Origin of the sequence: Pontibacter sp. Tf4 (assembly GCF_014212495.1) — a bacterium.
GTDB lineage: Bacteria > Bacteroidota > Bacteroidia > Cytophagales > Hymenobacteraceae > Pontibacter.
The window spans coordinates 115,343-173,013 of record NZ_JACKZC010000011.1 but is presented as its reverse complement, the minus strand read 5'-3'; the positions used below and the strand labels follow the sequence as shown (position 1 = coordinate 173,013).

Annotated in this window: 53 protein-coding genes (2 of these 53 running past the window's edge); 31 read left to right on the top strand and 22 right to left on the bottom strand. The window is 48.8% G+C overall.

Annotated features, from left to right (window positions below; all coding sequences use genetic code 11):
- On the bottom strand, positions 1–405 hold the 5' portion of the coding sequence (locus tag H7F15_RS17660; protein ID WP_185198320.1) for a hypothetical protein. Its footprint begins 90 nt before the window's first position; the window shows 405 of its 495 coding nt (coding positions 1–405); it begins with the start codon at positions 403–405; its stop codon lies beyond the left edge, outside the window.
- Positions 405–893 (bottom strand): hypothetical protein, encoded by a 489-nt coding sequence (locus tag H7F15_RS17655; protein WP_185198319.1) that lies wholly within the window; start codon positions 891–893, stop codon positions 405–407. Before H7F15_RS17655 ends, H7F15_RS17660 begins: the two co-directional genes overlap by 1 nt.
- Positions 894–1,022: 129 nt before the next feature.
- Between H7F15_RS17655 and H7F15_RS17650 the strand changes: the two genes are divergently transcribed.
- Positions 1,023–2,990, top strand: a complete 1,968-nt coding sequence (locus H7F15_RS17650; protein WP_185198318.1) for a peptidylprolyl isomerase — start codon at positions 1,023–1,025, stop codon at positions 2,988–2,990.
- A 364-nt stretch (positions 2,991–3,354) separates the two neighbouring features.
- Here H7F15_RS17650 and H7F15_RS17645 read toward each other — a convergent pair whose 3' ends face one another.
- Together H7F15_RS17645 and H7F15_RS17640 are read right to left on the bottom strand one after the other, a co-directional pair.
- Positions 3,355–4,002, bottom strand: coding sequence for a thioredoxin family protein (locus H7F15_RS17645; RefSeq protein ID WP_185198317.1), 648 nt, complete (start codon positions 4,000–4,002; stop codon positions 3,355–3,357).
- Positions 4,003–4,113: 111 nt separating this feature from the next.
- Positions 4,114–5,046 carry a DUF1684 domain-containing protein gene (locus H7F15_RS17640; RefSeq protein WP_185198316.1) on the bottom strand — a complete coding sequence of 311 codons (933 nt, stop codon included), beginning with the start codon at positions 5,044–5,046 and terminating at the stop codon, positions 4,114–4,116.
- A 105-nt stretch (positions 5,047–5,151) separates the two neighbouring features.
- Here H7F15_RS17640 and H7F15_RS17635 point away from each other — a divergent pair, with 105 nt between their 5' ends.
- The 8 genes from H7F15_RS17635 (at position 5,152) to H7F15_RS17600 (ending at position 11,510) form a co-directional block, all read left to right on the top strand.
- Positions 5,152–5,406 carry an autorepressor SdpR family transcription factor gene (locus tag H7F15_RS17635; RefSeq protein WP_185198315.1) on the top strand — a complete coding sequence of 85 codons (255 nt, stop codon included), beginning with the start codon at positions 5,152–5,154 and terminating at the stop codon, positions 5,404–5,406.
- Between the two features lie 4 nt (positions 5,407–5,410).
- Positions 5,411–6,067: an SdpI family protein gene (locus H7F15_RS17630; RefSeq protein ID WP_185198314.1), complete on the top strand. Its 657-nt coding sequence runs from the start codon at positions 5,411–5,413 to the stop codon at positions 6,065–6,067.
- 25 nt (positions 6,068–6,092) lie between these two features.
- Positions 6,093–7,502 (top strand): S9 family peptidase, encoded by a 1,410-nt coding sequence (locus tag H7F15_RS17625; protein WP_185198313.1) that lies wholly within the window; start codon positions 6,093–6,095, stop codon positions 7,500–7,502.
- Between the two features lie 117 nt (positions 7,503–7,619).
- Positions 7,620–8,540: a DUF6263 family protein gene (locus tag H7F15_RS17620; protein ID WP_185198312.1), complete on the top strand. Its 921-nt coding sequence runs from the start codon at positions 7,620–7,622 to the stop codon at positions 8,538–8,540.
- A gap of 320 nt (positions 8,541–8,860) precedes the next feature.
- Positions 8,861–9,886, top strand: coding sequence for an MAC/perforin domain-containing protein (locus H7F15_RS17615; protein ID WP_185198311.1), 1,026 nt, complete (start codon positions 8,861–8,863; stop codon positions 9,884–9,886).
- A gap of 141 nt (positions 9,887–10,027) precedes the next feature.
- Positions 10,028–10,492 (top strand): VOC family protein, encoded by a 465-nt coding sequence (locus H7F15_RS17610; RefSeq protein ID WP_185198310.1) that lies wholly within the window; start codon positions 10,028–10,030, stop codon positions 10,490–10,492.
- Positions 10,493–10,534: 42 nt separating this feature from the next.
- Complete coding sequence (locus H7F15_RS17605) at positions 10,535–11,059, top strand: GNAT family N-acetyltransferase (RefSeq protein ID WP_185198309.1); 525 nt, start codon at positions 10,535–10,537, stop codon at positions 11,057–11,059.
- Positions 11,060–11,069: 10 nt separating this feature from the next.
- Positions 11,070–11,510, top strand: coding sequence for a GNAT family N-acetyltransferase (locus tag H7F15_RS17600; RefSeq protein WP_185198308.1), 441 nt, complete (start codon positions 11,070–11,072; stop codon positions 11,508–11,510).
- 617 nt (positions 11,511–12,127) lie between these two features.
- Here H7F15_RS17600 and H7F15_RS17595 read toward each other — a convergent pair.
- Positions 12,128–12,838: a DNA repair ATPase gene (locus H7F15_RS17595; RefSeq protein WP_185198307.1), complete on the bottom strand. Its 711-nt coding sequence runs from the start codon at positions 12,836–12,838 to the stop codon at positions 12,128–12,130.
- 215 nt (positions 12,839–13,053) lie between these two features.
- Here H7F15_RS17595 and H7F15_RS17590 point away from each other — a divergent pair, with 215 nt between their 5' ends.
- The 3 genes from H7F15_RS17590 (at position 13,054) to H7F15_RS17580 (ending at position 15,139) form a co-directional block, all read left to right on the top strand.
- The gene (locus tag H7F15_RS17590; protein ID WP_185198306.1) at positions 13,054–13,461 is read left to right on the top strand and encodes a 6-carboxytetrahydropterin synthase; all 408 of its coding nucleotides are present in this window, start codon (positions 13,054–13,056) and stop codon (positions 13,459–13,461) included.
- Positions 13,424–14,119: a GTP cyclohydrolase I FolE gene (folE, locus tag H7F15_RS17585; RefSeq protein WP_185198305.1), complete on the top strand. Its 696-nt coding sequence runs from the start codon at positions 13,424–13,426 to the stop codon at positions 14,117–14,119. The genes H7F15_RS17590 and folE overlap by 38 nt, the downstream gene beginning before the upstream one ends.
- A 102-nt stretch (positions 14,120–14,221) precedes the next feature.
- Complete coding sequence (locus H7F15_RS17580; RefSeq protein ID WP_185198304.1) at positions 14,222–15,139, top strand: TIGR01777 family oxidoreductase; 918 nt, start codon at positions 14,222–14,224, stop codon at positions 15,137–15,139.
- A 456-nt stretch (positions 15,140–15,595) separates the two neighbouring features.
- On the opposite strand, the gene H7F15_RS17575 is transcribed toward H7F15_RS17580, so the two are convergent.
- Positions 15,596–17,956 carry a penicillin-binding protein 1A gene (locus tag H7F15_RS17575; protein ID WP_185198303.1) on the bottom strand — a complete coding sequence of 787 codons (2,361 nt, stop codon included), beginning with the start codon at positions 17,954–17,956 and terminating at the stop codon, positions 15,596–15,598.
- Positions 17,957–18,141: 185 nt separating this feature from the next.
- On the opposite strand from H7F15_RS17575, the gene H7F15_RS17570 reads away from it, so the two are divergent.
- The 4 genes from H7F15_RS17570 (at position 18,142) to H7F15_RS17555 (ending at position 21,076) form a co-directional block, all read left to right on the top strand.
- On the top strand, positions 18,142–18,651 hold the full coding sequence (locus H7F15_RS17570) for a hypothetical protein (RefSeq protein ID WP_185198302.1): 510 nt from the start codon (positions 18,142–18,144) through the stop codon (positions 18,649–18,651).
- 112 nt (positions 18,652–18,763) lie between these two features.
- Entirely contained in the window at positions 18,764–19,546 is a 783-nt protein-coding gene (locus H7F15_RS17565; protein WP_185198301.1) for a class I SAM-dependent methyltransferase, read from the top strand.
- Positions 19,547–19,662: 116 nt separating this feature from the next.
- Positions 19,663–20,541 carry a UbiA family prenyltransferase gene (locus H7F15_RS17560; RefSeq protein WP_185198300.1) on the top strand — a complete coding sequence of 293 codons (879 nt, stop codon included), beginning with the start codon at positions 19,663–19,665 and terminating at the stop codon, positions 20,539–20,541.
- Positions 20,542–20,602: 61 nt separating this feature from the next.
- Positions 20,603–21,076 carry a hypothetical protein gene (locus H7F15_RS17555; protein WP_185198299.1) on the top strand — a complete coding sequence of 158 codons (474 nt, stop codon included), beginning with the start codon at positions 20,603–20,605 and terminating at the stop codon, positions 21,074–21,076.
- A 176-nt stretch (positions 21,077–21,252) separates the two neighbouring features.
- Here H7F15_RS17555 and rho read toward each other — a convergent pair whose 3' ends face one another.
- A complete protein-coding gene (gene rho, locus H7F15_RS17550; RefSeq protein ID WP_185198298.1) occupies positions 21,253–23,037 on the bottom strand; it encodes a transcription termination factor Rho in 1,785 nt (594 codons plus the stop codon).
- A 282-nt stretch (positions 23,038–23,319) separates the two neighbouring features.
- Between rho and serS the strand changes: the two genes are divergently transcribed.
- Positions 23,320–24,594, top strand: a complete 1,275-nt coding sequence (gene serS, locus H7F15_RS17545; protein WP_185198297.1) for a serine--tRNA ligase — start codon at positions 23,320–23,322, stop codon at positions 24,592–24,594.
- Between the two features lie 248 nt (positions 24,595–24,842).
- Here the strand turns inward: serS and H7F15_RS17540 are convergent, their stop codons facing one another.
- Positions 24,843–25,247: a hypothetical protein gene (locus H7F15_RS17540; protein WP_185198296.1), complete on the bottom strand. Its 405-nt coding sequence runs from the start codon at positions 25,245–25,247 to the stop codon at positions 24,843–24,845.
- A gap of 75 nt (positions 25,248–25,322) precedes the next feature.
- On the opposite strand from H7F15_RS17540, the gene H7F15_RS17535 reads away from it, so the two are divergent.
- Positions 25,323–26,453 (top strand): outer membrane beta-barrel protein, encoded by a 1,131-nt coding sequence (locus tag H7F15_RS17535; protein WP_185198295.1) that lies wholly within the window; start codon positions 25,323–25,325, stop codon positions 26,451–26,453.
- Positions 26,450–28,168 carry an IPT/TIG domain-containing protein gene (locus tag H7F15_RS17530; protein ID WP_185198294.1) on the top strand — a complete coding sequence of 573 codons (1,719 nt, stop codon included), beginning with the start codon at positions 26,450–26,452 and terminating at the stop codon, positions 28,166–28,168. Before H7F15_RS17535 ends, H7F15_RS17530 begins: the two co-directional genes overlap by 4 nt.
- A gap of 59 nt (positions 28,169–28,227) precedes the next feature.
- Here H7F15_RS17530 and H7F15_RS17525 read toward each other — a convergent pair whose 3' ends face one another.
- Both H7F15_RS17525 and polX read right to left on the bottom strand, forming a co-directional pair.
- Positions 28,228–29,208 carry a glycosyltransferase family 9 protein gene (locus H7F15_RS17525; RefSeq protein ID WP_185198293.1) on the bottom strand — a complete coding sequence of 327 codons (981 nt, stop codon included), beginning with the start codon at positions 29,206–29,208 and terminating at the stop codon, positions 28,228–28,230.
- Positions 29,209–29,418: 210 nt separating this feature from the next.
- Positions 29,419–31,119: a DNA polymerase/3'-5' exonuclease PolX gene (gene polX / locus H7F15_RS17520; RefSeq protein ID WP_185198292.1), complete on the bottom strand. Its 1,701-nt coding sequence runs from the start codon at positions 31,117–31,119 to the stop codon at positions 29,419–29,421.
- A 131-nt stretch (positions 31,120–31,250) separates the two neighbouring features.
- Between polX and H7F15_RS17515 the strand changes: the two genes are divergently transcribed.
- From H7F15_RS17515 to H7F15_RS17485, 7 genes are all read left to right on the top strand, one after another.
- Positions 31,251–31,664, top strand: a complete 414-nt coding sequence (locus tag H7F15_RS17515; RefSeq protein WP_185198291.1) for a hypothetical protein — start codon at positions 31,251–31,253, stop codon at positions 31,662–31,664.
- A 1-nt stretch (position 31,665) separates the two neighbouring features.
- Entirely contained in the window at positions 31,666–31,863 is a 198-nt protein-coding gene (locus H7F15_RS17510; protein ID WP_185198290.1) for a hypothetical protein, read from the top strand.
- Between the two features lie 33 nt (positions 31,864–31,896).
- The gene (locus H7F15_RS17505) at positions 31,897–32,079 is read left to right on the top strand and encodes a hypothetical protein (protein ID WP_185198289.1); all 183 of its coding nucleotides are present in this window, start codon (positions 31,897–31,899) and stop codon (positions 32,077–32,079) included.
- A gap of 49 nt (positions 32,080–32,128) precedes the next feature.
- On the top strand, positions 32,129–32,533 hold the full coding sequence (locus tag H7F15_RS17500) for an EVE domain-containing protein (protein WP_185198288.1): 405 nt from the start codon (positions 32,129–32,131) through the stop codon (positions 32,531–32,533).
- A gap of 156 nt (positions 32,534–32,689) precedes the next feature.
- The gene (locus H7F15_RS17495; RefSeq protein WP_185198287.1) at positions 32,690–34,135 is read left to right on the top strand and encodes a hypothetical protein; all 1,446 of its coding nucleotides are present in this window, start codon (positions 32,690–32,692) and stop codon (positions 34,133–34,135) included.
- A 214-nt stretch (positions 34,136–34,349) separates the two neighbouring features.
- A complete protein-coding gene (gene pyrR, locus H7F15_RS17490; RefSeq protein ID WP_185198286.1) occupies positions 34,350–34,898 on the top strand; it encodes a bifunctional pyr operon transcriptional regulator/uracil phosphoribosyltransferase PyrR in 549 nt (182 codons plus the stop codon).
- A gap of 8 nt (positions 34,899–34,906) precedes the next feature.
- Entirely contained in the window at positions 34,907–35,833 is a 927-nt protein-coding gene (locus H7F15_RS17485; protein WP_163915043.1) for an aspartate carbamoyltransferase catalytic subunit, read from the top strand.
- A 797-nt stretch (positions 35,834–36,630) separates the two neighbouring features.
- Here the strand turns inward: H7F15_RS17485 and H7F15_RS17480 are convergent.
- Positions 36,631–37,251, bottom strand: a complete 621-nt coding sequence (locus H7F15_RS17480; RefSeq protein WP_185198285.1) for a DUF1684 domain-containing protein — start codon at positions 37,249–37,251, stop codon at positions 36,631–36,633.
- Between the two features lie 293 nt (positions 37,252–37,544).
- Between H7F15_RS17480 and H7F15_RS17475 the strand changes: the two genes are divergently transcribed.
- Positions 37,545–38,162 carry a hypothetical protein gene (locus H7F15_RS17475; protein WP_185198284.1) on the top strand — a complete coding sequence of 206 codons (618 nt, stop codon included), beginning with the start codon at positions 37,545–37,547 and terminating at the stop codon, positions 38,160–38,162.
- 84 nt (positions 38,163–38,246) lie between these two features.
- On the top strand, positions 38,247–39,011 hold the full coding sequence (gene agaR / locus H7F15_RS17470; protein ID WP_185198283.1) for a transcriptional repressor AgaR: 765 nt from the start codon (positions 38,247–38,249) through the stop codon (positions 39,009–39,011).
- Positions 39,012–39,471: 460 nt separating this feature from the next.
- Here agaR and H7F15_RS17465 read toward each other — a convergent pair whose 3' ends face one another.
- The 9 genes from H7F15_RS17465 to H7F15_RS17425 form a co-directional block, all read right to left on the bottom strand.
- Entirely contained in the window at positions 39,472–40,215 is a 744-nt protein-coding gene (locus tag H7F15_RS17465) for a GDSL-type esterase/lipase family protein (protein ID WP_221627114.1), read from the bottom strand.
- A gap of 122 nt (positions 40,216–40,337) precedes the next feature.
- Positions 40,338–41,255, bottom strand: coding sequence for a glycerophosphodiester phosphodiesterase family protein (locus tag H7F15_RS17460; RefSeq protein WP_255481314.1), 918 nt, complete (start codon positions 41,253–41,255; stop codon positions 40,338–40,340).
- Positions 41,256–41,321: 66 nt separating this feature from the next.
- Positions 41,322–42,746, bottom strand: a complete 1,425-nt coding sequence (locus tag H7F15_RS17455; protein WP_185198282.1) for a calcineurin-like phosphoesterase family protein — start codon at positions 42,744–42,746, stop codon at positions 41,322–41,324.
- A 12-nt stretch (positions 42,747–42,758) separates the two neighbouring features.
- Positions 42,759–43,952 carry a phosphatidylserine/phosphatidylglycerophosphate/cardiolipin synthase family protein gene (locus H7F15_RS17450; protein ID WP_185198281.1) on the bottom strand — a complete coding sequence of 398 codons (1,194 nt, stop codon included), beginning with the start codon at positions 43,950–43,952 and terminating at the stop codon, positions 42,759–42,761.
- Positions 43,953–44,170: 218 nt separating this feature from the next.
- A complete protein-coding gene (locus tag H7F15_RS17445; protein WP_185198280.1) occupies positions 44,171–45,409 on the bottom strand; it encodes a DUF5689 domain-containing protein in 1,239 nt (412 codons plus the stop codon).
- Between the two features lie 39 nt (positions 45,410–45,448).
- On the bottom strand, positions 45,449–46,912 hold the full coding sequence (locus H7F15_RS17440) for a SusD/RagB family nutrient-binding outer membrane lipoprotein (protein ID WP_185198279.1): 1,464 nt from the start codon (positions 46,910–46,912) through the stop codon (positions 45,449–45,451).
- Positions 46,913–46,931: 19 nt separating this feature from the next.
- Positions 46,932–50,177, bottom strand: coding sequence for a SusC/RagA family TonB-linked outer membrane protein (locus H7F15_RS17435; RefSeq protein ID WP_185198278.1), 3,246 nt, complete (start codon positions 50,175–50,177; stop codon positions 46,932–46,934).
- A 56-nt stretch (positions 50,178–50,233) separates the two neighbouring features.
- On the bottom strand, positions 50,234–51,580 hold the full coding sequence (glpT, locus tag H7F15_RS17430) for a glycerol-3-phosphate transporter (protein WP_185198277.1): 1,347 nt from the start codon (positions 51,578–51,580) through the stop codon (positions 50,234–50,236).
- 352 nt (positions 51,581–51,932) lie between these two features.
- Positions 51,933–53,576 carry a glycerol-3-phosphate dehydrogenase/oxidase gene (locus H7F15_RS17425; RefSeq protein WP_185198276.1) on the bottom strand — a complete coding sequence of 548 codons (1,644 nt, stop codon included), beginning with the start codon at positions 53,574–53,576 and terminating at the stop codon, positions 51,933–51,935.
- A 276-nt stretch (positions 53,577–53,852) separates the two neighbouring features.
- Between H7F15_RS17425 and H7F15_RS17420 the strand changes: the two genes are divergently transcribed.
- Entirely contained in the window at positions 53,853–55,700 is a 1,848-nt protein-coding gene (locus H7F15_RS17420; RefSeq protein ID WP_185198275.1) for a pyruvate kinase, read from the top strand.
- Between the two features lie 44 nt (positions 55,701–55,744).
- Positions 55,745–55,939 (top strand): YwbE family protein, encoded by a 195-nt coding sequence (locus H7F15_RS17415; protein WP_185198274.1) that lies wholly within the window; start codon positions 55,745–55,747, stop codon positions 55,937–55,939.
- A 39-nt stretch (positions 55,940–55,978) separates the two neighbouring features.
- Here the strand turns inward: H7F15_RS17415 and H7F15_RS17410 are convergent, their stop codons facing one another.
- Both H7F15_RS17410 and radC read right to left on the bottom strand, forming a co-directional pair.
- Positions 55,979–56,341 (bottom strand): four helix bundle protein, encoded by a 363-nt coding sequence (locus H7F15_RS17410; protein ID WP_185198273.1) that lies wholly within the window; start codon positions 56,339–56,341, stop codon positions 55,979–55,981.
- A 72-nt stretch (positions 56,342–56,413) separates the two neighbouring features.
- Positions 56,414–57,130 (bottom strand): DNA repair protein RadC, encoded by a 717-nt coding sequence (gene radC, locus H7F15_RS17405; RefSeq protein ID WP_185198272.1) that lies wholly within the window; start codon positions 57,128–57,130, stop codon positions 56,414–56,416.
- A 148-nt stretch (positions 57,131–57,278) separates the two neighbouring features.
- Here radC and H7F15_RS17400 point away from each other — a divergent pair, with 148 nt between their 5' ends.
- Positions 57,279–57,671, top strand: the start of a protein-coding gene (locus H7F15_RS17400; protein WP_255481313.1) for a metallophosphoesterase. It continues 831 nt past the right edge of the window; 393 of the gene's 1,224 nt are visible here — the first part of the coding sequence; its start codon is at positions 57,279–57,281; its stop codon lies off the right edge, out of view.

Here is a 57,671-nt window from a genome sequence, read left to right as displayed (position 1 = left end):
GCGGGCAATTTTAGGGTCAGAGATATGGGCAAGGTGCAGGGTCACTTCTTTTTCCTGGCGGAGACTGAAGATAACGCGATCTTCCGTCACATCGATGGACCGGATCTGGGTCCAGCGCAGGCGGTGAGCTTTTCCGAACAACGTCAGCCGGAATCCCAATTGCGACGAATTCATGGAGAAAAAGGTATCCTGCAGCGGAATTAAGTTAATACCAACAGCCACACCTACGCCGCCAATTAATACCAGCACCACAGCGGCCAGAAGCCAGCCCGGCCGTACGGCATCCAGCCATAAAAACTCACGAACTATAGCATAGCCACCGCCAGCCAGCAAAAAAAGGCCAAGCAACAGCATGTTCTGCTTTATCCTGGAAAGTTGCTTTCGGGTATGTAAGGAAACAAACATCAGCGCTGCTCTTCTATTAAGTGAATGCCTTTCAGCAGCACCATAGACCGTATCTGCTCGTTTGCCTTGTGCAGGGCAGTTGCGTCGTGGATCATGGTGAGCGGTACCAGGTGCTGTGCTTCATTTTTCAGGACAAATTCTACCTGATCCAGCGACAGGCGCACTTCGTCCACTTCATCCCAGTCAAAATCCTGCTCTTTTTTCAGGAAGCCGGTGCGGTAACACACGCTCTGGGAAGTAAACGTAAGATGACGGCGATACTCCGGGTGGCTGTCGAACCAGATGCGGGCCAGCAGAAACGAGAATACCAGCAAATGCAGCAGGTACAGCCCCAGAAATCCGTAAGCAAAGCCTTTGGTAAAGATCAGGTAAGCGAGCAGGCCCAGTTGTACCAGCAACAGAAAAACAGCCAGCGTAGTAGTGCGCTGTTCCGCTTTTGGGTTGTTGGTATAAGTATCGTCAAACAGCCTGACTTGGGCTTCCTGCATAAACCGGATAATTCGTCAGTCTAAATATAGGCAATTTATAGTTTAATGCAAAGTGTTGATGTGCGGGGCGTGCTGCTTACAGCGCTTTTCAGTTGATTTTAGTATATTCAGGCTCCGAACAACTATCGCATGAAAAAGATACACACCCTGGGGCTGGGAATCATGTTGCTGAGCGCCGCCTGCCAGTACATACCACAAAAGAGCGCAGAGCCGGCTGGCATCAACAAATTTGCTGACCCGCATTTACAGGAAATATATACACTACAGGACGAGCGCCGCACTTCTGACCTGCTCCCATATCTGCAGCACGGCAAACACACCTACCGCCGGGAGGCAGCCCTTGCCTTTGCCTCGGTGCAGGATACCGTGGCCCTACCACAGCTGCTGAGCTTGCTTACTGATACCTCTTCAATGGTACGGTCGGCGGCGGCGTATGCGATTGGCCAGATCGGCCACAAAAAAGCAGAGAACGCACTCATGGGCCACATTGACCATGAAACAAAACCACAGGTGCAGGCAGAGATGCTGGAGGCATTGGGCAAGATCGCTACGCCGGTGGGAGTGGAATTTCTGACAAACTATAAAGCGCATAACCCCACGGCTTTGGGCGGCCAGGCCTGGGGACTATACCGCGCCGGTTTACGCCAGCAGCATTCGGAGCAAAGCATAAAACTGGGTGCTAAACTGCTGCAGGAACGCAACCCTTACGAGGCCCGCCTGGCAGCAGCACAATATTTAGCCCGTGTTTCTAAAGTAGATCTTACTTCGCACCGCGAGCAGTTACTGACCACGGCTACTTCTGATTCGTCGGCGGATGTGCGCATGGCGGCGGCACAGGCCCTTGGCAAAGTACGGGCTATAGATAAAGCACGGTTCCTGAGCGGCATTGCCCAAAGCGACCCGGATTACCGCGTGCGCCTGAGTGCTATCCGCTCCATGACAGGGCTGGATTACGACGACATACGCGTAGCGCTGCTGGCCGGCCTGCAGGACCAGAACATCAACACAGCAGTGGCCACTTCCGAATTTATAGTGGCGAACCCGGAGGATATCAGGGTATCGGATATGCAGCAGGTATTGCCTAAGTTGCTGGATGCCCGGGTGCGCGGCAACGTGATCTGGGTGATTCTGCAGAACAGCCCGGCCCGCCAGTTCCTGAGCGAACGCTACAAAGGCTACTTCCAGAACGCCAACAACCCTTACGACAAGGCACAACTCCTGAAAGCGCTCTCCGGCGACTTCAATAATTTTAAATTTATAGCGGAGGCCATGTTCGCCGCACAGCAGCCCGTAATTGGCACGACCGGCATGGATGCACTGTTGTTGATGCGCACGCAGCCCGACTTCCCGAAAGCCCTCGAAGCAGAGTTTGCCGAGACCATGAAACGCGCGATCGGCTCCGGTGATGTGGCCCTGGTAGGCATGGCCGCAGGCGCCATCCGCGACCCGAAACTGAACCTGCGCAGCCATTACACCAACTATAGTTTCCTGACACAGGCCCAGCAAAAACTGCAGCTACCCCGCGACATGGAAACCAACATAGAGTTGCAACGCACCATCGATTACCTGAACGACAAGGAAACCGTAACCCCTGAAAATCCTTTCACACACCCGATCGACTGGGCACTGGTAACCCGCATTCCGGCAGACCAGCAGGTAGAGATCAGAACAGAGAAAGGCGTGATTACCCTGCAGCTGTTTGTGGAAGATGCGCCCGGCTCGGTGGCTAACTTTGTAGAGCTTATTCAGGAAAGCTTTTTTGATGGCTTATATTTCCACAGGGTAGTACCGAACTTTGTGGCACAGGGCGGCGATAAGCGCGGCGATGGCTGGGGCAGCTCTGAGTATTCTATCCGCTCTGAGTTTGCCCCCCTGCATTACCGCGAAGGTTACGTGGGCATGGCATCAGCCGGAAAAGACACCGAAAGCAACCAGTGGTTCATTACCCACTCGCCTACCCCGCACCTGGACGGCCGCTACACTATTTTCGCCAAAGTAATAAATGGCATGGACGTAGTGCACCAACTGGAAGTAGGCGATAAGATACACTATGTAAAACTACTCGGAGACCTTGCTCCTGCCAACCCGGCACCGTAATTATAGCACCAACTATAAATTATAGTTTAGCTGAACTTTATAATTGTAAGAACTATAGTTATTACCATGGCGCGAGCTTCTTCGCTCGTGTCGAACTATAGTTTGGGCGTCCCGCCCAGTTGGATTGCAAATCCAACTTTATAAAAAGTCACGGATCGCAGATCCGCGCCAGCGTGAAATTATGGAGTTTGGCAAACTATAGTTCTATAGTTCGGGCTATAGTTGTATTGCTTTTGCAAAGCAAAGCCAGTTGCAACCGGCTGCTATGTATAGCCACAAATTGCGCTGACGCTAAACTTGCGGCATTCCGGAATAAAAAAGGCGACACTTTTGTGCCGCCTTTTTAGTTTATAGTTGCGTCGTTTTACTTTCTCTCAGCTAACGTTTCATCAGCTATAGCCCAGGCTTTTAACAGTGGAATGAACTCCTGCTGCAGGGTTCTGCTGCGGTCTTTGCCATACCAGCCGTGCAGCTTTTCAGCCATCTCTTTAAAATCCAGCTTCTGTTCCTTTGCCTCTAACACCAATTGCTGGGCCGGCTCCGGGCGCGGGCCCCAGGTGCCAAGTTCTTCCAACGTCTCGGCATCCAGCGCAATCAGTCTTGGAATAGAACGGCCGCCGTTGGTCAGGTAGGCATCCATCACGTCCAGGTTCTCGTCTCGGAGCAGCAGTTTTACTTCTATCAGCTGGCTGGCTTCGGCAATTTTAATAATGCCCGGCAGGTTCTGGGCTGCGTCGCCGCACCAGGCTTCTGTCAGCACTACCCATACCATTTTACGCTCCACATTTTTCAGCGTCTCCAACATCTCGTCTGTCAGCACTGCCGACTTTTCGCCGCGGCGCATGCGGTGCAGGTTCATGCGGGTGTATTCTACTAAGTCTTCGGCGTGATTGGTGCCGGTTGTTTTGTTTTCTGCCAGCAGTTGCTCGGTCAGTGTTACGTAGTCGCTATAGTTCAGGGCCTGCTGCAGGTGAGCCGGCGTAATTACCTTTGGTTTATTTTCTGAGGTCATTTCGTTTATACTTTCTGATATTTCTGAGCCGTCTATAGTTGCCTTCAGGCTCGTGGATACAACAACCCGGCATCAGAAATGTTTCCGGAGGCGCGTTCCTGTAAACTATAGTTAGTGGTTTGCTTCAAAGGTTTTCTCGCCGGCCGGTATCGGTATCTGTAAAAAGTTCTGCTTCGGGGGCAGCGGGCAGGTAGCGTAGGTTACAAATGCGCAGGGCGGGTTATAGGCCTTGTTGAAATCGATGGTCACGTTTCCGTTGGCATCGGGCAGATCGGTGTACAGGTAGCGGCCGGCGCCGTAGGTTTCGTGCCCGTTGGTCTTGTCGGCAAAGATCAGGAACAGTTCGTCGCCTTCTTTCAGCGCGTCGAGTTTGTGCTGCTTTCCGTTTATGGTAAACACCAGTGCTCCCGGGGTTTCTTCCTGGCTGGTCTGGCCTACAATGTTGGTGATGGCTATCGTTCTGCCGGTAGTGTTAGGCTCCAGTTTTGCCTGTACTTTATAGTTCGGATCAACCTCGTAGCGGTCTATGCCCGTAAAATTCTTCCGGATGTCGCTTTCGGTATCGAGCAGGCGCACGCCGTATTTATCGCCGCGCTTTATCACAAACCAGGTAAGCGGGCCATGGTTCAGTTTCGGAGCTTCTGCCGTGTCCGATTCGAAAACGATGGCTTCCTTTACAGGCTTTCCATCCAGCAGCACAGCAGCTTCATCGTTCAGTTTTACGCGCACCTTGTTATCTGCCAATACAAACGTACCGGCCCGTGCTGCTATCTTCCCGTCCGGAAAAACAAGGTCGTTGTCAGGGGCGCTGCCAAAGGTGTTCTCGCCGGGCTCCAGCCAGAACAAACCAGCCAGGGCCAGCCAGCCGTCTTCTTTCTGCAGGTTTTTCAGTCGCTCCTGGTGCCAGGTATCTATAGTTGCCTTGTAGGCTACAGGGTCTTCTGCGGTAGCAGTGGTTGCTGTGGTTTCGGGCGTGTTGTTGCAGCTGCTTATAGTTACCAGGCCGGTTACAAGTGCCGCTATCGTTAGCAGGTGTTTAAGCATTTATCAGGATAAAGGTTATAGTTCTAAAAACAGCAAGATACTACAAATCTGATTTTGAGAACTGATATTTTATTTAGATATTTGTCTAAATACCTAAACTACAACGTGAACAAAATATTTAAAGCACTGAACGACACCACCCGGCGCGAGATCCTGAATCTGCTGAAGGAGAAGGACATGACGGCCGGCGAGATTGCAGACGCTTTTAATATCACAAAACCCAGCATTTCGCATCACCTGGACATTCTGCACCAGGCCGAACTGGTGACATCCGAAAAGCGGGGACAATTTGTGATCTACTCGCTCAACACCACCGTGCTGGACGATATTTTATCCTGGATGATGACGCTGAAAAAATAGAACCATGAAAAAAAGAAGCAACTTTTTAGAGATCCTGATCTGGAGCCTGATGCTGGTGCCGCTGGCATTCCTGTTCTTAAACTGGGCCGAACTGCCGGACCGCGTACCGATCCATTTCAACCACAAAAGCGAAGCCGATGACTGGGGTAGCAAGAATTTCCTGGCCGGGCTGGTGCTTTTCATGACCTTAGGCATGAACCTGCTGCTGTTAGCTATTCCAACTATAGACCCGAAAGATAAGATCGCGAACATGGGCAGCAAATACCACCAGCTGCGGTTAATGCTGGCGCTGTTTATGGCGGCGCTGGCCGTGTTTATAGTGTACAGCGCCAAAGCGGGCAGCCTCGAGAACTCTAACTTTGTAAATGTGCTGGTAGGCGCGCTGCTCATCTCGTTCGGTAATTATTTCCAGGCCATCAAACCCAACTACTTTCTGGGCATCCGCACTCCCTGGACTCTCGAAAGCGAAACCGTATGGCGCAAAACACACCGCCTGGGTGGCAGGCTCTGGATGGTAGGCGGCGCCGTAATGTGTCTTACTGCCCTTATCCACGATCCTGTTATCCGGCTAACGCTTTTCCTGGGCACTGCGGCTGTAGTGACGTTGGTACCGGTTGTTCATTCGTTCATCCTGTCGCGCCGCGAACGGCAGGCAGCATAGTAAGTAAATCTATAGTTTAGATCTCATGAAAAAATACTTCCTGTTTATAGTTTCAACTATACTTACCACCGGCATTTGCCTGGCGCAACAGCCCACCCAAACTATAGTTGGCTCCTGGAACGGTGTCTTACAGGTAGCCGGCACCAAACTGCGGCTCGTTTTCCACATCAGCAACACCAACGACACCCTGACCGCCACCATGGATAGCCCCGACCAGGGCGCAAAAGGCATTCCGGTAAGCACTGTAAAGCTGGTGCAGGATAGTTTGTACCTCGATATCCCGATGATACGCGGTTCGTATGCGGGTAAAATAACCGGCCCTGAAACGATAGACGGTTACCTGAAACAGGGCGGGCAAACCATGCATATTCCGCTTACCAAAGGCGAAGCTGCCGTAGCCAAACGCCCGCAGGAGCCCGCAAAACCTTACCCTTACCAGGAAACAGAGGTAACTATAGCCAATAAAACCGCAGGAATTGACCTGGCCGGCACGCTAACTATGCCACAGGGCAAAGGGCCTTTTCCGGCTGTGGTGCTGATTACCGGCTCCGGCCCGCAGGACCGCGATCAGACCATTATGGGGCACAAGCCGTTCCTGGTTTTAGCAGACCACCTTACCCGCCAGGGCTTTGCCGTGTTAAGGCTCGATGACCGTGGTGTCGGAAAATCGGGCGGAAACTTTGCCACTGCCACCACCGACGACTTTACTACGGACATAGAAGCGGCCTATAGTTACCTGAAGAACTATAAAGGCATAAACCCGAAAAAGGTAGGTCTGCTGGGCCACTCCGAAGGTGCGCTGGTAGCCGCTAAAGTTGCCGCTAACCACCCCACCGCTGCTTTTGTAGTGCTGATGGCCGGAAGTGCCGTGCCCGGAACCGAACTACTGGTAGCTCAGAACGAAGCCCTGCTGAAAACCGCCGGCGTGCCGCAGGAAACGCTGCAGAAATACCTGCAACTCCGCAAAGCCCAGTTTGACGTAGCCGCCACCGAACCCGACCTGTTTAAAGCAGCTACCGCCATCCGTGAACTGGAACAGCGTGCCAAAGCCAGTTTTACCGAACAGGAACAAAAGCAACTGGGCCTTACGCCGCAAAGCGAACAAGCTATAGTTGCCCAGCTCAGCTCGCCCTGGATGCGCAACTTCCTAAAGTATAACCCTGCCCCTACCCTGCAGAAACTAAAAATGCCTGTGCTTGCCCTGAACGGCACTAAAGACCTGCAGGTGCCTTACCAGCAAAACCTGCCAGCCACCGAAAAAGCCCTGAAAGCCGCTGGCAACAAGAACTATAGTATAAAAGAGCTGCCCAACCTGAATCACCTGTTCCAGACTGCCACCACCGGCATGGTAACCGAGTACGGCCAGTTAGAAGAAACGATAGCACCTGTGGCTCTGGAAACTGTAAGCAAGTGGATGAAGGAAGTGGTGAAGTAACGGTAATTATTTGCTCTCGCAGCAACTATAAATTATCCTGGTTCGGATAGAAATGTGTAAGTTTAACACATCATGTATGGTACATGCGCTATAACCTATCCAACAAACTTTTACCAAATGAAAAAGCTCTTTACCCTGTTCTTTTCGCTTATCCTTTCAGTATCGGTTTTTGCCCAGAAAGCCGGACTGAGCCTGAACCTGCAGAAAGATCAGGTTTACAAACAAGTCACCACCTCTAAAGGCACCATTGTGCAGGACTTTAATGGTCAGAAACTGAACATGGTGATGATCATGGCCGGCACGATGTCTTACCGGGTGAAATCAGTAAGCCCGGCCGGCTATAACATGGAAGTTAGCTTCGATAACTTAAGCATGGCTATGCAGGTACCGCAGGGCAACGTGGAGTTTAATTCAGAAAAGAACGACCCGAACGACATTTTCTCGACGGTACTAAATGCCATGAAAAACAAGCCTTTCCGGGTGGTAATGAGCAAAAGCGGGAAAGTAACCGAGATAGATGGTGTTGATGCGATGTGGGGCTCAACCATTGACCAGTTCAGTCAGCTGTCTGATGCGCAGAAAGCTCAGATAAAGGCGCAGATCATGAAATCATATGGCGAGGAAGCCATGAAAGGAAGTATAGAAACGGCTACTGCTATTTACCCGGAAAAGCCGGTTAACAAAGGCGACAAGTGGACAGTAAGCACCAAACTGGAAGCCGGTATGTCTGCTAACCTGAACACTGAATTTCAGTATGCCGAAAACACCGCAGACCATGCCCTTCTGAGAGGCACTTCCACAATCGCGACAGCCGACAAGGATGCTTACATAGAGACAAACGGAATACCGATGAAGTACGACATAACCGGCTCACAGGTATCTGAAATTAAAGTTGATAAAAAGACTGGCTGGATTCTGGAAGCAAAAATTAACCAGAACATGAAAGGTGATGCGCACATCAAAGACAACCCACAGTTGCCAGGCGGCATGACCATTCCCATGACAATCGAAAGCGAGACAACCATCTCTGGCAAATAACTATAGTTTAGCTTACAACTACCTACTGCGCCTGATAAGGATCAACATTATCAGGCGCAGTTTTTACACCAATTCTATAATTTACACCATCTGTAAAATGTAACCAGACAAATTACAGGCATGTCTGGTGCATAACTTTTACCCACTGTAGCTGGCGCTGGCCCAACTGTAAGTGATGAGGTAAAAGTATGCTGTTTCTGCGGTTCAGGTTGTCTGTAGAATTTGACAAAAAAGCGTATGTTTATACTATAGTTGTATATAAGTATATCTGTATCTGAAAAGAAAACTCACTTAATTATCATTAAAAAACACAAGACGGTATGAGGGTAAGATTTGCACTGCTTTTTATATTTGGACTATTTGCCTCATGTAACAAGGAAAGTATAAAGCCGAATGACCAACCGGATGAATTACGTACAGACGATACCATTACGGTTATAAACAGCAACCCCGGGGCTCCTACCACATCAGCAAAAAGCCCTTACAACCTGCTTGGGCACGGTTATAATGTAACCGGCCAGTTTACAGACTCGAGCGCGGCAGGTGCTCAGGTGATTGATGTCGCGAAACTACATGAGCATGATCGTGTTGAAATTGGAATAACCAATACCGTTAGCCCTAAGACTATTGTATCGGAAGACTGTGCCGCTTATTCTCAACTACTATCCTCAGGGATGAAAGCCACAGAAGGTTCAAGACTTTTTAAAGGGGCTATCACGTCTTATTTTCCTGAGCAGGATGCGCTCTCTGATAACTATATCTATGCCAGCTACACGCTCAATGTGGTAAGGAAGAGAGTTTTTATGTCTAATATCCCTTCCGTATTACAGCAATATGTAACAGATGATTTCAAAAAGGATATTCAAAACGAATCCCCGGAAAAAATAGTGCAGAAATATGGCACACACATCCTGAGAGACATTCTTTTGGGAGCGAAACTGGTTGTAATGTACCAGGCAGAAACAGTGAACAAAGACAGAGAAAAAGCAGCTGAGTTGGGCTTAACTGTTGCGATGAACAATGTATTTAAATTATTTACAGGATATCTCGATTATTCTAATGCTACATCTGCTACAGGTAATTTTTCGCAAAAAATAAGCTATAAGACTTTTGGCGGAGATATGAATAAACTGATACAAACCACTTCCCCAGGATCAAAAAAACCTACGGTTGATATATCCGGCTGGTCACAAAGTTTAACAACTGCTGATGAGGAATTTATAGATTTTAACTATAATGCTGATGTTTTAGTGCCTTTGTATGAAGTGATTGAGGACCCGGTAAAAAGGGAAGAATTGAAACAATACATCACAACATATTTAGCTGATAATCAGGTAAAAATATAACAACACAGGTCTTTATCCCTGTAATCAGACCTAAACAACTATAAACGAAAAGCAGGTATCTGGATGAGTAAGCAAAGCTGCAGAACATTTGATCCAGCAGAAAAACCAGGAGATAGCTAAAAACAAAAAAACACACCTCACATGGCTGACCCACAAAACAACACCGAGCCTACACCTTCATCAGATAACACTACCCCGAAAGTGACAGGCATTGGCGGAATCTTCTTTTTTTCGGACAACCCACAGGAAACGAAGGATTGGTATGCTAAAAACTTAGGGTTGGAAGTGAATGAATGGGGCTCTACGTTTGAAACCCGGAATGCCAGCCGCCCCGAAGAGATAAATTATCTGCAGTGGAGCCCTTTTAAAACGGGAAGCGAGTATTTTGCTCCATCTAAACGGGAGTTCATGATCAACTACAGAGTGCAGAACCTGGAAGGCCTGGTGCAGAAATTACAGGAGAACAGCGTTACGATTGTGGATGAGATCCAGAAGTTTGATTACGGAAAATTCATTCACATCATGGACGCTGATGGCAACAAGATAGAGCTTTGGGAACCCGTTGACCAGGTGTTTACAGAAATGGGTGGCGAAACCACAAAGTAGGAACTATAGCACCCGAACCTAAACCACAAACCGTCTACTGCCATGTTAACCCAAACCTGTACTATCCGGAACGCGCAACCTGACGAGTATGCAGCTCTTGGCCAGTTAATGGTACAGGTCTACTCACAACTGGCCGGCTTTCCGAAACCGCACGAGCAGCCAACCTACTACCACATGCTGGCCAACATCGGCGACATTACCGCAAAGCCCGGTGCAGAACTTCTGGTTGCAATAGATGGTGCAGGTAAATTATTGGGTGGTGTGGTATACTTCCGGGATATGCAGCACTATGGCTCGGGTGGCACAGCTACGCAGGAGCAACTGGCATCCGGTTTCCGGTTACTGGCCGTAGCCCCTGATAGGCAGGGCCACGGCATCGGCAAGCTGTTAACACAAGCCTGTATTGCTAAAGCCAGAGAGCACCAAAATAAACAAGTGATCATCCATAGCACCAAAGCCATGCAAACCGCCTGGGGCATGTATGAGCGTCTGGGCTTTACCCGTTCTGAAGATCTGGACTTTATGCAGGGCGAACTGCCGGTTTACGGCTTCCGGCTGCAACTATAAACTATAGTTTGTGATTCGTTTTTACACCCCACACGACAAGCAGGCCCTGCTTCACCTGCTGCACCTAAACACGCCACAGTATTTCGCCGAGGCTGAAAAAGCTGACTATGTGGAATACCTGGAACAGCGCCTGGAAGATTACTTTGTAGCAGAAGAAGCCGGAACTATAGTTGGCGCAGGCGGCATCAATTACTTCCCTGACCAGAAACTGGCGCGACTCTCCTGGGACCTGGTACATCCGGCGTTTCAGGGCAAAGGCATTGGCTCACAACTAACCCAGCACCGCATCCGGCATATTAAAACCAGGCCTGGCATAGAACTTATAGTTGTCCGCACCTCGCAGCTGGTGTATAGGTTTTATGAAAAGATGGGCTTTACACTGCAAAAGATAGAAAAAGACTTCTGGGCTGAAGGTTTTGACCTATACGAGATGCACCTGCCATTGAAATAAAATGCCCTCGCTCGCGTCCCGCCCCGTTCTGCTTGACATGCCGAAAGTTTAGCGTTAGCGCAACTTGTGGTTAAGGCTGGTGTCAGTTTGTAACTGGTCTCCCGCGCAAGCAGGAAACTATATTTTCCAGAAAGCTATAGTTTGAAAGAGCTATAGTTTGAAAAGAACTATTTTGTAGTAATTCCCATGGCGCAAGCGTCCTCGCTCGTGTCGAACTATAGTTTGGGCCTCTGGCCCAGTCGGATTACAAATCCGACTTTATAGGCAAGTCACGGATCGCAGATCCGCGCCAGCAATTAACGAAGCAAACTATAGTTCTATAGTAACGGCCGTGGTTGAATCAGGAACAAACTATAGTTCTATAGTAACTGTGCTATAGTTAGTCCTTGCCTTTGCAAAGTAAAGCCAGTTACAAACTGGCTCCAATTCGGCCACAAGTTGTGCTGTCGCTAAACATGCGGCATGTTAGGGCAAACTATAGTTAAAAGGCGGCCAGAGTCCGCTTGATAGCGCGCACTCGCGGGACGCGAGCGAGGGCCGTAGGAACGTCTTATAAAACAAAAACTCCCGCTACAATGCTGCAGCGGGAGTTTTTATTATGAAACTATAGGTAATAGTTACTTCACATTATTCAGTTTGGCGCGAACGGTTTCTACGGCTTTCTCCATTTCCTGCACCTGTTGTTTGCTGGCTTCCTGCTGTTTCAGGTTGTTCTGCACATTCTGTTCGAGTTGCTTCAGGTCTTCGGCATTTTTTACCAGTTCGGCTTCCAGTTGCAGTTTGCGCTGCTTGTTCTTTTCTATGCTGGTCTGTATGTCGTTGGCTTGTTTTACCACGCGCTCCTGCTCCAGTTTGGTAGCTTTCAGCACTTCTTCAGCCTGGTTTATCTGCCTGAAAATATCTTCGCGGTAAGCTTTACGGGCAAAAGCCATTAAATAGCCCTCGGCGGCAGCATATTCTTTTGGTGTGCCATTTTTATCTACATAGGCCACTCCCATGTCCAGCGACCACCACACCTGGCTGCCTTCCGGGGTGCTGTTCACAGTAGAAATAATGCGCATCGGGTTGCTGGTGATCGTGTCCAGCACTACGCCATCCAGTGTATAAACGCCTTTGCTATACTTTACTTTCAGTTTCCCTGCCTTGTCTGTGAGCTGGCTTTTCCAGAGCTTTTCTACCAGCGTAGGGTCCAGCTGCACGGTTAGCTGCTGTCCGCGCCTGTTTACTCCGTTCACGGTTTGCTCTTTCTCCTCTACCCGCCCGGTCTGGGCATAACTCAAACCTGCTGTCAAACAAAACAGCATCAGTAGTAAAGCTTTTAATTTCATAAAATTACGATTGGCTAAAAGTGATCTGCTACAATTTGTAACGCTACGAAAATAATTAAATCAAATGAGAAACAGGAAGCACAACTATAGTAATTTAGTTAAAATTTTAAGCTGCGATATCAACATACTCCCTACCTTTGCAGGTTTATAGCAAAGAATGCTGGTTAGCTATAGCTTAAAGTGTAACATTTGCTTATAAAGGTTGTTAGGAAACTATGACAGTAACTGTTTGCCGGAAGGAACATTTTAACGCAGCACACCGCCTGTACAACGCCAGTTGGAGCGATGCACAGAACGCGGCCGTGTTTGATAAATGCAGCAACCCGAATTACCACGGCCATAACTATGAGCTAATAGTAAAACTGACAGGCCCCGTTGACCCGGAAACCGGTTATGTGTACGACCTGAAGAAACTGAGTGAACTGCTGAAAACAGAAGTGATAGAGCGGTTTGACCACAAGAACCTGAACCTGGACACCGAAGAATTTAAAGAACTTAACCCTACCGCCGAAAATATTGCGATCGTTATCTGGAACAGGCTCCGCCCCAAAATTAGCGACACATACGCGTTAGGCATTACCCTGTATGAAACCGAAAGAAACTTTGTTGAATATAATGGATAACCCGGACCTGGAGAACGATTTTGAAGCAATGGACGACCACATGATGAGCTCATTGGAAACGCCGCTTCGCCCTGATGCTTTTGCCCTTACCGACCAGGAAAAGATCAGGATCATTGAAGGACATTTCCGGGAGATTATGCACACGCTGGGCCTGGACCTGACCGACGACAGCCTGAAAGGTACGCCGCACCGCGTGGCCAAAATGTACGTTAAAGAGATCTTCAACGGCCTGAACCCGGAGAACAAACCGGCCATCCGCCGTTTCGAGAACAAGTACAACTATAACCGCATGCTGGTAGAGCGCGACATAACGCTGTACTCTTCGTGCGAGCACCACTTTGTGCCGATCATTGGCAAAGCCCACGTGGCCTACATTCCCGGCGACCACGTCATCGGGTTATCGAAACTGAACCGTATTGTGCAGTACTATGCCCGCCGCCCGCAGGTACAGGAACGCATGACCATGCAGATTGCCAACGAGCTGAAGCAGGCCCTGCAAACAGAAGACGTAGCCGTACTGATAGAAGCCGACCACCTGTGTGTAATGAGCCGCGGCGTGAACGACGTGACCAGCAGCACCATTACAGCCGAGTACAGCGGCCTGTTTGAGCAGGACCAGTACCGAAACGAGTTTCTAGCGCATATCCGTAAAAAATAAAAAGCACCTTATAAAACTGTAACTCTTTAAGTTAGCACAACGAAACTATACACTTTTTACGTATAGGGTATCTTCTATATAAAGCTATCTTAACAACACACTATGCCCCAGAAAATACTCATTACAGGTGGTTCCGGCATGATCGGTACGCGCCTTTCCGAGATGCTCATCGACCAGGGTTATGAGGTAGCACACCTTAGCAGGAATCCCAGTAAGTTCTCGAAGTATAAGACCTTCCGCTGGAACGTGAAAGAAGGCTATATTGATGAGAATGCCATTACCTACGCCGACTACATCATTCACTTAGCCGGCGCCGGTGTAGCCGACCAGAAATGGACCGAAGAATACAAGCGCGAAATAATGAGCAGCCGCGTGGACAGCGCCCGTCTGCTTTACAATTGCCTGCAGAAGTCGGAGCACCACGTGAAAGGCTTTACAGCTGTTTCGGGCATCGGTATTTATGGCGACTCCGGCGACCAGCTGGTTTCGGAAGAGAGCATTCCGGCTGATGATTTTCTGGCAGAAGTATGCAAAGCCTGGGAAGCTTCGTCGTGGCAGATAAAGGACCTGGGCCTGCGAACCGTTATTTTCAGGTTAGGTGTTGTGCTGAGCACCGAAGGAGGCGCCTTGCCGCAACTGGCCCGTCCTGTAAAAATGATGGCAGGCGCACCGCTGGGTTCCGGCAAACAGTACATGTCCTGGATACATATTGAGGATGCCTGCCGGTTGCTGATAAAAGCGATTGAAGACACAAGCTTGGAAGGAGTATACAATGCCGTAGCGCCGCACCCGGTTACCAATAAAGAGTTTACCAAAGAGCTTGCCGAAGTAATGCACAAACCGCTGGTATTACCCAAAGTACCTGAGTTTGCCCTGAACTTAGTGCTCGGCCAGAAAAGCGGCGTAGTACTCGACAGCCAACGTGTAAGTGCCAACAAAATTCTGCAAACCGGCTTCACCTTCGAGTACAACTACCTCGACGAGGCCCTCGAATCATTCTACGATAAGAAACTGAAGTAAGCGTTACTATTTATAAAACATGAAAGCCGGCTATAGTTGTAGCCGGCTTTCATGTTTTAGAGCTGCCCTCGCTCGCGTCCCGCGAGTGTGCGTTACCATCGGCCTCTGGCCGCATTAATCTATAGTTTATAGTTGTCTCCAATACACATGGCTGTTTCGGACATCCTTTTCCGAAACCTATCCCTGCTGTTCCGGATTTGTAATCCCAAACCTGTCTACCTGCAGATTTGCAATCCGCCTGTTTCCAGTTGCAAAGGCCGTTGATGCTGCAGATTACAAATCCGAGAGAGCAATAAGTGATGAGTATATTGTGGCGGGACGCCACAGGTAATTCACACTCGCGGGACGCGAGCGAGGGCGGTTGCTTCCGGACTACAAATCCGGAAGAGCTATAAAAGCAGAGACGCCGACTACAACTATAGCCGGCGCCTCTGCTTTATATGCTACCCTTTTATGTTACTGCGAACTATCAGTGTTAGTCCCGGAATTAAGCTGCTCCAGTATATCGAAGAGCTGCAGATTCGGGTCCAGCATGGTAGAGTCGGGTTCTACTTTGCGTGGCAGTACGGTAGTACAGTTATACTTCTTGCTGATCTTAACCGTTGGCCCCGGAAAACGGCCCATGGTGTAACCTAAATCCTTGTCCTGGTAGATCTTTTCCATGTACAAACCAAATACCGGCAGCGCTGTTTTGGAGCCCTCGCCTAAGCTGGAGGTACGGAAGTGAATGCTGCGGTCTTCGCCACCAACCCACACACCGGTTACCAGGTCTTTGGTCACGCCCATAAACCAGCCATCGGAGTGGTTGGATGTGGTTCCGGTCTTGCCACCAATTTCGTTGCCTTTCCAGAGATCGTATTCCCACAGTGCCTGCGAGGTTCCGCCCGGTTCTTCGATACCACCTTTCAGCATGTGCATCATTAAAAAGGCTGTTTCTTCGCTCAGTACTTTCTTCTGTTTTGGTACAAACTGGTGTATCAGGTTGCCGTTGCGGTCCTCGATGCGGGTAATGAACATCGGTTTGGTATGGAAGCCATTGTTCGGGAAGGTGCTGTACGCGCCCACCATTTCGTAGATCGATACATCGCTCGGGCCCAGGCCTATAGATGGCACAGACTCCAGCGGGCTTGTTATGCCCAGGCGGTGCGCATATTTCACAACGGTTTCCCAGCCAATTTTCTCGGTCAGCTGTGCGGTTACAGAGTTTACCGATTTACCCATACCACGGCGAAGCGTCATCGGGGCGCCGGTATACTGCCAGTCGGCATTGGTTGGCGACCAGCTCTTCTTCTCCCCTTTCTCTACATAGTTTATCGTGATGCGCTGGTCCACGATCTTGTCGCAGGGCGAGTACCCGTTATCAATAGCCGCTACATACACAAAAGGCTTGAAGGTTGAACCCGGCTGGCGACGCGCCTGCTTTACGTGGTCGTATTTAAAGTATTTATAGTTGATACCGCCTACCCATGCTTTTATGTGGCCTGTAAACGGATCCATGGTCATCATGCCGCCGTGCAGGAAACGCTTATAGTAGCGCAGCGAATCCATCGGGCTCATGGTCACTTTCTTCTCCAGCGAGTCGTTGTCCCAGGTAAACACCATCATTTCGCGCGGCGTGTTCAGTTCCCGGTTAATGGCAGCCACATCGTTGCCGTACTTTTTCTTCAGGCGCTGGTAGTAAGCAGTACGTTTTATAGTTTCTTCAATAAAGCCCGGAATTTCGTTGTTGTTCTCGTCTACCCACGGGTTTTTGCCCTGCCAGTGGTTGTTAAAGCGGCGCTGCAAGGCACGCATGTGCTTCTCCATCGCCTCCTCGGCATGTTTCTGCATCCTCGAGTCTATAGTTGTATAGATCTTCAGGCCATCGCGGTACAGGTCATAACCGTTCTGTTTGCACCACTCTTTCAGGTAATCAGCCACGGCACCCCGGAAGTAAGTGGCAGGCCCGTCGTAGTGGTTTTCCACGCTATAGTTGAGGGTAAGCGGAGTTTTGCTGAGCGAGTCGGCAGCTGCTTTGGTAATGTAGTTGTATTTAGCCATCTGCTCCAGCACGGTGTTGCGGCGGCGGGTAGCATTTTCGGGGTTAAAGCGCGGGCTATAGTAGGTCGGTGCCTTCAGCAGTCCAACCAATACGGCGGCCTCTTCGGTCTTCAGGCTGTCGGCAGATGTGCCGAAAAACGTCTTGGATGCTACTTTTATACCAAAAGAGTTAGAACCAAAATCCACCGTGTTCAGGTACATGGCCAGGATCTCTTGTTTGGTATAGCGCTGCTCCAGTTTTATAGCCGTGAGCCACTCCTTGGTCTTAGCGATCACTACATTCAGCCCCGGTATATGGCCCAATACGCCTTTAGAGTCGTCGGTGCGGGTTTTATAAAGGTTTTTGGCTAACTGCTGGGTAATGGTACTGGCCCCTCGCGCATCGCCGGTAAGGCTACCATAAGCAGCCGAAAGGATAGCCTGGGGGTCGATGCCGGAATGCTCGTAAAATCGTACGTCTTCAGTCGCGATCAGGGCGTCCAGCAGCATCGGCGACATTTTCTCATACCCGATCGGGCTCCGGTTCTCTTTAAAGTACTTACCAATCAGCTGTCCGTCGGCGGTGTATAGTTCCGATGCCTGGTCGCTGCGCGGGTTTTCAAGCTTGTCCAGGCTCGGCGAAGAACCGAACAGGTAAAGCAGGTTGAACTCTACGCTCAGCAGGTAAATGATCAACACCCCGAAACCGATGATAAAGCTCTTCCAGAAAAACCGGATAATGCGACCGTACGCGGTGCCCGGTTTTGATTCTTCTATTTTCTCTTGCTCTTTCAGCATTGTATGCAAACAGGGTGCAAACCCTAAAAATTCCAGATGGCGCTTCTTTCGAAACTGATGCAAATATACTTTAAGTGTGCAACATACCCGTTAAATAAGTATAAAACTTAGTAAAGTGACTTTTACCCATTACTTAATAGCGGCGCGGTGCCTATATTTGCCTGTCGTAACCTTATTTTAGAGCCATGCAAACATCTGCCTCCGGTGCCCTGGAAAAACTATCAGGCCTGCCGCTTACCAAAACTACCCGTAACAACACCGTGCAGTACCTGCATTTTGGCAAAGCGCATTACCGCACCCCACAAGGCCTTATTTTAGATGTTGGCGAACTTACCCTGACCCTGAACTGCCCATGGCAACTGGTGCTGCCCAACGGCGACAGCATTAAGCACAGCGAGGTTTTTATGCGCAAGCGCGAAGCCGGCCTGCCTTCCCCTAAATTTGACTGGAAAGTACCGGGTGCCAACCTCCGAGACCAGCGCCTGCAGGAACTTATAAATGCCGGTGGCACCATGTCGCCGCAGCGCTACGAACTGACAGAAAACAATGGCTTTATACTTTACTTTGAGTATGGCGCCAGACTTATAGTTACCCCGGACCCGGCCAAAGAGCTGGATGTATACTGGCAGGTTTTCAGCAACAGCGGCGATGGTTATAGTATAAGCATTGGCAAAGAAGGTGCGGTGGAGTTTTAGATGAGGCTGTAAAGCTTTGATTGAGTATAGAATTGAAGTTCAGGCTATAGTTTATAGTTCAGGCTTTTTACAACCAAACCCACCACTGCAGAGTATGTGCTGAAAAAAGCACGTGAACATAAGGCTGCAACTTTTTGAGCTCGAAGACCAGCGCTGGTTTCCGCACGTAATCCGGCAGGGCATGCTGGATTTCCTGCGTTTTATGATCACAAAGCTCCATGCCTACGAGGCGGCCGTTCCCCTGCTGCAGGAGCTACTTACCAGAACCAACCAGCGGCACATTACCGACCTTTGCTCCGGAGCCGGTGGCGGCATCGAAACCATACAACAGGACCTGAGCCAGCGCATGGGCCAGACAATAGTCGTTACCCTCACCGACCTGTACCCGAACCTGGCATCGTACCAGTTCCTGAAAGAGCAAACCCACGGAACTATAGATTTTATACCCGAGCCTATAGATGCCACTGCCGTACCCGAAACTATAACTGGTGTGCGTACTATCTTTTCCTCATTCCATCATTTTCCGCCAACTATAGCCAGGCAAATTCTGCAGGATGCTGCGAACAAACGAGCTGCCATCGGGGTGTTTGAAGGGTCTCAGAAAAGCTGGCTTGAGATGTTGCTCCTGTGGCTGGTTTTCCCGTTTATCATATTGGTGGTTACGCCCTTTATCAGGCCGTTCAAGCTAAGCCGGATCTTCTTTACTTATATCATTCCACTTATTCCGGTTGGCATTATCTGGGATGGCACTGTTTCGCTGCTTCGCATTTACACGCCCGGGCAACTACAGCAAATGCTGCAAACGATAGATGCACCTAACTATAGCTGGCAAACCGGCCGAACCGGCAACAAACCCGGCAAACATGTTATCTATCTTCTCGGATATCCGAGTTAGAAAGTTAGAAAAGTATAAGTTAGAAAGGTGTGAGTGTAGAGACGTAATATTTTGTGTCTTAAACTATGGGATGGTCAATCATCAACAATTTAACAATCAGCAATTAACAATCAACAATGAATAGCTACCGCGATGCGCTTACTTTGATGCGGATACCGTTTTCGGTGTACCTAATGCCGGTATTCTGGTTTGCGCTGAGCGTTTTGGAACAGGCACCTGTAAGCCGGGCCATCGTTGTTTTCCTGATCCTGCACCTGCTGGTGTACCCTGCCAGCAACGGCTACAACTCTTATTACGACCGCGACGAGGGCAGCATCGGCGGACTCCGGAATCCGCCTAAAGTGAACAGGCAGCTCATGCACCTGGTACTATTGTTTGATGTACTGGCAGTGGTATCGGCTATAGTGCTGTCTCCCCTTTTTGCGGCACTGGTGGCCCTGTATCTTCTTATTTCGAAAGCCTATAGTTACGAGGGTATCCGGCTCAAAAAGTACCCGATCATCAGTACGTTGGTTGTTACCTTTTTTCAGGGAGCTTTTACATTTGCCATGGTGCAGGTAGGTGTAGGCGTAACTATAGCCGATATCATGCAGTGGCCCAATATTGGTTTTGCTATAGTTAGTACCTTGTTTTTGTGTGGCTCTTACCCACTTACCCAGGTTTACCAGCACGAAGAAGACAGCCGCCACGGCGATACAACCTTAAGTCTGTTGCTGGGCATTACCGGCACGTTCGTGTTTGCAGCTATTAGCCTGTTGCTGGGCACGGTGGTGCTACTTGGGTTATACTACCGGTTCGGGCAATGGCAGAACATCATTATTTTTATAGTTGCTACCGCGCCGGTACTTTACTTTTTTACCAGCTGGACTATGGGCGTGCACAACAACCGGGCCGCCGCCAACTACGACAACACCATGCGTATGAACAAGATATCGTCGGTATGCATTAGTGTGGCCTTTATCTGCATGCTCCTGTTCAGGCATATTTATTCCTGAGGCGGCCTGTAGTACAACTATGTTCTTGTGTTGCGTATAAGGCATAAAAATAAAGCACCGCGTGAAACTGATCTATGTGATAATGGCGGGCGTGGCAGGCACTGCAGCCATGAACACTGTCTTATACCTTCTCTCGCTGACCACTGGCAGGGTATTAAAAATTCCGCCATTGCTGGGCACTATGCTGCTCAACCGCACCCACCCCGACGGTAACCTTTCGGGCGCTGTGAGCACTCATGTTGTAGGTACGGTAGCGCACTATACGGTTGGCATTTTATACGCTATCGGTTACCTGGCGCTCTGGGAATCAGGAGTAGGAACAATTACTGCTTCGTGGGGCCTGCTGATCGGTTTTGGTAACGGCATTTTTGCCATGATCATCTGGTATTTCTTTTTCATGATCCACCCCAGACCACCCCACATCCAACTGGAAAGATACCTGCTAACACTCGTATTCAGCCATATAATTTTCGGCTTTGTGGTTACTTTCGTCTACTTTCATCTTACCCACCCCGAACACTCCTTCTGGCAATGAGCTATAGTTTGGGAGTTAGAGAGTTTAGGAGTTTAAGAGTTAGAAGGTTACATCGAATCCTGCCAATCCTTTAATCCTGAAAATCCTGATTCAGACAACAATTCAACAATCAATAAAAAACGGCCTGCAACTATAGCTGCAGGCCGTTTTTCTTATAGTTAGTGCCAAACTATAGTTTAGCCGTTCATCGAGATCAGGAACTCTTCGTTACTCTTGGTGCCTACCATTCTGTCTTTCAGGAATTCCATAGCTTCTACGGAGTTCATATCCGACATGAATTTGCGCAGGATCCAAACGCGGTTCAGTTCGTCTTTGTCCATCAGCAGGTCTTCGCGGCGTGTACCCGATGCAGGCACGTCGATAGCCGGGTAGATACGCTTGTTGGCCAGCTTACGATCCAGCTGAAGTTCCATGTTACCGGTACCTTTAAATTCTTCAAAGATAACCTCGTCCATTTTAGAACCAGTGTCGATAAGCGCCGTGGCGATGATGGTAAGTGAACCACCGTTCTCAACGTTACGGGCAGCGCCAAAGAAACGCTTCGGCTTGTGCAGCGCATTGGCATCCACACCACCCGATAAGATTTTACCTGATGAAGGAACAACCGTGTTATAAGCACGGGCCAGACGGGTAATGGAGTCCAGCAGGATCACAACATCGTGGCCGCATTCTACCATGCGCTTGGCTTTATCCAATACAATGCTCGATACTTTCACGTGGCGCTCGGCCGTCTCATCAAACGTTGAGGCAATTACTTCTGCTTTTACGCTGCGGGCCATGTCGGTTACCTCTTCCGGGCGCTCGTCAATCAGCAGGATCATCAGGTACACTTCCGGGTGGTTTTCAGAAATAGCGTTGGCTATCTCTTTCAGCAACACGGTTTTACCTGTTTTAGGCTGTGCCACGATCATACCACGCTGGCCTTTACCTATCGGGGCAAATAGGTCCAGAATACGGGTTGATAACTGGCTTGGCTTGGTTGTTAATTTTAAACGCTCTTCCGGGAAAAGCGGTGTAAGATGTTGGAACGGAATACGGTCACGGATTTCTTCGGTGGTACGGCCGTTCACAGAGTCTACTTTAAGAAGTGCAAAATACTTCTCGCCTTCTTTCGGCGGACGAATCTGGCCTTTTACGGTATCACCGGTCTTTAAACCAAACAGTTTGATCTGAGATGGCGACACATAAATATCATCCGGAGACGCTAAATAGTTATAGTGTGTAGAACGCAGGAAACCATACCCATCCTGCATCAGTTCCAGCACACCTTCGTTCAGGATAATACCATCGAACTCTTTAAAGTTGCTGCTGGAGGCATTAACCTGCTGTTGCTGCTGTGGGTTGTTACGGCGCTGATTGTTATCGTGGCGGTTCTCGTTGCGGTTTGCCTGGTCGCGGTTATCGTTGCGGTTCTCTCTGTTGTCCTGGCGCTGCTCTCTGTTCTCGTTTCGCTGCTCGCGGGCTTCGGGACGTTGCTCACGGTTATCGTTGCGCTCAAAACGCTGCTCTCGGTTCTGGTTTTCAGCACGTTCAGGTCTTGGCTCACGTACCTGGTTTTCTGTTCTTTCCGGTCTTGCTTCGCGGTTATCCGGACGGGGGTGCTGCACGCGTTCGCGGTGCTGTTGCGGGCCATGGTCCTTAACAGGTGCGGCGGCAGGGCGCGGGGCGCGCTCCGGTCTCTCGGCACGAACTACTGGTCTGCTTTCTTCAAAGGCCGGAGCGGGTGCTTCAGCTACTTCAGTTGTAGTTTCAGAAGATGATTCGGCTAACGGAGCTGTGAAGCCGGCAACAGACTTGAACTTTTTAGGTAATTTTTCGGGAGGGGTAACGGCTTGCTGATCCAGGATTTTGTAGATAAGGTCCTGTTTGCTAAGCTTTTTAAAGTTTTTAACACCCAGGTCTTCTGCAATTTCCTTGAGTTCTGAAAGAAGCCGGTCTTTCAATTCTTCAATATTGTACATAAATGTGGTATGGTTATTATTATGCCGGAAGCGTGTTGATACGCGAACGCAGCGAGAGTCTCAAATTATAAAATCAGGAAATAGAATAGATAGCGTAGAAATAGTGAGGCTCAGGAAGGGCCTTCTAATAAATGCACTGCAATGTTATTGCAATAACACCTAATTAACAAATATTACGCGTCATTTTGGTTAAAATGTTTCAGAAAAAGACTAAAAGATTTCGGAATTGCCGCGTACTACACAAAAAAGTATATTTTTGTACCTATACTTAACACTCCTATTATGCTACAACTATCCGTTTTAAGAGAGCAGACCGACCTGGTAGTGGCAGGCCTTACTAAGAAAAACTATAAAAATGCAGCCCAGGAAGTGGCCGCTTTACTGGACCTTGACCAGCGCCGCCGGCAGGTACAAAGCGAGCACGACGAACTGCAGGCCAGGTCGAACAGCATCTCTAAAGAGATCGGAATTCTGATGAAGAACGGCGAACGCGACAAAGCCGAATCTTATAAAGCACAAACCACCGAGCTAAAGCAGCAGGCCAAAACCCTGAGCGACCAACTGACCGCCCTGGAAGAGGAATTGCAGCAGGCATTGTACAAACTGCCTAACCTGCCGCACGAAAGTGTGCCACAAGGCCGCTCGGCTGAAGATAACGAAGTAGTGTTGCAGCATGGCGAAATACCAACCCTGCATGCCGGCGCACAACCACACTGGGACCTGATCCAGAAATACGACATCATCGACTTTGACCTGGGCAATAAAATAACAGGTGCCGGTTTCCCGGTTTATAAAAAGCAGGGTGCCCGTTTGCAGCGCGCGCTTATCAACTTCTTTTTAGATGAGGCCCTGAAAGCCGGTTATGTTGAAGTGCAGCCACCGATCCTGATAAACGAAGCATCGGGCTACGGCACCGGCCAGTTACCGGACAAGGAAGGCCAGATGTACCACGCTACTGCCGACAACCTGTACCTGATACCTACTGCTGAAGTGCCGATCACCAATATTTACCGCGACGAGATTGTGCCTGTTGAGAAACTACCGATCAAAAATGCGGGTTATACGCCCTGCTTCAGAAGAGAGGCTGGCTCGTGGGGGGCTGATGTGCGCGGCCTGAACCGTTTGCACCAGTTTGACAAGGTAGAAATTGTGCAGATAGCGCTGCCGGAGAAGTCGTATGAGGTGCTGGAAGAAATGAGCACATACATCCAGAGCCTGCTGCAGAAACTGGAACTGCCTTACCGTGTGCTGCGCTTATGCGGTGGCGACATGGGCTTTACTTCTGCCCTGACCTACGATATGGAAGTATACTCTGCTGCCCAGGGTCGCTGGTTGGAAGTAAGCTCCTGCAGTAACTTTGAGACCTACCAGGCCAACCGCCTGAAGCTGCGTTACAAAAACGAAAGCGGTAAAACACAGCTGCTGCATACCTTAAATGGTAGCGCCCTTGCCCTGCCACGCATTGTAGCTGCCCTGCTGGAAAATAACCAGACCCCAGATGGCATTAACATGCCAAAAGTGCTACACCCTTATTTAGGATTTGAGAAGATTGGTTAATTTGGAGATTTGAAAATTTGAAGATGTGGAGATAATATTCCGCTGAAACTATAAAACAAAAGCCGCTGATGTTCTTAGCGGCTTTTGTTTTATGGGTAGATACTCACAGGTCTGGGAGACACTGTGAGGTCTTTGCTGTTCTTTGTGCTTCTGCTCTTTCGGACTACCTGATCCGCGTTAACTATAGTTCCGTATCAGAAAATGCGCATCAGCTATAGTTTTGCATTTCCAAATCTCCAAATCCGCCACTATCCGCCGAACTGTTCCTCGTAAGCCTGGTACTGGTTTTTGAGTTTGAACTTCTGGACTATAGTTTTAGCATCTGCTATAGTTGCTTCGGTTATAGTTTGCTGTTGCAGCAGGCTCATCAGCAGGTCCTTGTTTTCTTTCAGGCCTTGTTGCAGCGTTATAGTTTCGTACTGCTGCACGAAGGCAGGACTAAGTGCTAACTTGCTCTTTGCTATAGTTAGTACCTGCGCTGCTACCAGTTTCTCCAGAATTTGCTCCAGTTCTTTCAGTGTAAAAACTGTTCCGTCTATGGCATCGGCCATCAGCAGCACTTCCTGCAATGGGGCACCACCTTCGCCGCCCGTAGCCAGCAATAACGCTTCCAGAAATTGCTTGTCGGTTTCCTGCCAGTTATGGTTTTTCATTTTTAAAATTCAATCCTATAAATTCTATATATTGCACTTAAAATATTACCTGTTGCTTCTTAACGTGTAACATCCATGCATCAGAAAACAAACTTACTCAAGTTATTCCTTATTTCCCTTTTCATTACCATTACCTGTGGCTCAGCTTCTGCCCAGTCCAAGGGCTATATCATTATCGGCGACACCACTTACAAGGATGGTTTTTTAAACTTTAAGGAAAGCCGTCCGCATGAAGTATTCTTCCAAGAGACTAAAAAATCGCAACCGGTTTACTATACAGCTGAGCAACTTTCGGTAATGGGGCTGGAGTATGGGGCATCTTATGAAACAAAAATAGTAACCATAAATGGCAAGCGGCAAAATTTACTCCTTAAAATCCTGAGCCAAGGCAAGTTAAGGTTATACATGGTACGGGCTAAAGGCGGCCCTTACTTCTATGTGCAGAAGGACAGCCTGGTTCAGCTCACCAAAAATAACTTACAGGAAGAACTAAAGCCTTTTGCTACTAACTGTCCTTCCACGTTATGGCATTTAAAAAGACTGCCGCTTAACCAAGCATCCCTGGTAAGTTTTGCCAAGGCCCTTAATAAAGGTGAATCCAGCGCAGTACCGGCCGGAAGTGTCGGAGTTGTTGCATCAGCAAATAATTTAACTATAAAACTCTCAAAGGATAGTTTCAGGGGTAACAGAGCCCGGGACTTTTCGATGTCTTCTGCAAACCTGAGTGCTGGTATTTTTGCAGAGTACCCCGTTTATTTACTCAAAGGATTGGCTGTTACAGGCCAGATAACATACCATAAAATGGAGTTTGGGCATAGTTACTCTGACTTGGAGAATGACCAGGATGTGCACCTGGAGATGAGCCTGATGCGGTTCAGGTTAGCTCCCAAATACTCCCTCCCCTACAACCGCTTTAATTTCTTTATTGAAACAGGATTAGAAGGACATTACACACTGCAACAATCAAGCAAGGTGATTCAGGCAAAGCGGACAACTGACGGCGGTACAGGGGACAATGTACGGATCTCCTATCATGACGACCTGATACAGCTACCTACCTTCCAGTATGGTATTACCGGTGGAGTTGGTTTACAGTACTATTATATGCCTAAAAAGTATGTTAGCCTCAGCTTTAACACAGGTCATACTTTTAGTGACAAGTATACCTTAAATAATTTTTCAACTACACTCCGCATTAACCTATGAAACGCTTAAGACTTTACCTCTATTTCCTTTGTTTAGTATTGGCTGTCAGTTGTGCCGAGGAAAAAGACTTTCCTAAGGCAAAGCAGTACCCGCTTCTAAAAACTACCAGTGTCGTAGCCGATTCGGTTAGCGTAATTGCAAAAGGTGAGATTGTACTGCAGGGGAAAAAGGAAATTACAGAGTACGGGTTTATTTATGAGACTTTAACTACCAAACCCAAAGTCAGTTTTAAAAAGGTGTTGGACCTGCCTGCCAAAAGCGGCCCGTTTATGGCAGAAATTAAGGAGAATATCCTGAAGGGCGTAGATTACGAAATATATGCTTACGCTATTGTAGATAAATATAAGGTAGACGGCGATAAGTTTACTTTTAAAGGAGGAAGCACATTAGTTCCTGTTATCACCGATTTTGAGCCAAAGCAGGGTTTTGATGGAACCCTGATCACTATAACCGGTGAAAACTTTATTCCAGTGAAAGACTTTATCAAAGCCAAAATCGGTAATGCAAATGCTACAGTGATTGACGTATCCTCAAATAAAATAATAATAAAGGCTCCTGATGTTTCTTATGTAGGCAGTTTCCCTATCACGCTTACAATCTATAATAACCAGGTAACAACATCACAGAAGTATACTATACTCGGACCCACTATTTCAGGTGTTTCAGAATCTACCGTAAGGCCAGGCGAAGAACTCACCCTTTACGGAGAACATCTGGACCAGCCCACAATACCTGGTCAGGAAGTAGTGGTATTATTAGATCGGTATAAAGCTACCGTAAAATCCCGAACTGATAAGGAAATTGTGATAACAGTGCCGAGCGTCCCTGAGTATCTGTACTTCAATCCACTTTCAATCACGGTAACTGGATGGAATAAGCCAATCGCGTTAACCAATGTAGTAACGGTAGAGCCACCAAATAATACATCTGGCTTCAGATTAGCTTCTTTTGCACCCTCCAATTTAGGCCTTCTTTATGCCCGTATGCCTAATTTCGTGAGCGAAGACAGAGCCCACCTTTTTACGCTCGACCACTTTGTAAACTATAATATAGAACTCAACTTATGGTCTCGGTCAAGCTCTTTTACAGGGGAAGGAAGGAGTAATGGCATAGTGGCACTTGTAGGCCGGGAAGCTTATGTAATAGGTGGCAGAACAACTTCTAAATCATTTAATGAGGTTTGGGCATACCACTATCCAACAGATACCTGGAGCAAAAAAAGCAGTCTTCCGTTCACGGTGTATGGTGCTACCTCCTTTGTGTTGGATAACATGATCTATTTCTTTGGAGGCAATAACAGCACAAACAACAATACGCTTTGGAGATATGATCCGCAAACTGGAAATGTTGTAGCGCTTAATAACTTCCCTGCTGTTACAACAGAAACAGGATCAACCTTTACAATCGACAACAAAGTGTATGTTGTTACGTCGGGCAGCATATACCAGTATAACCCGCAACAGGATACGTGGACAAGGACGGGGAATGTACCACTTAATTCATTCGCCTTTACTGTAGAAAATCAGGGTTACATAGTGAGCGCCAACACTAAAATACTGTCGAGATATGACGTTGCAGCCAGTAACTGGGTCGATATCAGTACTTATCCTTCATGTGTTGCCAATTCAGCTTTTACAGGCTTTGGTTACAAAAACAGACTGTACCTTGCATCGTTTGCGTGCTCTGCGAACCTGTATTACCAGGAGTTACAATAAACAAAAAGAGCAGCCTGCTATGGCTGCTCTTTTTGTTTCCGTTTCGACCTCAACTATAGTTACCTGTTGGCAAAATCAACTATAGCCTGTTCATCAATATCGCGCATGCATTTAAAGTGACCGAGCGGGCACTCTGACCTTCCGAACTTGGTACATGGGCGGCATGGCAGTTCAACGCCTGCTTCGTAGTGCGTAGTAACCTGGTAGGGCTGCACCCCCAGCAGTTCCGGCACGGTGCTTCCCCAGATGGTAACAAGTTCTTTATCAAAAGCTTCGGAAATGTGCGTGAGGCCGGTATCGAAACCAATTACTTTGGCCGCCTGCTTCACCACGTACACCGATTCGTTCATGTTGAGTTTCCCGCAGGCGTTGTGCACGTTGGCTCCGGCAGCGGCGGCTATAATAGCACCGTTTTCTTCCACGTCTTTTCCGCCCAGTAGTACAACCGGTTTGTTCAGTGAGTTACAGATGCTCACCACCTGCTCGTTGGGCATGCGTTTGGTAAAGTGTGTGGCGCCTATTATGAAAGCTACATAGTTCTGCTGATGCGTTTCCGGTAGAAGAGTGCTTAAACTATAGTCGCCGGGCAGGAAGTAATCTACCGGTTTCTGGTCGTTTACCACCCCCAGGAATTTTGCGGTGTCAAGATAGCGGTCTACCAGGTGTGTTGGCTTTACGGTATTCAATTTAAACTTAAGCGCCAGAATTTTACGGATGCGCTGCTTCTTGAACGTAGAGAATTTTACCCCAAGCTTATACTTCACCAGCACCGAGCGCAGGCTGTTGTGCAGGTCAATTACATAGTCAAACTTCTCCGCGCGCAGGTCCTGAATAGTATCGTTCAGCTTTTCCTCCAGCAGGTGCAGTTTATCCACGTAAGGATTGTTGTCCAGTATAAACCGGAAACCGGGTTTGGTCAGGTAATGGATTTCCACGCCTGGCACCTGCTGCTTCAGGCATCGGACTACTGGTGTGGTGTAAATGATATCCCCGATCGAACTGAAACGGATGATAAGTATTTTAAGCTTCTTCTGTTGCAATGTGAGCTATGTGATTTAAAGGTAATTATAGCAGGAAAACTATAGTTTGTTATCTCCTGATGTTTACCCACCCCTACCCCTCCCAAGAGGGGACTTTCCGCTATCGTGTAATTCCCCTCTTGGGAGGGGGTAGGGGTGGGTTTATACTTTAGCCAAAGGTTTATAAAGTAAATTTAAACTATAGCTGGGCCAGCAATTAACAACCAACAATTAGATCCCAGCCTTGCGCTTGTTAAAGTAGGCTTCCACTTCCTCAACTGGTTTGGCATTGAAAGTCATTTCTCTCGTTAAGCCGCCTTTGCGGCCTACCAGCACGCCGTACTTCATGTCGTCGTAGCCACTGGTGTGGTGTGCGTCGGGGTTAATGCTGAGCATCACGCCCTTTTCTAACGCATATTGCACGTGGCGCCAGTCCAGGTCCAGCCGCCATGGGTTGGCGTTTATCTCGATGATGACATTGTTGGCAGCGCAGGCATCAATTACCATTTTATGGTTGATCGGGTACCCTTCGCGGCGCAGCAGCAGCCTGCCAGTCGGGTGGCCGAGCATGGTGGTATAAGGGTTCTCAATGGCCGTGATCAGGCGTTGCGTGGCCTTTTTCTCATCCATGTTCAGCACGCTATGCACGCTGGCAACTATAAAGTCAAAGGTTTTCAGGATGTCTTCCTCATAATCCAGCGAGCCATCAGTCAGGATATCGGATTCAATGCCTTTGAAAATTTTGAACGGAGCCAGTTTCTGGTTCAGCTCATCTATCTCTTTTTGCTGGCGCAGCACGTCGCCTTCGCGCAGGCCGCCTGCATACGACGCCGTTTTGCTGTGATCGGAAATACCTAAATACTGGTAGCCCATGTCGCGGCAGAAGGTGGCCATTTGCTCCAGAGTGTGCGCACCGTCGGAGTAGGTACTATGGTTATGCAAAATGCCTTTCAGATCGGAGAGCTCAAGCAGCTTTGGCAGTTTGTTATCCATGGCCAGTTGCAGCTCGTTTGTACCTTCGCGCAGTTCCGGAACTATAAAAGCCATCCCGGCAGCATGGTACACATCTTCTTCGGTTTTGTGGTTCTCTTCGCGCAACACATTCAGCATGCACTTACCAGCAGCAAATACCTGGGTCAGGTGTGCTTCCGAAGCTGAACGTAATACCACTTCGTTGGCATAGCAGGCGTCATCCACCAGTCTTATCTCTACAGCCAAGCCATTTAAACTATAGTTGCCGCGCCACACACGGGGGCCGGAATTACGCACATCCTGCTCCAGTACATCAATCTTGCTCAGCTTTTCGCAGGCGTCGGTATAGTTGTCGGTGGCCACTACAAACTGCAGGCTTTCCACTATTTCCATGCGGCGGCGCACATCGCCTACCACTTCTACTTTCGCATCGGGCAGGGCTTGCCTTATAGTTTGCAGCAGTTCATCAGCGGCAGGTTCGGCTTCGGCATATAGCAATTTACCACGGTTTTGCTGGGTAAAGAGCAGTGCCTGTTTTATATTTTCCTGTGTCTTGGCGCCAAAGCCTTTCAGTTTGCTCAGCTTGTCCTGCTCGCAGGCTTCCAGCAGTTCTTCCACGGTTTCGGTGCCTAGTTCTTTCCAGATAGCGCGTACTTTTTTAGGACCAATGCCTTTAATGCGCAGCATCTCAACTACGCCCGGCGGGGTGGCGGCCAGCATCTGATCCAGTTCGGCAAAAGAGCCGGTCTCATTTATCTCGATTATTTTTGCGGCAATGCCTTTGCCCACGCCCTGAATGCTTTCCAGGGTGGCCTGGCTCATGCCTACCAACGGTTCTTCTACTAATTCCAGCGTGGCAGCGCCGTTCACGTAAGAGCGTACCTTAAACGGGTTCTCATCGTGCAGCTCCATCAGCTCGGCAGCCAGCTTAAACAGTCGTATGATCTTTTTATTTTCCACAGCGCTATCTCGTATTTTACAAAGATAGAAAAACCACCCGAACCATACTTTATATTCAGTGGCTTCTATATACAAGCAGAAATTCCTATCTTGGCTAATAAAACAAGCTGCCTTTGCAGCGTTTATACTGTATGAAATACGCATCGTTGCTTTGTTTGGTGTGCCTGCTGCTGCTTGCCAACACCTGTAAAAGAGCCAGCAAACTGGAACAACAACTGGTTGGCAAAACCTGGCTACACGCTTTTGAAGAAGATCAGGAAGATGTTACCACGTATCGCCCCAACACCTATGATTTTGCACCATCGCGTGGCCGCACAGGTTTTATGCTCGAGAAAGGCGGTATCCTAAAGAACTATAGCATTGCCCCTGCCGACGGGCTGGAAGAACAACCGGGCACCTGGCAGTTTCTGGATAACGACAAGATCCTGATAACTATAAAACCGGAGGGGCAACCTCAGCAGCAGTACCAGATCGAGATCGTATCGCTGGAGAACGATGTACTGAAAGTGAAACGCGAAGAGGTCACTGAAAACCCTATAAAATAACATGTTCAGTTACCGTAAACTTAGTCCCCGGACCCGCGCCATTATCCTGTTCTCGCTGCTTGCCCTGCTGGCCATCCTTATAGTTGCCGAACCGAAAGGCGATTTCTTTAACTTCCTGCGGGGCTTCCTGAACGGTATGCTGATCGTGCTATTCTTCGGCGAAGTGGCCCTTTATTTCATGAACAAGAATAAGAAGTGATCATACACTGTTAACAGGAAACTATAGCATCTTATGTTCAGGTATCAGAATCTATCCCGAAACAAACGCTGGCTCATATTCACGGCGCTTTTCTTACTATCCACGGTACTGAATGTTTTCGATATTGCGCCTGACTTTTTTAAGGGCGTTATGTTCGGCTTTGTGCTGGCTTTGCTGCTACAGGAAGGCGTTATTTACCTGAATAAAAAGAGGTAACAACTATCTATAATTCAATAAACCATACTTATACACGTACAAAAATCAAATGCATTACTGGTTAGTAAAATCGGAGCCTGAAACGTATTCGTGGGCAGACTTAGTGAGAGACGGGCGCACCGTCTGGGATGGCGTCAGGAATTACCAGGCACGTAACAACCTGCAGCAAATGCAGCCCGGCGATATGGTGCTGTTTTACCACAGTGTATCGGAGAAAGCGATAGTGGGCATTGCCAAAGTAGACAAAGCCGCCTACCCCGACCCAAGCGCTGACGACCCGAAATGGATGGCCGTGGACCTGGTGCCTTTCCGCGACTTCCGGGACCCGGTAACACTGGAGCAGATAAAACAGGACAAACGCCTGGAGAACATTGCCTTGCTGCGCCAGTCGCGGTTATCGGTTATGCCGCTGAAAGCCGAAGAATTTGATGTGCTGCTGGCCTTGGGCAACTAACTATAGCTGTAGGTTAAAATTAAGCGCAACACAACAACGAATGGCGGCTAAACGCAGTACAATGCTTTAGCCGCCATTTTTTATACTTTCCCTGTACTAATCTATACTATACTTAGCGATATGTACAAAGTATGCCTGTTGCCCTTAACTTTAGTTGTGCTCGCTGTTTTGCCCCTGTTTGCACAAACCCCCACCCAGCCAAACCGTCTGGAGCTGGACCTGGACTTTTATAAGACCGAAGCCGAACTTATTGCCACCCCCGACAGCAGCCTGCTGCTTTTTACCAGAACCGATCGCACCTGGACCAATCCGCCTGTTTTTCAGTTTACCCGGTACAACCATCAACTACAGGCCATGTGGACGGAACAGGTAATGCTGCACCCCATCAGTAAATACATGGCGCATTACACCGCGCTGCCACACACCTACATTGCCTTCAGCGGGAAAGACAAACACGAGTTTCAGTTTGTAAAGCTAAACCTGCAGACCGGCGCAGTGCAGAAACACGAATTCCGGATCGAAGCCATAGACTCGGTGTATGTTTTTAAAGTGGTGGATGATAATTACTTTCTGGTATCGCGATCCGGAAAAGATAATACCCCTACCCTGCTGCACCTGAACGAAAAAACCGGCGAGATAAAACCACTTCCATCGGTGTACGGTTCCGAATCTGCGTTCTCGGATATACTGGTGCAGGAACCTGAAAGCCAGGTAAGTGTAGTGCTTTCGGAGTCGAATGGTCGTGTTTCGCGGTTGCAGACCAAGCTGTTTGATGCGGGTGGCAAGCTGCTGAACAATTATTTTATGCACCCGAAGGCAGGGCAAAGGCCGCTTGTTGCCGAAATTACTCCCGGCGACACCACCGAAAGGCTGCTACTTGGCACCTATGCAAACCGCGACCTGCGCTATGCCACCGGTTTTTTTGCTGCGCCGGTAACTTCTGATGGGTCTGATGCCCGCTACTATAGTTTTACAGAGCTCAAAAACTTTTTCAAGTACATGAAGCCCCGTCGCGAAGCACGCGCCCGCAAACGCGAAGCCAACCGCCTGAAAGCCGGCAAAGAGCCCGGCCTGCAGTACCGCGTGCTGCTGCATGATGTTTACCCGGCCACAAACGGCTACATCCTGACGGGCGAAGTGTATGTTACCGAAAACAACGGGAGCCTTTACCGCATGTACACTATAAGCGGAGGCTCGGCCCAGATACCCAAACTATACCGCCGCACCCAGGCAATAGCCCTCGGTTTCGACCAGGATGGTGTACTGCTCTGGGATAACAGTTTTCCGCTGAAAGATGTGGAAAGCAACCAGCTGCGCCCTACCGTAGAAATTGTGGCCAGCCCCGATGGCAAAGTGGTAATTGCCCACCCCGATGAAGATGCCGAGATCCATTACCAGTACATGAACCAGGATGCTTATACCGAAGAGGAAACCAGTTTCGAGCTACTTCCCCAGAACCCGGACGCGAAGATCACTTCCACTAACCTGTCGGGCATCATCAGCTGGTATGGTTTAAACTTTGCTGCATACGGCTGGCACCGCATAAAATCCCCCGGCTCCGAAAGCCGCATGGTCTTCTACATTAACAAGGTTTCTTTTTAATGGTTAAATGGTTAAATGGTTAAATGGTTAAATGGTTAAATGGTTAAATGGTTAAATGGTTAAATTATTTTTTCCCTGAATCAGACAAGTAAATCCATTCACACTCAACCTCCAACAATTTAACCATCAACAATTCAACAATTAGGCAGCAATCAACAATAAACAATTTAACAATCAAACCATTTCTTCTATATTTGCAGCTATACTTCCGGTTATGCAGAAAAGACTCATTGTAAACCAACAGTTGCTCGATATTATGGTGATGCGTTTGTGCCATCAGCTCATCGAGAACCACGGCGACTTTTCTGATTCTGTTATATTGGGCCTGCAGCCACGCGGCAAATACGTAGCAGAGCGCATACAACAAACTCTGGCCACTATACTTGGCAAACAAGTCCCAACTGGCTACCTCGACACTACTTTCCACCGCGACGACTTCCGTAGACGCGAAACACCGCTTACTGCCAACGCCACCAAGATCGATTTCCTGATTGAAGGGAAAAAGGTAATTCTGGTGGATGATGTACTGTATACGGGTCGTTCGGTAAGGGCTGCCATGGATGCCATGATCGCCTATGGTCGCCCTGCCAACGTAGAGCTGCTGGTATTGATAGACCGCCTGTACACCCGCCATCTGCCCATTCAGGCAACCTATGTGGGCCGGCAGGTAAACTCGCTGCAAAGCCAACGGGTTTTGGTGGAATGGAAAGCGCAGGATGCCCCGGAAGATACCATCTGGCTGATCACGAAAACTGAAGAATAACTTTTACCATGCAAGAGCTCAGCGTTAGGCACCTGTTAGGCATCAAAGACATTACTCCGCAAGATATACAGCTCATTTTCGAGACGGCGGATAATTTTAAAGATGTACTGAACAGGCCGATCAAAAAAGTGCCTTCGCTGCGCGATATCACCATTGCCAACGTTTTCTTCGAGAACTCTACCCGCACGCGTCTGTCGTTTGAACTGGCCGAGAAACGCCTTTCTGCCGATGTGATCAACTTCAGCAGCAGCGGTAGCTCCGTTAAGAAAGGCGAAACGCTGCTCGATACGGTCAACAACATTCTGGCCATGAAGGTGGACATGATCGTGATGCGCCACTCCAGCCCCGGAGCCCCGCATTTCCTGAGCCGCCACATCAACGCCAACATCGTAAACGCCGGCGACGGTACCCACGAGCACCCAACCCAGGCACTTTTAGACAGTTTCTCTATCCGTGAAAAATACGGCGAAGTGGCAGGCAAAAAAGTAGTCATCATCGGCGATATTCTGCACTCGCGCGTGGCCCTATCTAACATCTTTGCCCTGCAGAAATTAGGTGCCGAAGTAATGGTTTGCGGACCAATAACCTTGCTGCCAAAATACATTAAAGAACTGGGTGTAAAAGTAGAGTTAGATGTGCGCAAAGCCCTGCAATGGTGCGATGTGGCCAATGTGCTGCGCATACAATTAGAGCGCCAGCAAATGAAGTATTTCCCATCACTGCGCGAGTACACCTTATACTATGGCATCGACAAGAAAATGCTGGACAGCCTGGATAAGGAGATTACTTTAATGCACCCCGGCCCCATCAATCGTGGCGTAGAGTTAAGCTCCGACGCTGCCGACTCGCATCATTCTATTATTTTGAACCAGGTAGAGAATGGCGTTGCCATCCGTATGGCGGTGTTGTATTTGTTAGCGTCTAAAACGGCGTAACAACTATAGTTGCTAACTCTGCTGGCACAAGCGTCCTCGCTCGTGGCTTACCATAGTGTTTAGCCTCCCGACTAAGCTGGCCCGACAGGGACAAGTTCACCAATAGCTCTGTCATAGTTTGATAAGCTATAGTTTCTCTTTTGTCATCCCGAGCGAAGTCGAGGGATCTTATATGTCTGATAGCTCATTTCAACTATTGTCATTTCGAGTGCAGCGATAAATCTATCTCAGACTATAGTTTGTAAAGACCTAGCAGCGTGCGCAGCTCCTGCTAGCGTCTGGTGCTATAGTTTACTTTGCCTACTATTTGACACAAGCCTTCTCTTTTATAGCTGCTTTCAATCCTGGGAGCTCTAATTACCTACAGTTTTATAGTTTGTTTGGCTCCCTCCTGGGCCGGGAGGCCCCGTCTTCGGGCATCGCGCTGCTGCCTTCTTGCTATCCTCGCTAAAGCTCGTGTTGCCTTCGGCACCGCAACAAGTCAAAGGCGCTCAACCCAAAGACTGAAATCAAGCTCGATAGTTCATGCTTTTGCTATAGCTTGCTTACTGTCTCTTGGTTCAAGCAGATCAGTTTTCTCGTGGTTGCATTTCCGTAGGGACAGGTAAACCTGTCCTGTTCGTGGGCTGTAACTATAGAACTGTATCTGAATCTATAACAGTATCAGAGTTCCCCTCCTTGGATAAGGAGGGGCAGGGGTGGTTGGATTACCGCAACTATAAAACTATAGCCCAAACTATAGCCACAGCCCTAATCCTGTAAATCCTCCAATCCTGAAAATCCTGATTCAGACATAGTTACTCCTTTACCTCATAGGTTTTCTCCCCTGCTGGTATCGCTATAGTTAAGCGGTTGTCTTTGGGAGGTACCGGGCAAACGTACTCCGGGTTATAAGCGCAGAAGGGGCTGTAGGCGCGGTTAAAATCAAGCACTATGGATTTGGCATCGTCTTTAAAAGGCACATCCATGTAACGGCCACCACCATAGGTCTCGAACCCATTGGTTTTGTCGGTAAACGGTACGAACAGTTCCTCTTTATCTTCCGATAACTTTTTGTAAAGCGTCAGGCGTTGGGGCTGGCCTTCAATTTCAAAGTTTGCAAGCGCATAGCGCAGGTAAGGCTCGTAACTGCCATTGGTAAGCGTCATCAGCAGGGTGTCCTGCTTGGGCAACTCCTCTATTTTGGCGTGTATGCGGTAATCGAGGTTTGGCTCGTAATAGATCAGGTTTTTAAAGCTGCGGCGGCCTTCCTCGGTAAAGGGCGTGTTGGCGCGGCTTCTGAACGACAGGTCTTTGTCTTCGCGCTCTTTCAGGAGGGGTTTAATATAGTTCTCGTCGCTGAAGAAGGTCTCGTTTACAAAGTAAAAAAGCACCAGCGCGATGCCGGCAAAAAGTATAAGCTTAACAGGGCGTTGCATGGTAACGATAGCTAAAGTCCACTGCAAAGGTCGTAAATTTTAGGGTCGAAAGGAAAGATATAGTACAGCTTATCATGCGCCGGGTGTGTTATCTATAGTTCTGACCTTTGCCTTGTCCCCTTTTGATTTGCCAGTCTGAGGAACACGTGACTGCTCACAACTATAGTTATCACTATAATTCGGCGTTGTGATGGATAACCTCATCTTTCTCAACTATGGCATTCACAGGTTAGCCATCATCAAAAAAGACTATATTTGATAGCATATACACTCAGCTCGAACAAACTATAGCTATGTCACAAAACCACTTTTCACGCTTTTTACTTTCCATTTCCCTGTGTTGTTTACTTTTTGTTTCAGGATGCACCGAACAGAAAACCTCTTTAACTGAGAACGACCTTCAAGACCTATCGCGTCATGCTGTTAGCCTGAACACATCCAACAGGTTTACGCTTTACCCGCTGATCGAAGATAAACTGGCAGATAGCCCTAACCCGGAGTTCCACAAAAGTGTCTTTGAAATTGCTATGGTTATGGACACCTTAGCCATGAATTATATTGATCAAGCTGGTGGAATTGCCGAAAATGGTACGATGATGAACCCATCGGATAGCGGTGAAAAAGCAGTACAACTATACCAGAACCTTAACACCAAACAGAAACTGAGCAGCTTGGTCAGCAAAGCCAGATCGCTTGCAGGCCCTGCAGATCAGAGACTTATGCGAGCTACAGAATACGTTATGCAGCAGAAGTTTCTGAGCGATGCTCCCTACTTTAATCCTGAACGGCTGTCGCAGAAACCGCTTTCAGTCCTTAGCCTGGAACTACTGGTCCTGGAAAATCAACTGTGCTCCTTGCTTTTAAAAGAGATGTCAGCGAACAGAGATGAAAAGCAGCCGGCAAAGTATTAATACAATAAATGTAGCATAACTGGTAGTTCCATTAGTCTGCAAAAAACGCTATATTTACAGGTATAATACTATACCTCACCCCCTATGTTAACATTAGCAGAACGACACCAGCATATTTTAAACAGCTTGAAGCAGGAGGGGCAGGTTAACGTGCTGGATCTCTGCGATAAACTCAGCGTTTCGTCGGTTACCATACGCAAGGACCTGAAACTGCTGGAAGACAAGGGCCTTCTGTTCAGGACACATGGGGGAGCCACCGCCAATAACCCCTACACTGTAGACCGCTCCGTTAACGAGAAGGAAAAGATACAGGCCAGCGAAAAAATGCGTATCGGCGCGGCAGCTGCCAGCATGTTACAACCCAACGACTCTATCCTTATTGCCTCGGGTACCACGGTGCTGGCTATGGCGCGCAACATACAGGCTAAAACCAATTTAACGGTTATTACGCCCTCGCTTAATATTGCCCTGGAACTAAACCGCCACCCCGATATTGAAGTAATGCAATTAGGTGGCGTGCTGCGCAAAAGCTCGTCGTCGGTAACCGGCCCTTATGCCGAAAGTATCCTTTCTGATTTCTCGTGCAGCAAACTGTTTTTAGGAGTAGATGGCATTGACCTGGACTTTGGACTGAGCACCACCAACGTAATGGAAGCTCACCTGAACCGCCGCATGATCAAAGTATCCCAGAAAACGATCGTATTGGCCGATTCTACCAAGTTTGGCAAGCGGGGCTTCGGCAAGATATGCGGCTTTGAAGACATTGACCAGATCATTACCGACAGCGGCATTTCAGAATACACCGTAAAAACGCTGGAAGGAATGGGGATTAAGGTAACTATAGTTTAACCCCAACTATAGCTACAATGCAGAGATACAAAACCCTGCTTCTCCGCTATGCAACTAACTGTCCGAATCAGGATTTATGGATATACAGGATTCTGTAAACTATAGAACTATTCCTCAAACTCTGCGGAACTATAACCTACTATACCATAATTCCTACTCCTGCAGAAACAGTATGCTGGCGTAGATCTGTGATCTGTAACATACTTATAAAGTTATATCTGTGATCCAACTGGGCCGGAGGCCCAAACTATAGTTCTACACAAGCGAAGATGCCCGCGCCATGGTACATATTACAACTATAAGCTCTTCCCAACTATAGCTATCTGTTAAACTTTGGTTTTCTGATTGTACTATACGCCAGTTACTAACTGGTGACATAGTTACCACAAATTGCAAACTTGCGGCATGGTCAGACAACAAAAGCCCCGCATATTGCGAGGCCCTGTTCTTCTTTCTCAAACTATAAATATTTCTTCAGTAGCTCAGCCCACTTTTTGTAGCCTTCTATAGTTAAGTGCAGGCCGTCGTGGGTGTATTCGGTTTTCAGTTGCCCGTTGCTGTCGGCAAAATGCGGGTTGAGGTCTATGACCGTTATATGCTCCTGCGCGGCGAGCTGCCTAATGCCCTGGTTTACTGTGGCGGTCTGCTTCTCTTTGTTATAGTGCTTTTTAAACTTATCGAAGCTGTTATTGGTAGGCAGCAGCGTCTGTACGTAAATTTTAGTCTTCGGCGAGCCTGCTTTTATGCGGCGCACAATCTTGCTATAGTTAGCAAGTATCACTTCTTCGGGCACGTTGCGCGAAATATCGTTTATCCCGATCAGCAGAAACACTTTGGCCGGCTTTCCTTCAATTACTTCGTCCAGCCGCTCCAGTACTCCAAACGTAATGTCGCTGGAGATGCCACGGTTGCGGGCGTGCTTCTCGCCAAGCAGTTCCAGCCAGTCCATGTGGGCGGTAAGGCTGTTGCCTAAAAAAATGATGTCCTTCTTCGAGTTCGGGAAATGGCGGAAATAATCGACCTGCACCTGCCAGGTAGCCGGGCGGTAGGTGCTGTCGTATTTTACTTTTTCAGGCTTTGTGCCTTCCTCCATCAGAATAGAAGGGCTGGGATTGGTTTCCGGGTCCTCCTGCGCGTGTGCTGCCGGGGCAACTATAAAAGCACAGAAAACAGAAAATAGAATAAGGGTATGTTTCAGTTTCATTGTGTTGTTAAAAAAGGCTTGTGCAGCGTCTTCCCCCTACCCCTTCCAAAGGCAATGCATCTTACCACAAATTTTGCCTAAGTAAGGAGTAGAGATCGACAATTAGAATTAAAACACCACTCTTAATTCTGCAGCTCGTTAAACAGGTTCGGATAATCCGAGATGATGCCGTCCACGCCCATGGCTTTCAGGCGTTTAATGTCTTCCAGCTCGTTTACCGTCCAGGGAATTACTTTTATGTTTTTGGCGTGCGCTTTGGCAAGCAGCTCCGGGGTTACCAGCTTATAGTTGGGGCTGTACACATCCGGGGTGAAGCCCAGGCGCTCCAGGTTTTCCTCAAAGCTGTCCTTATTGCTCACCAGCAACGATGCCTTTATGTGCGGATATTTTTGGTGCAGCACCTGCAGGTTGCGCGGATCAAAAGACTGCACAATTACCCATTCCGCCAGATTCTTTGCTTCCAGCACTTCCACCAGTTTGGTCGTGAATACTTCCGGCTCCGGGTGTATCACGTTGTCGCCGTCTGCCACCGATTTGGTTTCGATGTTGTAGAATACCTGCGGCAGGTTATTTTCTTTCAGGTGCGTCTGCACCGAATCGATCAGCTCCGAAAGCAACGGAATATAGGTCTTCAGTTTCTGCTGTTGCGGGTACTTGTCGTAAAACTTGGTTCCCATCTCAAACTGGCGTACCTGGTCATAGTTCAGCTGGTAAACCGGGTACTTCTTCTCATCCGATTTTGGGATGTCCTTTCCGTCCGGTGTGCGGGCATACAGGTAGTTGATGTACGGGTCGTGGGTTACCACTACTTTGCCGTCCTTGGTAATGTGTGTGTCCATTTCCAGGGTAGTAACGCCCAGTTGCAGCGCTTTCATCATGGCCGGAATGGTGTTTTCGGGCATCAGGCCGCGTGCGCCGCGGTGGCCTTCGGTATCAAAAGCAGGCAGCGCTGGTTTCTGCTGCGTTATGGTTTCTGTGCTTTTGCATCCTGTCATCAGCAGTACGGCGGCCAATGCAACAGGTACTATTTTACGGATCATGTTTTATGCTCTTTTATTTTGGCTCCTATAGTTGGTGTCCTCAAAATTGATGAAATCCAGTCTGAACTATAGTTCTGTAACAGCTTTGGTGCTTTCGTATTTGTTCCCGAAGCGGTCGGTGGCTACTACTTTCACCTGCTTTGCTCCGGCTGGCACAAACATTTCAAAGAAGTGCTCTGTTTCACGTGGCTCTACATAGGTGCGGCCTTTCGGTAACTGGTCGCCCTGGTATAGTTCCCATGCTACCGGGTCGTAAGAAACAATGTTTTGCAGGGCGCCTTTGTACTGTTCATCAGCCCACCATTCTACTTTCCATTCCGGATCCCAGTTCCAGACGTTTGCCAGCACGCGGGTTTGTCCCTCCTGTGGCTGCACATATAGTGTCATCTGGTGAGTCGCATCAAAGCCGGTAGATTTGTAGTACCATTTCAGATCGGTGCCATTTACTTCGTAAACTGCATAGCCGCCCGGAGCGCCGTCGCCGCAAACAGGGCCGGTCCACAAGTTACCGCATACCGTGCCGGTGTTGTGCTCAAAAATGCCTTCCTCAATCACGTTGCGGTTATAGTGCGTGTGCCCGGTCATGATGTGTACCTTGTGGTTTTTCAGGATCGGGTAAAGCTCCTCTCTGTTTTTAACGCCCCAGTGTATCGGGATGTGTGCACAAAGTATCACAAGGTTATCGGTTGGCACCATAGCCAGGTCCTTCTTCAGCCAACTCAGCTGGCGCTCTGTAATGTAACCGTCGTATTGTTTGTCCTTGCCCAGGTAGCGCACGTCGTCCATTACCACATAATGCACCTTGCCGCGGTTAAACGAGTAATAAGTAGGGCCGTAAGTGGCTTCAAACGTCTTATCCGACACTTCATCGCCGCCTTTGTTCAGGTCCTGGTCGTGGTTACCAAGCACCTGGAAAAACGGAATTCCCATCGTAGCCACGCCCTGGTCATAGTCTTTGTATAGTTCAGGATTATCCCAGGTAATGTCGCCGACTGTAATGCCGTGCACCAGCGTACCGGCGGCCATGCCAGCCAGGGTCTGCTGCACATCCGGCACCGATTCGCTCAGCATGCGCTGCGCATCTCTTTTGTTGCGTGGCTGCGGATCTGCCCAGATAATGAAATTGTGTTTTGAATCGTCGGTGGCAAGCGGAGTCAGTTCGAAGTTATAGTTCTGCTCGCTTTCCTTGTTCAGTAGCTGGTAATGGCGGGCAATGCCGTTCTCGTTTGGGAAATCATACCCGGCTGGCACCGATACCCACACAAATTTAGCCTGCTCGTTTGCCGGCAGCTTGTACTTACCTTTGCGGTTGGTCTTCACCACACTATAGCCATCCGATACGATAACACCTGCCAGCTTTTTATTGCCTGCTTTTACAACGCCTGTTATAGTTGCTTTGGATGTACCGGCCAGGGCAGAACTATAGCCACCGCTCAGTATCAGTCCGCCCGAAAAAATAAGTACTCGTTCTAAAAAGGATCTTCTCTTCATCGTTGCTATAGTTTAAATACCCGGTACAGCTTTCAGGCGCTCGAAGTAGGCGCTATAGTTTGTAAATAGCGCGTGGTTCTTCAGCAGTACCATGGTTTCGTTGTTGTTGCGCAGGGCGTTCTGTGTAAAGTTATGCGAGCCCGTGATCAGTACCTTTGCGTTGCCGTTGCCCTGCCAGTTCCCTTCTATCAGGAGGAACTTGGAGTGGATGTTGGCCTTGCTGATGTCGTACACTTTCAGGTAAGCACCTTTCTTTTGCATGTCGCGCAGCCCGGTCATAATACTGTCGTCAATCTTATCTTTTACCACCACTTCTATCTTGGCGCCCTTTGTCTGCAGTTCGGCCAGCTTCTGCACAATGTTCAGGCGGGTGTTGGTCCAGTCCGACATGCCTATTTTTATAGTTGCTGTGGCCGGGTCCTGTATGCTGTTCAGGAATTCGATGATCGTGTCTTCGCCGTAGGCTGTTCCGTTGCGGCGCTTGGGCATGAAGTAAGCGGTTATGCCTGTGCCGGCATCGGTGTATTCTTTATAGTAGTAGTCTTTCATGCCGGCAGTTGCTTTGGCCTGCATGTCGGCCCAGTAAGTTTTATAGGCATCGTACAAACCCGTATGCGTTAACATAATCGCGTCCTGAAATTTGCGTGCATCTGCCTCTGTAAAGTTGTGGGATGTCTGGAAAACTACATTAGGAACATCGCCATTGGTAGTTTTTACTTTGGTAAAGATGACGAACTTGTTGTGGTTAATGGCGGTGGTACTGGCATCGTTCACAATAGTGATCACCTTGCCTTTTTTTGCTTCTACCGTACGTTTCAGATCGTGGTAAACAAGCGGATTTGTATCATGTGATTCTTCCCGGCTCAGGTCCATCATCACGTTCATGATCACACCGCGCTCGCTGGCAGTTTTAACGGCCTGCACCAGGGGCTGGTAATTGAACAGGAAAATATTCAGGTGGATGGTTTCACCTTCGGGGGTGGCATTGATCAGGGCGATCAGGCGGTCTAAGATGGTTAAGGATGTTTTGCCCTGTGATACCTGGGTTACATCTGTAAATACGGCATCCGGGAAAGCGGCATTTACAGGCGTTACCGTTTCTTTTTCCGGCACATCAGGGGTAGGAGTCGGGTTGCTCGTACTGTCATCGGAACAGGAAACGAACAACAGCATTAAGGCTACTAAAAGAGAGGTTGGCTTGTACATAATACTAAGTGCTTTTATGGCAGCTATAGTTCAGGTGAAGCAGAGCTGTGTGGCCCGGCTGTAAAAACTGGTTGACTTGGAATGCCGAAATCGGGTCGTGTTATAGTTGGAGAGCTGGGCTCCGGAACAATGCTATAGTTGGCACTGGCAAAGTTTAAAAAAGAGGCAGCGCTCAAAACGGGCTGCCTCTTAGTCAAAGGTCAAAATAAAGATTAGAATTAGTTCTGGTAAACTGCAAAGTCATCGATACCAAGGCGGCCGTTCGGCTCTGTTGTACCAAGACCCAGCTTGTTGATTCTGAAGCGCACCGGTCCGGAAATATCCATCAGGAAGGTGGCCATTTTATGGTTACGCTCTACATCAGACACCACATTTCCGATCTGTGTCCAGGTAGCACCCTGGTCCTGCGAATACTCCAGTTTCCATTTGCTGGTTGGGTCGGTGTAGTAGGTGGCATACCATACTGTTACTTTAGATGCACCGTTTGGCAGGTCAAAGTTCATCTGCAGCAGCGCTGAGTCAGTTCTCTTCTGGTTGAAACGCACCGCCTGCTTACCTGAAACGATCACGTCACGGCCGGCAGTCTGCTCTAAGATAGACTGGTACAATGTCCAGTTACCTGTCGAAAGTTGTCTGTCGTTGTTGCCCATGTCGTAGCTCTTCTTCTCGTTATAATCCGGAATCTCGAAGCTCTCAGGCCAGCCTGCATAAATAGGACCACTGGCATTCACAGCATCTGCAAGGTTACGCATGCGTATTACAGGCTTGCCGTCTTCTATAGTTGCAACACCAATAAAGCTGGCACTGGCGGGTAACTTACGGCCTGCAAAAGCTGCATCAGCAGCGGTGTGCAGCGTGATCGTACTTCCAGAGCCATCCCCTATCTGCTTCTGGCCTGCATACGTTTCACCGGTAACCGGTAGCGGATCCATGTCGCCGGTTACCATTACCAGCGTGCTCTCATATTTCTCGAAATTGTTCAGCAGTTCGCCAACCGAAACAGTTGTCGGAGCTACCGGAAGGCCGGTGGCTTTTTTCTGGATAGCCGTTGGGTTCAGGCCCAGTACCTGCAACACACCATTCTTGCGTGTCACTTTTGTGCCTCTTACATCAAACTGTACAGAGTCGCCCACGGCGTAGTTAGCAGCAGCCTGCTCGCCCAGGTCCAGCAGAATACCGCGCTTCATGCCTCTCCACGAATCCTGGATGGCTACATAGCCGGCAGGCCAGTTGTTGCCAGCCGGATCTGAAACCACTACTCCACCGATCAGGTGAGCGCCAAACAAAGGTCCGGTACCAAGTTCCAGGTCTCCTCCGTGGTACGCATCACGCACCACATACAAAGATGCCACCGGGTTAGGGGTTCCGCTCGCCGGGTTCGGGTCTTCCTTTATACAGGAAGTAAAGCCTACAACAGCTAAGCAGATGGCCAGAAATGATAAATAGCTATTTTTCATGACGTATTGTCTTAATTCTTATAGTTTAAATTTCTGCTCTTAGTCTACATCCCACCATACTTTCGTGTTGATGTCGTCGCCGCCCATTGCTGCAACGGCAGCGCTATAGTTGGCACCGTTCAACGACTGCACATATACAGGATAGCGGAAGCGCGAAGGCATTACCCCGTTGTTCTGCAGACCTGGGCCTTTCGGTAATACAGGGTGCCCGGTTCTGCGGTACTCATACCATTGCTGGAAGTCGGTAAAGAACAGGGTGAAGTATTTCTGCAGCATGATCTGCTCTAACTTCGCATCAAAATCTCCGGCTTCGTTAAAGGCTACTGTTGGCTTGGCCAGGTGCCCGGCTGGTACTTCAAGCGTCCACATCGTAATTGCGCTGCTTACGCCTCTGTCGTAATAAGTCTTCGGATCAGCCGTGATAAAACCACGCAGCGCAGCTTCAGAAAGGATAAACTGTACCTCGGCATAGTTCAGGATGTTACCCAGCAGCGGCTCGTTCATCAGCGCTTTCGGATAATAAGACTGTCTTTCCGGCACGTTGCCCGGTACATAGCCACTTGGTATACCAGAGTAAACAGAACCATACAGGGTCGCCCATTTGCTTAAGCGTGGGTCGCCCATAGCATTCAGGTTATCAACAAAGAATTCCGACAAGCCGTGTGGGCCGTTAAAGTCATATTCACGCATGTCTGCGAAAGCAGAGGTCAGTGGCATGGTAGTGGTGTAGCGCAGAATAGCCGACTCCTCATTGTTTGCCATGATCGGGTAGAACGCAGCATTTGACTCTACTATCTCTCTGATCTTAGCTGGTGCATCTACTTCCGGTCTGCCAGAAGCACGCATCAGCAGGCGCAGGTAAAGAGAGTTACCAAACTTTCTCCACTTTGCAAGATCACCGTAAAATAGCGGGTCCAGTGCCTTCTCATCTTCAGCTATCGTTTCCTTTGCAGTTTCGGCAGCTGCCAGCAGGGCATTCGCTTCTTCCAGCTTGGCAAACAGGTCTTTGTAAATAGTTTCCTGAGAGTCGAACTTCGGCTGTAGTTTTCCTTCGCGGCCTTTGTTGGCATCAGAATATGGTACATCGCCGAACATATCTGTAATAAGGGAAGAAACCCAAACATCCAGGATCAGGCCGATGCCCATGTAACCTTTCTGCTGTGTCAGGAGCGCGTTGTTATAGATATCTATAAAGTTGGTGCGCTGCAGGTACCAGTTGTTCCACATGTAGTCAGACTCCGAAGGCCTGATCACATAACGGTGGATCTCATCTGTATCCAGGGTAGTCACGTGCACCTGCATCAGCTCGTTTGTAAGACGCAGGGCGCGGTTGTTGTTGCGGGTTACCACATCGTGCAGGGCAGGTGCCAGCAACGACGATGGGGTAGTTTTACTCGCCGCATTCGGGTTTGTGTTCAGTTCCTCAAAATCCTTGGTGCAGGATGTGGTGGCAAGGCAGCTAACCGCCATTGCCGTGAGGGTGAATAATTTTATCTTTTTCATGATGAATTCTTCCTAAAAATTAGATACCTACAGTCAGGTTCAGACCAAATGTTCTGGTTGGAGGGAACTGGCCGATCTCGAAACCAGAGATAATATCTCCGCCACCGCTCAGTGTTCCGATCTCCGGATCAAAGGCAGGCCACTCAGAGATCATGAACAGGTCACGACCAAACACACCGATGCTGGCACGCTGTAGTTTCAGTTTCTGCAGTACTGATACTGGTACTGTGTAATCCAGACGAACTTCGCGCAGCTTGATATAGTCAGTGCTGAAGGTATTGGCTTCCACGTTATCGCGGCTGAAGTGGCGCTTATAGTAGGTCTCCATGTTGGTTACCAGCACATCGTTCGGGCGGTAAGTACCGTCAGCATTCTTGATCACACCATCACCGATGATACCGTTGTAACGGCCTGGCAGAGATTTCTCAAGTTTACCTTCTTCCATCAGCACAGCGTGTGTCAGGGAGTAAGCTACTCCACCAAACTGGCCATCGAACAGCACGTTCAGGCCGAAGTTCTTATAGCGCACGTTTGTACCGATGCTACCTTTCCAGTCTGGGGTTACTTTGCCCAGGTATTTTGCTTCCTGGCCCAGTATTGGTAAACCATTCTCGTCGTAAATGATCTGTCCGTCTGGAGCACGCTCGTAGCCAAGGCCATACAGGGCACCCATCGGGCCACCTACGCGGGCTTCCATTGTACCACGCGAACCAGGCCCTATAGACTGTACAAAAGTTGTAAGGCTGTCTACCAGTTCTACTACTTCGTTTCTGTTTGAGGCATAAGTACCGAACAGGTCAATGTTCAGGCCGTCCTTGTTCTGCAACAGTTTGGCATTTGCCTGAATCTCGATACCCTTGTTCTGCACTTCACCGGCGTTCAGCACGATCTCGCTGTAACCTGTTGATTTATCGATCGGTGCCTGCAGGATCTGGTCATAGGTCTTGCTTTGGTATACCGACATATCGAAGCCTAATCTGTTGTTGAACAGGCGTACATCCAGACCAAATTCTGTACTTACTGTAGAAAGTGGCAGAAGATCCGGGTTTGGAAGTAATCTTGGGTTAGCAAGACCTGAAGTAAATCCTTCTTCCACGCCATAAGCGAACGTAGTCAGGTAAGGAGATACACCACCGCTACCAACTTTAGACCATGAACCTCTCACTTTCAGGAACGATACATAGTTTGGCAGCTGCACCATATCAGAGATGACACCGCTCAGGTTAACAGATGGGTAAAAGAAAGGCTTCGGATTTGGCTTGGCAGGGCTGGCCAGCGTACTGGTCCAGTCCTGGCGGCTGGTCAGGTCCAGGAAGATCACGTTGTCGTAGCTGAACTCGGCCAGAGCATAAATGCTGTTCACATTATAGCCTAAGCGGTTAGGATAAGACAATGGCACTTCCTTGCTGTTAGAGAACTTGTATTCGCCTGGTACCAGCAGTTTATCAGCTCTCAGCTCATCACGTGTGTAGCGGTTTGTCATGGCGCTACCACCAAAAGAGATACCACCCTTAAATTTATCGGAGATATCGCGGTTATAGCGAACCATAAAATCGTTGGTCATCTCGCGGCTGAAGATCGACTGTGTGCGGTACATACCCAGCGGGAACTTCTCAGTATCCCAAGGGCGCTGCTGCGAACGCGACTCATGCGAAAACTCCAGTGAAGAGCGAACCATCAGGCTCAGGTCCTGTGTGAAGTTGTAAGTTGCCGAAATGTTACCAACTATACCATCACGGTTCGATTTATTCAGCATCTCATACGCCTGCAGGTACGGGTTATCCAGGATACCACTGAACGGGCTGTTCTGCTTTAAGCCCTCCTGACCAGGCAACCAGTAAGGTTTAAACCAGTTCAGGTCAATGTTAGGAGATAAGCCCCTGATGAAGTACATGATAGTGTGGTTGTTATACCCCGTAGATGGCAGGTTATCGCTGATATTGCTGGTATAGTTAACCTTAGAAGAGAACTGCAGTTTATCTGTTACTTTATGGTTCAGGGAAAGAGCCAGCGTGTTACGGGAATAACCGGTGTTTGGCACGATCCAGGTGTTCTGCAGGTTAGTGTAAGACAAACGGGCAGATGTCTTGTCTGTTCCGCCATCGATGCTGATGCTGTTTGTAAATGTTTTGGCAGCCTCGAAGAAGTCTTTACGGTTGTTTTTGTAAGGCACCCAAGGTGTACGGGTAGCGCCTGTTGTTCCGGTTACAGGGTCGTACTGGTAGTAGCTCTGTCCGTTAAAGCGTGGTCCCCAGGCCGAGCTGGTGCTCTTGGTGCTTTTACCGTCTTCGGTGTTCAGGTAAGAGTACCACAGGTCCTGTCCGCCTAACCCTTGTCCGTATTCGTACTGGTAATCAGGCCAGTTAGAGATAGTGCTTACAGTTGTGTTGGAGTTCAACGTTACACCAATACCTTTTTTCTTGGAGTTACCAGACTTGGTAGTGATGATGATCGCTCCGTTGGCGCCACGTGCACCGTAAAGTGCTGCTGCACCCGGGCCTTTCAGCACCGATACACTTTCAATATCTTCCGGGTTGATGTCGTTCAGCGGGTTACCAAAGTCAATGGCGTTATCTGAAGACAGGTAAGCACCACTTCCTGAACCGGTACGCGGGCTGCTCATGATCACACCGTCCACCACGATCAGGGCTTCGTTGCTACCTGACAGGTTGTTCTCGCCACGAAGGATGATCTTGTTGGAACTTGCCGGGCCACCACCCGATTTTACCATGTTCAGACCAGCTACTTTACCGGATAGGGCATCTGTCCAGTTGTTGGAGATAGCCTGTGTCAGTTCTTCGCCTTTTACCTGCGATACAGCATAGCCCAGCGCTTTTTCTTCACGCTTAATGCCAAGAGCCGTTACTACTACTTCCGAAAGCTGCTTGCTGTCCGGGGTAAGTGTTATAGCCAGGGCCTCTTCCGGCTTGGTTATAGTTACATTTTGCTGCTGGTAACCTACGAAACGGAAAGTAAGCACAGAGCCTTTTTCAACGTCTACACGGTAGTTACCATCAATGTTGGTTACGCCAATAGGCTGCTGGTTTGCAAGTATAGTTACACCTGGCAGCGCGCTTCCGTCGTCGCCGGCAATTACTTTACCTTTTACCGTAACTTTTTGTGTCTGGGGAGTCTGCACATACACGGGAGACGCTGCTGCATCTACCGCCAGGCCGTTTCCTGCTAACAGCAGGCACGAGCAAAGCCAGAGACTTTTCTTCAGGCTATTCCTGCTCCTTTTGGGCGGGTGTAAACGTTTTTCCATCTGATTGGTTTTAAAACTGGTATTGAGCGTTTATCTTGGGTAATTAGATTGTTGTGTTATTGATTTGATTGTGTTAATCCGAGGTTGACTTTTTCTTTATTCCAGGTAAGGGCAGTAAAGAAGATCGAAAGCAGACAGGCTGCAATCAGCACTATAAAACCGCCGTCCCAGCCCCAGGCATCTACTACAAAGCCCATGGCAATATTGGCGAACAGCGCCCCGCCCATGTAGCCGAACAAACCTGTAAGGCCAGCTGCTGTACCGGCTGCTTTTTTGGCTACCAGGTCCAGTGCCTGCACGCCTATCAGCATAACCGGTCCGTAAATCAGGAATCCTATAGCGATAAGGGCCATGTTATCGACCCAGATATTACCGGCAGGGTTTTTCCAGTAAACGATAACCGCTACCAGTACCAGCACCATGTAAATGATAGTGGCAGGCGCACGGCGTCCTTTAAATATCTTATCGCTTATCCAGCCGCAAAGTAGGGTACCCGGTATACCGGCGTACTCGTAAGCAAAGTAGGCCCAGCCTGTTTCTTTCACTGAAAAACCTTTTGCTTCTTCGAGGTAAGTTGGTGCCCAGTCCAGGATGCCGTAGCGTACCAGGTACACAAATGCGTTGGCAAAAGCGATGTACCATAGCAGGCGATTGTTAAACACGTATTTAAAGAAGATCTCTTTAGCGCTCAGCTCCTTTTCGTGATCAGAAGAATAGTTCTTCGGATAGTCGTTTTTATACTCTTCTATAGTTGGCAGACCGCAGGACTGAGGGGTATCGCGCACTAGCATGTAAATGATTAGCGCTGATAATAAAGCAATAATACCCGGGAAGTACAGTTTGCTCTCCCAGGTACCAAAAATAGCGACAGCAGCAATTGCCAGCGGGCCAACAAGACCACCACCAACGTTATGCGCCACGTTCCAGATCGACATTTTTGTGCCGCGCTCTTTTGTGGAGAACCAGTGCACCATAACACGTCCGCACGGAGGCCAGCCCATTCCCTGGAACCAGCCGTTCAGGAACAGCAATACAAACATGATCATGATTGAGCTGGTAGCGAATGGCGACAGGCCCATAAAGATCATTGTGAGTGCAGACAGCACCAAACCTATAGTTAAGAAGTTGCGGGCATTGCTCCTGTCGGACACGTTACCCATCAGAAACTTGCTTAAACCATAGGCTATAGACACACCTGACAGTGCAAAACCCAGATCGGCTTTGGAATATCCCTGCGCGATCAGGTCTGGCATTACCAGCGAAAAGTTTTTACGAACCAGGTAGTACCCGGCGTAACCAATAAATATCCCGAGAAAAACCTGAAGACGCAGGCGCTTATATTCCGGATCTATTCTTTCCAAGGGCAACCGATCAGCATGTGGGGCCGGTGAAATAAGTCGCATATATTGTTTGTAAAATTTTAAGCTATTCGGTTCACTTTCAGATCGCATCCCGGCTGCTGTTCATCAACTGCACAATTGTATTCTTCCGCGGATGCAATTTTTTATTCGTATTATTACTTAAGCACTACAACTGGTGTTATAACGCGCTAATTAATGATTTTTAATTAAAAACACAGGCATACGCCTTAAAATAATAGCACAAATTTACCAATGAAAAATATATAATTTTACCTATATTAAACACCTACTGTTATAGTACATTTGCTCCATATAGGCACTCCAATTTTTCATTATTAACTGCCTGCAACTATAGTTACCACAGCTATCAGCAGCTATGATCTGTTGCTATAGTTTAAGCTACCTGGCTTGCGCTTGCCTCTTTTGTATCGGCAGGCATGTAAGGCGTTAGCAGGTACTGGTTGGCCAGTGCTATAAAACCATCCACCTGCGCACGTTTCCAGGTATCGCTTAACCCTAACTCTGCAGCAACTATAGTTGCCACAGCCGGAGCCATTTCGATAGCTGCTTTTGCGTTCAGGAACAGGACACGCATTCTGCGGGCAAGTACATCCTCTACTGTTCTGGCCATCTCGTGTCGCACCGCCCACACCACTTCTGCCGCCGTGTTCGGGAAGGCCGGGTGTAGTTGCTGCTGTAGTTCCGGACGCTGTTCCAGCAACGCACGGATGCCCTGCGCATCGCTGCCGTACACACTCAGGTGGTCAGGCTGCGGTTTGGCATGCCCATGCACTTTAAGGTCGGCAGTAGCACATGCCTTAACCGGCAATTGTCCGATCTTAATGGCTTCGTCCATGGTGTCTTCCGCCATTTTGCGGTAAGTTGTCCATTTGCCGCCTGTTATCGTCACCAGCCCCGAATCTGCCACGATCAGTTTATGGCTGCGCGATATTTCTTTGGTACTGTTAGTGCCTTTGGCTGGCGCAGCCAGCGGACGCAAACCGGCAAAAACGCTCAATACATCGTTGCGGGTTGGTTTGCGCACCAGGTACTGGCCAGCCGTATTCAATATAAAACTAATCTCTTCTTCGAGGGCGGTCGGCTCCAGGCTGCTGCTGTTCAGCGGCGTATCGGTGGTGCCTACCAGTACATGGTCATGCCACGGCACGGCGAACAGCACGCGGCCGTCCGGTGTTTTCGGTATCATCAGGGCGGCCTCGCTCTGCAGGAACGATCTGTCCAGTACCACGTGCACTCCCTGGCTTGGACGAACCAATGGGTCCTGCGCAGGCTTGTCCATTTTCAGAACATCGTTCACAAACACACCGGTAGCGTTTATCACCACTTTTGCTTTCAGGTCGTAAGCAGCGCCTGTTTCCAGGTCCATGGCTTTTACGCCGGCTACTTTGCCATTTTCAGCTTTCAGCAATCCGGTTACTTTAAAATAGTTAAGCAACGCGCCTCCCTGCTCGGCACAGGTCTGCGCCAGGTTCACCGCCAGGCGGGCATCATCAAACTGACCATCATAATAAATGATACCACCTTTCAGACCGTTCTGCTCTACAGTTGGCAACAGTTTATTTATTTTGCGTTTGCCCAGCAACTCTGTTTTCTTAAACCTGTATTTGCCGGCCATCCAGTCATATACTTTAAGCCCAATGCCATAAAATCCCTGGTTGAACAAACTATAGCTTGGGATAACAAATGGCTGCACGCGTACCAGGTGTGGTGCATTCTGCAATAACAGGCCGCGCTCGCGCAACGCTTCGTACACCAGGCTTACATCGCCCTGCGCCAGGTAGCGCACGCCGCCATGTACCAGTTTCGTACTTCTGCTGGAGGTGCCTTTTGCATAATCAGCCTGCTCCAGCAACAGCGTTTTGTATCCTCTTGCTGCTGCATCAACAGCCACGCCTAAGCCTGTTGCGCCACCTCCCACTACAATTACATCCCAGCCAGTTGTGTTTTGCTGTAGCTGCTCCACAAACGTAGCCCGGTCAAAGATACTTCCTCCCGCTTCTGCTGCTTTCGAACGCATTGTTAATTTATTGTTATATTTTTCTTTGTATTTCGTTTAAATCTAAAAAGAAATGCAATATAAAACCAAACGAAATTTAAAAAAATAACCAAAATCATCTTTAATGAGCCGTTTAGCCGGATTTGTTCAACATTTTTTTTCAGGGCCATTTAGCAAGCCGCTTTAACCGAGACAAAGAGGTTTCAAATTATTTCGGGTTAAGCTTACCATTTCGCAACTATAGTTATCCAATCATCCCGCTTTATAACCTGCAGGCGCTTAAACAGTATTACAGGTATGGCCAAGCGAGAAACAACCTACCAGCCCCTTATAACCCAGATAGACGGCTTGCATGCCGATGCCCTGGCATTGGAAAAGAAGTTCTCAGAAGAGATAAAGAAGGTGCATCCTAAATTCCGGAAGAGTGCCCGTAACCTGCTGCATTACCTGGCGTTGCGGCAACACGACATCCGTGGTTTGCAGGATGCTCTGGCCCAATTAGGCCTGTCCTCGTTAGGGAGAGCCGAGGGGCATGTGCTGGCAAGCCTGCAGTCAATCCGGAAGCAATTGTGTCACCTGGCGCAATGCCCGCCAATCGAGCACAAACTATCGGTTTCATTTTTAGAAAACCGGAAGCTACTCACGAAACACACCGAAAGCCTGTTAGGTCCGTTGCCTGCTAACCGCACGACCCGTATTATGGTCACTTTCTCTACAGACCTGGCAAAAGATTATGAACTGGTAGAACGTATGCTGAAAGCCGGCATGAACTGCGCCCGCATAAACTGTGCGCATGACAACCCCACCACCTGGCTGGCCATGATCCGGAACATACGCAAAGCCGAAAGTGCCACAGGCCTTCCCTGCTCTATTCTTTTTGACCTGATGGGTCCGAAACTGCGTACCGGGGAGCTGAAGACAGGACCTAAAGTAATGGCGATACGGCCTGTGAACAATGAAATGGGACTGGTAGCGTCGCCGGCTATAGTCTGGATTACAGGCAGCAACACACCGCCAACCACCAAGGTGGATGCTACCTTACCTGTAGAGGATGCCTGGGTAAACCAGCTACAGGAAGGCGATAAGATAAAGTTCACCGATACACGCGGCCGCAAGCGCTCGCTATCCGTCATCCGAAAGGAAAAGAAAGGGGTGGTGGCTCACTTGCTTAAAACTTCTTACATCGCGACAGGCACCGAACTGAAAGTAGAGACCAAAGCCATTGCCAGCCGCACCACTACCGTGGGTGAACTACCTCCTATTGAGGTTCCGATCCTGCTGAAGAAAGACCACCTGCTCGTACTACACCGCGACCCGGTGCCCGGGGAGCCGGCACAGTTTGATGAGAACGGGCACATTCTGAAACCTGCCCATATTTCCTGCACACTGCCCGAAGTTTTTGACCAGGTTAAAAAAGACGACCCGATCCTGTTTGATGACGGCGCTATAGAAGGCGTAGTGGCGGAAGTGGAACCGGATAAGCTGCTTGTAAAAATCACGTTCGCCAAAGAGAAAGGCAGCCTGTTGCGGGCTGACAAAGGAATTAACCTGCCCGAAACCAAACTACACCTGCACGACCTGACAGAAAAAGACAAACAGGACCTAAAGTTTGTAGCGCGCCATGCCGATATCGTAAATCTTTCGTTTGCCAACTACCCGGCTATGGTGCATGCACTGCGCGCTGAGCTGAATAAATTAAAAGCCAGGGACCTGGCCATCATGCTTAAAATAGAAACGAAAGAAGGTTTCAAGAACCTGCCATACCTGTTGCTGGCTGTAATGCAGTCGTACCCGGCGGGCATTATGATCGCGCGTGGCGACCTGGCCGTGGAGTGTGGCTGGCAGCGTCTGGCCGAAGTACAGGAAGAAATCCTCTGGATCTGTGAGGCATCGCATATGCCGGTAGTATGGGCTACGCAGGTGCTGGAGTCGTTAGCGAAAAAAGGCAGGCCGTCGCGGGCAGAGATCACAGATGCTGCCATGGCCCAACGCGCCGACTGCATTATGCTGAACAAAGGACCGCATATAATCGAGGCCATTACCCTGTTGCAGGACATTGTGCAGCGCATGCAGGACCACCAACTCAAAAAAACATCCATGCTGCGCAGCCTGCACATTTCGGAACTCAGCCAAACACCCTCCTGATAAACTATAAACCCGTACTTTTACGGAAACGAAACTCTATAACTATGGATGGCAGAAAACGCTCGAATATAAAGCCCGGCATGCGGGTAAACATTGTAATGAAAGAAGACCAGCGCACCGGATACCTTACCGAAGGCTACGTGCAGGATATCCTGACCAATTCCCCTAACCACCCCCACGGCATTAAAGTACGCTTAGAGACTGGCGAAGTAGGGAGAGTTAAAGAAGTTTTGAGTTAGTTAGTTTAGGAGTTAATGAGTTAGATTATTTAAGAAACTTTATTTTTTAGCTGCGTTCTTTCTGATGGTGGCAAGTATGGCTGTGAGTTCATATGCCTCCTGCTTTAAAGCAACTAAAAGACTCGGTTTTATAATTTCTGACTCTTCCAACATTTCCAGCCAGAACAATGACTCATCGGCTTCTTCCAGCGCAACGCCTATCTTAGCTGCAAATTCTGCTTTAGACCTTGACCTGCAGGCCGCACGATAATTAGCAGCAACTGACGTAGCAGAACGCAACAACTGCTTGCCAAGGATTTGCGCCTCTGAATCCTTAGGCAGCGCCTGGAATAACTTGATAACACGTAACGCAAAAATTTTTGTGCGCACTTTAAACTGCTCTGCAAAATCAAAATTCTTCATTCTATCCTCCCCACACTTCATAAACTCATTTAGTCTTAAACTCTCTAACTCCTAAACTCATAAACTCCCAAACTATAGCAGTCCCTCATCGGCGAAGCTATAGTAGTCGTTGTCGGTGAAGATGATGTGGTCGAGGATGGGGAGGTCGAGGAACTGGCCGGCTTCTTTCATCTTTTTGGTGAGGGCAATGTCGGCGGCGCTGGGCTTTGTATTGCCGCTGGGGTGGTTATGCACCAGTATAACGGAGCTTGCCAGTTGCTCCAGCGCTTTTTTGAAGATGATCTTGGGGTCGGCCACGGTGCCGGCAACACCGCCGGCGCTAATGCTTTCCTTTTTCATCACGATATTGGCACGGTTCAGCAAAATGATCCAGAATTCCTCGTGCGGCAGGTCCAGCAGCTGCGGTTTTATATAATTGTAAATATCAGTGGAGCAGGTGATCTGCGTTCTGGCAGCAGCGGCGGTCTCTTTTCGCCGGCGGCCCAGTTCCAGGGCACTAACTATAGTTATGGCTTTGGCCTCTCCTATTCCCTTATGCTTCATCAGGTCTTTCACGCTTAGCCGGGCCAGTTCGTTCAGGTCGTTACCGACAGCAGCAAGTATCAGTTTGGCTACATCAACGGCCGTTAATTTGGGGGTACCGGAGCCTATCAGAATGGCTATCAATTCGGCATCGCTGAGGGCCGCTTTGCCTTTCAGCAGCAGTTTTTCGCGGGGCCGGTCCTCTTCAGCCCATGTCTTGATGTTGAGTGCAGGCCGGTAGGCCGTCAGCGTGTCAGCGTCTTTCATGTCGGTACAATATTTGTTGATTAAAAGCGGTGCCTCTGAAAGTCTAAGTCAATGCATTTAGTTCAAGGATGGCCCTGAAATTTTCGATTAACGTGTACTTACCGCCTGCTACACCTGCAGGCGGATTTGATTTTACAGAATGCGACGCATGATCTCTTTTGCAATACTTGCTTTTATACTTTTCCTGGTAGACCTGTATGTGTTCCAGGCACTGAAAACCGTAACCCAGGGGCTTGCACCCGACACCCAGCGAATCATCCGGATCGCTTACTGGGCGTTGTTTGCAGCTGCACTGGTCGTTTTTGCCATTTTTGCGAACACGCCACGGCACCCGTCCTCGCAGGTTAAAATATACCTGACCAACATCTTTTTTATACTGTATGCCAGTAAACTGCTGGTAGTGCTTTTCCTGTTTGTAGATGACCTGGTGCGCATTAGTAAAATGGCTCTGAATGCCGTAAACACCGAACCGGCGTTTGATCCGTCGCGCAATAAATTCCTGAGCCAGATGGGCCTTCTGGTAGCGGCCGTCCCTTTTTCG

Coding starts and splice junctions, on each gene's coding strand:
- H7F15_RS17445 (WP_185198280.1), bottom strand. CDS start 45,409: ATGAAAAATAGCTATTTATCATTTCTGGCCATCTGCTTAGCTGTTGTA.
- H7F15_RS17415 (WP_185198274.1), top strand. CDS start 55,745: ATGGATGGCAGAAAACGCTCGAATATAAAGCCCGGCATGCGGGTAAAC.
- pyrR (WP_185198286.1), top strand. CDS start 34,350: ATGCAGAAAAGACTCATTGTAAACCAACAGTTGCTCGATATTATGGTG.
- H7F15_RS17570 (WP_185198302.1), top strand. CDS start 18,142: ATGCAAACATCTGCCTCCGGTGCCCTGGAAAAACTATCAGGCCTGCCG.
- H7F15_RS17500 (WP_185198288.1), top strand. CDS start 32,129: ATGCATTACTGGTTAGTAAAATCGGAGCCTGAAACGTATTCGTGGGCA.
- rho (WP_185198298.1), bottom strand. CDS start 23,037: ATGTACAATATTGAAGAATTGAAAGACCGGCTTCTTTCAGAACTCAAG.
- H7F15_RS17625 (WP_185198313.1), top strand. CDS start 6,093: ATGAAAAAATACTTCCTGTTTATAGTTTCAACTATACTTACCACCGGC.
- H7F15_RS17575 (WP_185198303.1), bottom strand. CDS start 17,956: ATGCTGAAAGAGCAAGAGAAAATAGAAGAATCAAAACCGGGCACCGCG.
- H7F15_RS17590 (WP_185198306.1), top strand. CDS start 13,054: ATGACAGTAACTGTTTGCCGGAAGGAACATTTTAACGCAGCACACCGC.
- H7F15_RS17440 (WP_185198279.1), bottom strand. CDS start 46,912: ATGAAAAAGATAAAATTATTCACCCTCACGGCAATGGCGGTTAGCTGC.
- H7F15_RS17485 (WP_163915043.1), top strand. CDS start 34,907: ATGCAAGAGCTCAGCGTTAGGCACCTGTTAGGCATCAAAGACATTACT.
- H7F15_RS17645 (WP_185198317.1), bottom strand. CDS start 4,002: ATGACCTCAGAAAATAAACCAAAGGTAATTACGCCGGCTCACCTGCAG.
- H7F15_RS17580 (WP_185198304.1), top strand. CDS start 14,222: ATGCCCCAGAAAATACTCATTACAGGTGGTTCCGGCATGATCGGTACG.
- H7F15_RS17535 (WP_185198295.1), top strand. CDS start 25,323: ATGCATCAGAAAACAAACTTACTCAAGTTATTCCTTATTTCCCTTTTC.
- H7F15_RS17465 (WP_221627114.1), bottom strand. CDS start 40,215: ATGAAACTGAAACATACCCTTATTCTATTTTCTGTTTTCTGTGCTTTT.
- H7F15_RS17560 (WP_185198300.1), top strand. CDS start 19,663: ATGAATAGCTACCGCGATGCGCTTACTTTGATGCGGATACCGTTTTCG.
- H7F15_RS17410 (WP_185198273.1), bottom strand. CDS start 56,341: ATGAAGAATTTTGATTTTGCAGAGCAGTTTAAAGTGCGCACAAAAATT.
- H7F15_RS17455 (WP_185198282.1), bottom strand. CDS start 42,746: ATGAAGAGAAGATCCTTTTTAGAACGAGTACTTATTTTTTCGGGCGGA.
- H7F15_RS17640 (WP_185198316.1), bottom strand. CDS start 5,046: ATGCTTAAACACCTGCTAACGATAGCGGCACTTGTAACCGGCCTGGTA.
- H7F15_RS17420 (WP_185198275.1), top strand. CDS start 53,853: ATGGCCAAGCGAGAAACAACCTACCAGCCCCTTATAACCCAGATAGAC.
- H7F15_RS17480 (WP_185198285.1), bottom strand. CDS start 37,251: ATGCAACGCCCTGTTAAGCTTATACTTTTTGCCGGCATCGCGCTGGTG.
- radC (WP_185198272.1), bottom strand. CDS start 57,130: ATGAAAGACGCTGACACGCTGACGGCCTACCGGCCTGCACTCAACATC.
- H7F15_RS17505 (WP_185198289.1), top strand. CDS start 31,897: ATGTTCAGGTATCAGAATCTATCCCGAAACAAACGCTGGCTCATATTC.
- agaR (WP_185198283.1), top strand. CDS start 38,247: ATGTTAACATTAGCAGAACGACACCAGCATATTTTAAACAGCTTGAAG.
- H7F15_RS17595 (WP_185198307.1), bottom strand. CDS start 12,838: ATGAAATTAAAAGCTTTACTACTGATGCTGTTTTGTTTGACAGCAGGT.
- H7F15_RS17515 (WP_185198291.1), top strand. CDS start 31,251: ATGAAATACGCATCGTTGCTTTGTTTGGTGTGCCTGCTGCTGCTTGCC.
- serS (WP_185198297.1), top strand. CDS start 23,320: ATGCTACAACTATCCGTTTTAAGAGAGCAGACCGACCTGGTAGTGGCA.
- H7F15_RS17530 (WP_185198294.1), top strand. CDS start 26,450: ATGAAACGCTTAAGACTTTACCTCTATTTCCTTTGTTTAGTATTGGCT.
- H7F15_RS17615 (WP_185198311.1), top strand. CDS start 8,861: ATGAGGGTAAGATTTGCACTGCTTTTTATATTTGGACTATTTGCCTCA.
- H7F15_RS17655 (WP_185198319.1), bottom strand. CDS start 893: ATGCAGGAAGCCCAAGTCAGGCTGTTTGACGATACTTATACCAACAAC.
- glpT (WP_185198277.1), bottom strand. CDS start 51,580: ATGCGACTTATTTCACCGGCCCCACATGCTGATCGGTTGCCCTTGGAA.
- H7F15_RS17435 (WP_185198278.1), bottom strand. CDS start 50,177: ATGGAAAAACGTTTACACCCGCCCAAAAGGAGCAGGAATAGCCTGAAG.
- H7F15_RS17650 (WP_185198318.1), top strand. CDS start 1,023: ATGAAAAAGATACACACCCTGGGGCTGGGAATCATGTTGCTGAGCGCC.
- H7F15_RS17605 (WP_185198309.1), top strand. CDS start 10,535: ATGTTAACCCAAACCTGTACTATCCGGAACGCGCAACCTGACGAGTAT.
- H7F15_RS17510 (WP_185198290.1), top strand. CDS start 31,666: ATGTTCAGTTACCGTAAACTTAGTCCCCGGACCCGCGCCATTATCCTG.
- H7F15_RS17475 (WP_185198284.1), top strand. CDS start 37,545: ATGTCACAAAACCACTTTTCACGCTTTTTACTTTCCATTTCCCTGTGT.
- H7F15_RS17610 (WP_185198310.1), top strand. CDS start 10,028: ATGGCTGACCCACAAAACAACACCGAGCCTACACCTTCATCAGATAAC.
- H7F15_RS17540 (WP_185198296.1), bottom strand. CDS start 25,247: ATGAAAAACCATAACTGGCAGGAAACCGACAAGCAATTTCTGGAAGCG.
- H7F15_RS17425 (WP_185198276.1), bottom strand. CDS start 53,576: ATGCGTTCGAAAGCAGCAGAAGCGGGAGGAAGTATCTTTGACCGGGCT.
- folE (WP_185198305.1), top strand. CDS start 13,424: ATGAAACCGAAAGAAACTTTGTTGAATATAATGGATAACCCGGACCTG.
- H7F15_RS17450 (WP_185198281.1), bottom strand. CDS start 43,952: ATGTACAAGCCAACCTCTCTTTTAGTAGCCTTAATGCTGTTGTTCGTT.
- H7F15_RS17460 (WP_255481314.1), bottom strand. CDS start 41,255: ATGATCCGTAAAATAGTACCTGTTGCATTGGCCGCCGTACTGCTGATG.
- H7F15_RS17630 (WP_185198314.1), top strand. CDS start 5,411: ATGAAAAAAAGAAGCAACTTTTTAGAGATCCTGATCTGGAGCCTGATG.
- H7F15_RS17620 (WP_185198312.1), top strand. CDS start 7,620: ATGAAAAAGCTCTTTACCCTGTTCTTTTCGCTTATCCTTTCAGTATCG.